The sequence below is a fragment of the Mesorhizobium sp. ES1-3 genome (assembly GCF_020164795.1).
Taxonomy (GTDB): Bacteria; Pseudomonadota; Alphaproteobacteria; order Rhizobiales; family Rhizobiaceae; genus Mesorhizobium.
In genome coordinates this window covers 114,829-171,347 of record NZ_JAIUGW010000004.1, presented here as the reverse complement: position 1 = coordinate 171,347, position 56,519 = coordinate 114,829, and the positions used below count along the sequence as shown (strand labels likewise).

Annotated in this window: 53 protein-coding genes, 2 pseudogenes and 1 riboswitch (1 of these 56 running past the window's edge); of the genes and pseudogenes, 22 read left to right on the top strand and 33 right to left on the bottom strand. The window is 63.4% G+C overall.

What is annotated here, in order from left to right; translation table 11 throughout:
- Positions 1-452 precede the first annotated feature (452 nt).
- Together LB536_RS08060 and LB536_RS08055 are read right to left on the bottom strand one after the other, a co-directional pair.
- Complete coding sequence (locus LB536_RS08060; protein ID WP_224590864.1) at positions 453-1,553, bottom strand: hybrid-cluster NAD(P)-dependent oxidoreductase; 1,101 nt, start codon at positions 1,551-1,553, stop codon at positions 453-455.
- A gap of 20 nt (positions 1,554-1,573) precedes the next feature.
- Positions 1,574-2,821, bottom strand: coding sequence for an aromatic ring-hydroxylating oxygenase subunit alpha (locus LB536_RS08055; protein ID WP_224590861.1), 1,248 nt, complete (start codon positions 2,819-2,821; stop codon positions 1,574-1,576).
- 114 nt (positions 2,822-2,935) lie between these two features.
- Positions 2,936-3,138: riboswitch (cobalamin riboswitch) on the bottom strand.
- A gap of 493 nt (positions 3,139-3,631) precedes the next feature.
- On the opposite strand from LB536_RS08055, the gene LB536_RS08050 reads away from it, so the two are divergent.
- The 3 genes from LB536_RS08050 to LB536_RS08040 all read left to right on the top strand — a co-directional run bounded on the left by LB536_RS08050 (position 3,632) and on the right by LB536_RS08040 (position 4,429).
- Positions 3,632-3,835, top strand: coding sequence for a DUF680 domain-containing protein (locus LB536_RS08050; protein WP_224590859.1), 204 nt, complete (start codon positions 3,632-3,634; stop codon positions 3,833-3,835).
- 72 nt (positions 3,836-3,907) lie between these two features.
- Positions 3,908-4,114, top strand: coding sequence for a DUF680 domain-containing protein (locus LB536_RS08045; RefSeq protein ID WP_224590857.1), 207 nt, complete (start codon positions 3,908-3,910; stop codon positions 4,112-4,114).
- Positions 4,115-4,180: 66 nt separating this feature from the next.
- Entirely contained in the window at positions 4,181-4,429 is a 249-nt protein-coding gene (locus LB536_RS08040) for a DUF680 domain-containing protein (RefSeq protein ID WP_224590855.1), read from the top strand.
- A gap of 82 nt (positions 4,430-4,511) precedes the next feature.
- On the opposite strand, the gene LB536_RS08035 is transcribed toward LB536_RS08040, so the two are convergent.
- The 5 genes from LB536_RS08035 to LB536_RS08015 form a co-directional block, all read right to left on the bottom strand.
- A complete protein-coding gene (locus LB536_RS08035) occupies positions 4,512-5,624 on the bottom strand; it encodes an ABC transporter ATP-binding protein (protein ID WP_224590853.1) in 1,113 nt (370 codons plus the stop codon).
- A gap of 30 nt (positions 5,625-5,654) precedes the next feature.
- Positions 5,655-7,319 (bottom strand): alpha-glucosidase family protein, encoded by a 1,665-nt coding sequence (locus tag LB536_RS08030; protein WP_224590851.1) that lies wholly within the window; start codon positions 7,317-7,319, stop codon positions 5,655-5,657.
- A gap of 4 nt (positions 7,320-7,323) precedes the next feature.
- Positions 7,324-8,478 (bottom strand): carbohydrate ABC transporter permease, encoded by a 1,155-nt coding sequence (locus LB536_RS08025; RefSeq protein WP_140757191.1) that lies wholly within the window; start codon positions 8,476-8,478, stop codon positions 7,324-7,326.
- A gap of 1 nt (position 8,479) precedes the next feature.
- Positions 8,480-9,493 carry a carbohydrate ABC transporter permease gene (locus LB536_RS08020; RefSeq protein ID WP_224590849.1) on the bottom strand — a complete coding sequence of 338 codons (1,014 nt, stop codon included), beginning with the start codon at positions 9,491-9,493 and terminating at the stop codon, positions 8,480-8,482.
- Between the two features lie 175 nt (positions 9,494-9,668).
- Complete coding sequence (locus tag LB536_RS08015) at positions 9,669-11,024, bottom strand: ABC transporter substrate-binding protein (RefSeq protein ID WP_224590847.1); 1,356 nt, start codon at positions 11,022-11,024, stop codon at positions 9,669-9,671.
- A 363-nt stretch (positions 11,025-11,387) separates the two neighbouring features.
- Here LB536_RS08015 and LB536_RS08010 point away from each other — a divergent pair, with 363 nt between their 5' ends.
- Complete coding sequence (locus LB536_RS08010) at positions 11,388-12,410, top strand: substrate-binding domain-containing protein (protein WP_224590845.1); 1,023 nt, start codon at positions 11,388-11,390, stop codon at positions 12,408-12,410.
- Between the two features lie 294 nt (positions 12,411-12,704).
- Here the strand turns inward: LB536_RS08010 and LB536_RS08005 are convergent, their stop codons facing one another.
- The 13 genes from LB536_RS08005 to puuE all read right to left on the bottom strand — a co-directional run bounded on the left by LB536_RS08005 (position 12,705) and on the right by puuE (position 27,175).
- Entirely contained in the window at positions 12,705-14,144 is a 1,440-nt protein-coding gene (locus LB536_RS08005) for a S8 family serine peptidase (protein ID WP_224590843.1), read from the bottom strand.
- Entirely contained in the window at positions 14,134-14,802 is a 669-nt protein-coding gene (locus LB536_RS08000; protein WP_224590841.1) for an anti-sigma factor, read from the bottom strand. The genes LB536_RS08005 and LB536_RS08000 overlap by 11 nt, the downstream gene beginning before the upstream one ends.
- Positions 14,799-15,365: a sigma-70 family RNA polymerase sigma factor gene (locus LB536_RS07995; protein ID WP_140810981.1), complete on the bottom strand. Its 567-nt coding sequence runs from the start codon at positions 15,363-15,365 to the stop codon at positions 14,799-14,801. The genes LB536_RS08000 and LB536_RS07995 overlap by 4 nt, the downstream gene beginning before the upstream one ends.
- A gap of 181 nt (positions 15,366-15,546) precedes the next feature.
- A complete protein-coding gene (locus LB536_RS07990) occupies positions 15,547-16,386 on the bottom strand; it encodes an alkaline phosphatase family protein (protein WP_224590840.1) in 840 nt (279 codons plus the stop codon).
- Between the two features lie 110 nt (positions 16,387-16,496).
- Complete coding sequence (locus LB536_RS07985; RefSeq protein ID WP_140810979.1) at positions 16,497-18,152, bottom strand: ABC transporter ATP-binding protein; 1,656 nt, start codon at positions 18,150-18,152, stop codon at positions 16,497-16,499.
- Entirely contained in the window at positions 18,152-18,979 is an 828-nt protein-coding gene (locus LB536_RS07980) for an ABC transporter permease (RefSeq protein ID WP_140757171.1), read from the bottom strand. The genes LB536_RS07985 and LB536_RS07980 overlap by 1 nt, the downstream gene beginning before the upstream one ends.
- 12 nt (positions 18,980-18,991) lie before the next feature.
- On the bottom strand, positions 18,992-19,951 hold the full coding sequence (locus LB536_RS07975) for an ABC transporter permease (RefSeq protein ID WP_140757169.1): 960 nt from the start codon (positions 19,949-19,951) through the stop codon (positions 18,992-18,994).
- 16 nt (positions 19,952-19,967) lie between these two features.
- The gene (locus LB536_RS07970) at positions 19,968-21,554 is read right to left on the bottom strand and encodes an ABC transporter substrate-binding protein (RefSeq protein ID WP_140810978.1); all 1,587 of its coding nucleotides are present in this window, start codon (positions 21,552-21,554) and stop codon (positions 19,968-19,970) included.
- A 154-nt stretch (positions 21,555-21,708) separates the two neighbouring features.
- Positions 21,709-23,694 carry a CocE/NonD family hydrolase gene (locus LB536_RS07965; RefSeq protein ID WP_224590838.1) on the bottom strand — a complete coding sequence of 662 codons (1,986 nt, stop codon included), beginning with the start codon at positions 23,692-23,694 and terminating at the stop codon, positions 21,709-21,711.
- Positions 23,695-23,790: 96 nt separating this feature from the next.
- Entirely contained in the window at positions 23,791-24,384 is a 594-nt protein-coding gene (locus LB536_RS07960) for a nucleoside deaminase (RefSeq protein WP_224590836.1), read from the bottom strand.
- The gene (locus tag LB536_RS07955; RefSeq protein ID WP_140810972.1) at positions 24,384-24,887 is read right to left on the bottom strand and encodes an ureidoglycolate lyase; all 504 of its coding nucleotides are present in this window, start codon (positions 24,885-24,887) and stop codon (positions 24,384-24,386) included. The genes LB536_RS07960 and LB536_RS07955 overlap by 1 nt, the downstream gene beginning before the upstream one ends.
- Complete coding sequence (locus LB536_RS07950; RefSeq protein ID WP_140810971.1) at positions 24,884-25,747, bottom strand: bifunctional allantoicase/(S)-ureidoglycine aminohydrolase; 864 nt, start codon at positions 25,745-25,747, stop codon at positions 24,884-24,886. The genes LB536_RS07955 and LB536_RS07950 overlap by 4 nt, the downstream gene beginning before the upstream one ends.
- A gap of 9 nt (positions 25,748-25,756) precedes the next feature.
- The gene (gene puuE / locus LB536_RS07945) at positions 25,757-27,175 is read right to left on the bottom strand and encodes an allantoinase PuuE (protein WP_224590834.1); all 1,419 of its coding nucleotides are present in this window, start codon (positions 27,173-27,175) and stop codon (positions 25,757-25,759) included.
- 204 nt (positions 27,176-27,379) lie between these two features.
- On the opposite strand from puuE, the gene uraH reads away from it, so the two are divergent.
- The 5 genes from uraH to LB536_RS07920 all read left to right on the top strand — a co-directional run bounded on the left by uraH (position 27,380) and on the right by LB536_RS07920 (position 33,869).
- On the top strand, positions 27,380-27,754 hold the full coding sequence (gene uraH, locus LB536_RS07940; RefSeq protein ID WP_140757153.1) for a hydroxyisourate hydrolase: 375 nt from the start codon (positions 27,380-27,382) through the stop codon (positions 27,752-27,754).
- Between the two features lie 3 nt (positions 27,755-27,757).
- Positions 27,758-29,239, top strand: a complete 1,482-nt coding sequence (gene xdhA / locus LB536_RS07935) for a xanthine dehydrogenase small subunit (protein WP_224590832.1) — start codon at positions 27,758-27,760, stop codon at positions 29,237-29,239.
- 205 nt (positions 29,240-29,444) lie between these two features.
- Complete coding sequence (xdhB, locus tag LB536_RS07930; RefSeq protein WP_224590830.1) at positions 29,445-31,808, top strand: xanthine dehydrogenase molybdopterin binding subunit; 2,364 nt, start codon at positions 29,445-29,447, stop codon at positions 31,806-31,808.
- 60 nt (positions 31,809-31,868) lie between these two features.
- Positions 31,869-32,939, top strand: a complete 1,071-nt coding sequence (xdhC, locus tag LB536_RS07925; protein WP_224590828.1) for a xanthine dehydrogenase accessory protein XdhC — start codon at positions 31,869-31,871, stop codon at positions 32,937-32,939.
- Between the two features lie 93 nt (positions 32,940-33,032).
- On the top strand, positions 33,033-33,869 hold the full coding sequence (locus tag LB536_RS07920) for a PhzF family phenazine biosynthesis protein (protein WP_224590826.1): 837 nt from the start codon (positions 33,033-33,035) through the stop codon (positions 33,867-33,869).
- Between the two features lie 11 nt (positions 33,870-33,880).
- On the opposite strand, the pseudogene LB536_RS07915 reads toward LB536_RS07920, so the two are convergent.
- Positions 33,881-34,027, bottom strand: a pseudogene (locus LB536_RS07915) (nitrilotriacetate monooxygenase); the annotation flags it as partial.
- Positions 34,028-34,149: 122 nt separating this feature from the next.
- Positions 34,150-35,070, bottom strand: coding sequence for a LysR family transcriptional regulator (locus LB536_RS07910; RefSeq protein ID WP_224590825.1), 921 nt, complete (start codon positions 35,068-35,070; stop codon positions 34,150-34,152).
- Positions 35,071-35,202: 132 nt separating this feature from the next.
- On the opposite strand from LB536_RS07910, the gene LB536_RS07905 reads away from it, so the two are divergent.
- The 4 genes from LB536_RS07905 (at position 35,203) to LB536_RS07890 (ending at position 39,580) form a co-directional block, all read left to right on the top strand.
- Positions 35,203-36,420, top strand: a complete 1,218-nt coding sequence (locus tag LB536_RS07905; RefSeq protein WP_224590823.1) for a urate hydroxylase PuuD — start codon at positions 35,203-35,205, stop codon at positions 36,418-36,420.
- A 2-nt stretch (positions 36,421-36,422) separates the two neighbouring features.
- On the top strand, positions 36,423-37,736 hold the full coding sequence (gene guaD / locus LB536_RS07900) for a guanine deaminase (protein ID WP_224590821.1): 1,314 nt from the start codon (positions 36,423-36,425) through the stop codon (positions 37,734-37,736).
- A 78-nt stretch (positions 37,737-37,814) separates the two neighbouring features.
- Entirely contained in the window at positions 37,815-38,318 is a 504-nt protein-coding gene (locus LB536_RS07895) for a heme-degrading domain-containing protein (protein WP_224590819.1), read from the top strand.
- Complete coding sequence (locus LB536_RS07890; protein ID WP_224590817.1) at positions 38,315-39,580, top strand: glycerate kinase; 1,266 nt, start codon at positions 38,315-38,317, stop codon at positions 39,578-39,580. Before LB536_RS07895 ends, LB536_RS07890 begins: the two co-directional genes overlap by 4 nt.
- Positions 39,581-39,639: 59 nt before the next feature.
- On the opposite strand, the gene LB536_RS07885 is transcribed toward LB536_RS07890, so the two are convergent.
- The 3 genes from LB536_RS07885 to LB536_RS07875 form a co-directional block, all read right to left on the bottom strand.
- Complete coding sequence (locus tag LB536_RS07885) at positions 39,640-40,365, bottom strand: UdgX family uracil-DNA binding protein (RefSeq protein ID WP_224590816.1); 726 nt, start codon at positions 40,363-40,365, stop codon at positions 39,640-39,642.
- A 116-nt stretch (positions 40,366-40,481) separates the two neighbouring features.
- Positions 40,482-41,867 carry a glutamine synthetase family protein gene (locus LB536_RS07880; RefSeq protein ID WP_224590814.1) on the bottom strand — a complete coding sequence of 462 codons (1,386 nt, stop codon included), beginning with the start codon at positions 41,865-41,867 and terminating at the stop codon, positions 40,482-40,484.
- Between the two features lie 32 nt (positions 41,868-41,899).
- Complete coding sequence (locus tag LB536_RS07875; protein WP_224590812.1) at positions 41,900-43,276, bottom strand: aspartate aminotransferase family protein; 1,377 nt, start codon at positions 43,274-43,276, stop codon at positions 41,900-41,902.
- A 151-nt stretch (positions 43,277-43,427) separates the two neighbouring features.
- Here LB536_RS07875 and LB536_RS07870 point away from each other — a divergent pair, with 151 nt between their 5' ends.
- A complete protein-coding gene (locus tag LB536_RS07870; protein WP_224590810.1) occupies positions 43,428-43,880 on the top strand; it encodes a hypothetical protein in 453 nt (150 codons plus the stop codon).
- Positions 43,881-43,893: 13 nt separating this feature from the next.
- Here LB536_RS07870 and LB536_RS07865 read toward each other — a convergent pair whose 3' ends face one another.
- From LB536_RS07865 to LB536_RS07850, 4 genes are all read right to left on the bottom strand, one after another.
- Complete coding sequence (locus tag LB536_RS07865) at positions 43,894-44,868, bottom strand: WD40 repeat domain-containing protein (protein WP_224590808.1); 975 nt, start codon at positions 44,866-44,868, stop codon at positions 43,894-43,896.
- A gap of 93 nt (positions 44,869-44,961) precedes the next feature.
- Positions 44,962-45,489 (bottom strand): GNAT family N-acetyltransferase, encoded by a 528-nt coding sequence (locus LB536_RS07860; RefSeq protein WP_224590806.1) that lies wholly within the window; start codon positions 45,487-45,489, stop codon positions 44,962-44,964.
- Complete coding sequence (locus tag LB536_RS07855; protein ID WP_140757121.1) at positions 45,486-45,764, bottom strand: DUF1778 domain-containing protein; 279 nt, start codon at positions 45,762-45,764, stop codon at positions 45,486-45,488. Before LB536_RS07855 ends, LB536_RS07860 begins: the two co-directional genes overlap by 4 nt.
- A gap of 79 nt (positions 45,765-45,843) precedes the next feature.
- Positions 45,844-46,899, bottom strand: a complete 1,056-nt coding sequence (locus LB536_RS07850) for a CobW family GTP-binding protein (protein ID WP_224590804.1) — start codon at positions 46,897-46,899, stop codon at positions 45,844-45,846.
- Positions 46,900-47,298: 399 nt separating this feature from the next.
- Here LB536_RS07850 and LB536_RS07845 point away from each other — a divergent pair, with 399 nt between their 5' ends.
- Positions 47,299-47,769 (top strand): MarR family winged helix-turn-helix transcriptional regulator, encoded by a 471-nt coding sequence (locus tag LB536_RS07845; protein ID WP_224590802.1) that lies wholly within the window; start codon positions 47,299-47,301, stop codon positions 47,767-47,769.
- A gap of 12 nt (positions 47,770-47,781) precedes the next feature.
- Here LB536_RS07845 and LB536_RS07840 read toward each other — a convergent pair whose 3' ends face one another.
- On the bottom strand, positions 47,782-48,651 hold the full coding sequence (locus LB536_RS07840; RefSeq protein ID WP_224590800.1) for an AraC family transcriptional regulator: 870 nt from the start codon (positions 48,649-48,651) through the stop codon (positions 47,782-47,784).
- A gap of 53 nt (positions 48,652-48,704) precedes the next feature.
- Between LB536_RS07840 and LB536_RS07835 the strand changes: the two genes are divergently transcribed.
- Complete coding sequence (locus LB536_RS07835; protein ID WP_140811085.1) at positions 48,705-49,112, top strand: DUF2000 family protein; 408 nt, start codon at positions 48,705-48,707, stop codon at positions 49,110-49,112.
- 167 nt (positions 49,113-49,279) lie between these two features.
- On the opposite strand, the pseudogene LB536_RS07830 reads toward LB536_RS07835, so the two are convergent.
- Positions 49,280-49,753, bottom strand: a pseudogene (locus LB536_RS07830) (IS5 family transposase); the annotation flags it as partial.
- 151 nt (positions 49,754-49,904) lie between these two features.
- Here LB536_RS07830 and LB536_RS07825 point away from each other — a divergent pair.
- From LB536_RS07825 to LB536_RS07805, 5 genes are all read left to right on the top strand, one after another.
- Positions 49,905-50,306 (top strand): hypothetical protein, encoded by a 402-nt coding sequence (locus LB536_RS07825; RefSeq protein ID WP_224590798.1) that lies wholly within the window; start codon positions 49,905-49,907, stop codon positions 50,304-50,306.
- Between the two features lie 171 nt (positions 50,307-50,477).
- Positions 50,478-51,362: a DMT family transporter gene (locus tag LB536_RS07820; protein ID WP_263488950.1), complete on the top strand. Its 885-nt coding sequence runs from the start codon at positions 50,478-50,480 to the stop codon at positions 51,360-51,362.
- Positions 51,363-51,440: 78 nt separating this feature from the next.
- Positions 51,441-52,463: a LacI family DNA-binding transcriptional regulator gene (locus tag LB536_RS07815; RefSeq protein WP_224591261.1), complete on the top strand. Its 1,023-nt coding sequence runs from the start codon at positions 51,441-51,443 to the stop codon at positions 52,461-52,463.
- The gene (locus tag LB536_RS07810) at positions 52,460-53,443 is read left to right on the top strand and encodes a 2-hydroxyacid dehydrogenase (protein WP_224590795.1); all 984 of its coding nucleotides are present in this window, start codon (positions 52,460-52,462) and stop codon (positions 53,441-53,443) included. The genes LB536_RS07815 and LB536_RS07810 overlap by 4 nt, the downstream gene beginning before the upstream one ends.
- 84 nt (positions 53,444-53,527) lie before the next feature.
- Positions 53,528-53,932, top strand: coding sequence for a hypothetical protein (locus LB536_RS07805; protein ID WP_224590793.1), 405 nt, complete (start codon positions 53,528-53,530; stop codon positions 53,930-53,932).
- Here the strand turns inward: LB536_RS07805 and LB536_RS07800 are convergent, their stop codons facing one another.
- On the bottom strand, positions 53,933-54,706 hold the full coding sequence (locus LB536_RS07800; protein ID WP_224590791.1) for a gamma-glutamyl-gamma-aminobutyrate hydrolase family protein: 774 nt from the start codon (positions 54,704-54,706) through the stop codon (positions 53,933-53,935).
- A 263-nt stretch (positions 54,707-54,969) separates the two neighbouring features.
- Here LB536_RS07800 and LB536_RS07795 point away from each other — a divergent pair, with 263 nt between their 5' ends.
- Positions 54,970-56,079, top strand: a complete 1,110-nt coding sequence (locus LB536_RS07795; RefSeq protein WP_224590789.1) for a TRAP transporter substrate-binding protein — start codon at positions 54,970-54,972, stop codon at positions 56,077-56,079.
- A gap of 259 nt (positions 56,080-56,338) precedes the next feature.
- Here LB536_RS07795 and LB536_RS07790 read toward each other — a convergent pair whose 3' ends face one another.
- On the bottom strand, positions 56,339-56,519 hold the final stretch of the coding sequence (locus tag LB536_RS07790) for a zinc-dependent alcohol dehydrogenase family protein (protein WP_224590787.1). Its footprint extends 842 nt past the window's final position; only the last 181 of its 1,023 coding nucleotides appear in the window; the start codon falls outside the window, past its right edge; it ends in the stop codon at positions 56,339-56,341.

Here is a 56,519-nt window from a genome sequence, read left to right as displayed (position 1 = left end):
AATTGAGGAACCCGAGCCGATGTGGTCGAAAGCAGAAGCCGATCGTGCGGTCGCGCCCAGCGTATCAAGCAGCATCGAGATAGGTGCCACCGGTGCCGGGTCACTCGCCCCACGGCAGTGCTCACATCGATCACCCGCTGCCCCCGAAATCGCTGGAACTGACCCTGAAAGCTAGCGGGGATTACCTAAAGGGCTGTTAATCGCGCATCGTGGCGCCTTCCCGTTATCAGCCAATGAGCAAGAATTCCGCCGAGACAAGCTGGAAAGGCAATGCGCCATAGGCGGCGACCGTCGCCTGATCGTCCCATTGGCGGAACTGCCGCGACGGCCGAAATATTTGCCATTGGCAAGGTTGAGCACCACGGCCTCGCCATCGAAGGATTCGAAAACGATATCCCGGCAAGGCAAGCTGTGCCGGCAAGGTGCCGACCATTTCTGCGATCAGTTCGGTATCAAGCCTCGATTTCCAGCGCCGACAATGGCCTGGAACAACAGGCCAGGATGAAGCCATCGTCGACCTCATGATCGAGGATGCCGCCATTGTGGCTCATCTCGACGCTGCCGGAGACTTTCTTCACCTTGCAGGTTCCGCACAGGCCGAATTCGCAGGCCGCCGGTATCCGCACGCCCGAGGCACGCGCCGTCTGCAGCACGGTCTGGCCGGCGACGCATTCGGCGTCGACATCCGAAAGCGCGAATCGGATCGGCGTCGCGGCTTCGACGGGGATAGCCACACCGTCCTGCGCCGGCGCCGCGAACGGCGCCGGGATTTCCTCCACGGTCGGTGCGGCAAAGCTCTCCTGATGGTACTTTGTCATGTCGAAGCCGGCGGCTTCCAGCATGCCGCGCACGGCGCGCATGAAGGGATCTGGGCCGCAGCAGAAGATTTCGCGTTCGCGGAAATCGGGTGCCAGGAGCGGCAGCCGGATGGCGTCGATGCGGCCCATATGGCCGTACCAGCCCTCGCGGCTCGACCGCTCCTCGATCATGAAGCCGAGCGACAGGCCCGGCATATGGCCACCGAGCAGCTCGAGCTCCTTGCGAAAGATGATCTCTTCCGGGCGCCGCGCGCAGTTGACGAAGCCGACATCGGTCCATGGCGCGCAGTCGTTCAGCCAGCGCAGCATCGACATCATCGGCGTCACGCCGGAACCGGCCGAGACGAACAGATACTTTGCCGCCGGATGGCTGTGCAGTGAAAAGTCGCCGCCTGGTCCATAGGCCTTGACGTGCGAGCCCGGCGCCAGGTGATCGAACATCCAGCGTGTGCCGACGCTGCCCGCCTGCGCCTTCACCGTCACCGCGATCGAGAACGGCCGCGACGGCGAGGACGACAGCGTATAGGTACGCATCAGCGGTCCGTCCGGCGTCGGCAGTTCCAGCGTCACGAACTGGCCTGGCTTGTAGCGGAACCAGGTCTGGTTGTCGGACCGGAAGGTGAAGGTCTTCACGTCCGGCGCCTCGTCGCTGACGCCGATCACTTCCAGCACCTGCAGCCTGTCGTTCCAGGGCGCCATCTGGTCGAGATGACGATAAAGGCCAAGGTCGGTCATCGCATTCATCCCTCAGCCTCTCATGCGACGCTGCGCAGCGCGGGCCGGCCACCTTCGGCAAGGCGCGGTCCGATGAAGCGGGCATACCAGTCGACGAACTGGATCACACCGCCCTCATGCAGCTCGGAATAGGGGCCGGGCTCGTAAGCGGGCGATAGGATACCGAAGGCGTTCTCTTCGACGATGCGGCGATCCTGGTCGTTGGTTTCGGTCCAGACATGGGTGAGTTCGGCGAGATCGTAGTCGACGCCCTCGACCGCATCCTTGTGTACCAGCCATTTGGTCGTCACCGCCGTCTCCGTGGCGCTGACCGGCAGCACGCGGAAGGTGACGGCATGGTCGATGAGGATATGATTCCAGGTTGTCGGGTAGTGATAGTGCATCAGCGTGCCGATCCGGTCGGCCGAAACGCTGTCGGACAGGTTCTTCTTCACCGCCCGATTGCCGGTCATCGTGTAGCTCTGGGCATCGCGCAGCAGCGGCGCGCGGGTGGCGCGGTATTGCCCGGCCGGGTCGATGCGGAATTTGCTGGGTAGGCCAGCAGCCTCGCATTTCGCCCAGTGCGCCAGCATCTCCGGATCGCTGTCGGCCCCTTGCACGCCGGTCACGGTCGGTGCTTCCGGGAAGGTCTTGCACAGCTCCGGATGATTGCCCGCACAATGATAGCATTCGCGGTTGTTTTCCCAGACCAGCTTCCAGTTGCCCTTCTCGATGATCGTGCTCTCGAAGGCGATCTTGGCCTCGCTGAGCCGGTGCGGCTTCAGATAGGGCTCGATCATCGCCCGCATCGGCGCGAAGTCGGCGGGCTCCTTGGCCAGGCAGATGAAGACATAGCCGGCGACGCTTTCGCAGGCGACCGGCTTCAGCCCGAACTGGCTCTTGTCGAACCCATCGGCCATCTGGCGGGCGAACAGCAGCCGGCCGTCGAGCTCGTAGGTCCACTGGTGATAGGGACAGACCAGTTTGGCGGCCATGCCCTTGTCGGTGTTGCAGACGCGGCTGCCGCGATGGCGGCAGGAATTATGGAAGGCGTTGATCTTGCCCTGCTGATCGCGCACCAGCACGACCGGATAATCGCCGATCTGCACGGTGATGAAGCTGCCCGGCTTGGGCAATTCGCAATCATGGCCGATGAACAGCCAGTCGCGATACCAGATCAGCTCCATGTCCAGCTTGAAGTAGTCCGGGTCGGTGTAAAAGGGCTGTTCCAGCGAAAAGCCTTGTTTGCGGCTGTTCAAGAGCCTCAGCATGTCGTTGCGCGCGTCCATGTCCTGTCCTCAGTTTCAAGGACTGAACTGGTGGTGATTGAGGAAGGACTGGACGCAGATCGGCGAAAAGCCGGACAAACACCATCCGCCTCTTGACCGCCCACCGCGATCAGTCGAGTTCTAGCCATCTCGGGCTGGTTTCCGGGCTCTGGAGTTGTCCTTGCGGACCATCGCGACACCTTCCCAGGCCTTCGCCCAGTGGTCTCCCGTTGCGACTTGAACTCCACCACCGTTGCGGGGGCAGCGCCGGAATCTGACCGGCTTCCCAATTCTCCGCTCCATCGTCACGCAGCGGCACCTGAGATGTCTGATCTAATCACGGCAGGCTTTGCGACATCGGCACGAAAGCGACATCGCATCCATGCGGCGCGACACGCACGCTGGATCGTCGGGACAGGGTCGTAGCCGTTGGAATCGACCTCCGTCGCCAGACGCGCCGGCACCGTTTTCGACCCCTTTGCCGCGGGCGAGAAGGTTAACGGTTTCAAAAAGTGACTATTAGCAGAGTCTAAAATCGAACCGAACGGTTCGTTTCTGTTGACGGTGCGTGCAAGACGGTGTGAACGCCGAGCCTCCGACACAGTTGATGATCGAGGCGTTGGAGTTAGATAACCAATTGATATCACGAAGAAAAAGAGCGGATGTGGAAAGCCCTGGTACAATTTCAAGTGGTGGAGTCATGGTCCACGCTGAACAACTTCGTGATTGGAAACGGCCGGGGGGCTCTCCCACATCGGGGCTGTCCGAACGACGCGATTTTAATCCCAAGACACGCCGCTAGACGGACGGAAAAATACTGGAGTACCCAAAATGAAAAAGATTGTTCTCACTGCCGCCGCCCTTCTGGCGATTTCCGGCAGCGCCTTCGCTGGTAGCGACAATTACGGTTCGAACGGCGCCAATCAGCCCGCAGCAGCCGTGGACAGCTCGTACACCGCTTCGACCGGCAAGTCGGAGCCGGCTGCTCATGCGCCTGTGACGGGCGCCGACCACAAACGCTTCGGCAACAACTAACTGCCGATCCCCGGCACGCGGCGGGGCGACCCTGCCGCGCCGGTGGATGCCACAAATTCAGGAGTACTTAAAATGAACAAGATCCTCATTGCTGCCGCCGCCGTCCTGGCCCTCTCCGGCAGCGCCTTCGCCGGCAGTGACAATTACGGTTCGAGCGGCGCCGACCAGGCCGCTGTCACTTCGACCGACAACTCGAACACAGCGTCGATCGGCAAGTCGGCTTCGGCCACGCAGGCGCCTGCCCAGCAGGGCAGCGATCGCAACCTCTTCGGCCGTTAACGGCCCGTCCACGAGCGGCGGGCTAGCCCGCCGCTCGTGGAATTCAAGAAATCAGGAGTACTTAAAATGAACAAGATCCTCATTGCTGCCGCCGCCGTTCTGGCCCTCTCCGGCAACGCCTTCGCCGGCAGCGACAACTATGGCTCCAATGGCGCCAATCAGCCCACTGCGTCGTCGACCGTCAATGTCGACACGTCGCATACGGGTTCGATCCGCAACAGCGACTCGCCCGTCTACAAGCTGCTCAATTCGTCCGGCGACGTGCAGAAGCCGGCGCATCAGGGTGCCGATCGCAATCTGTTCGGCAACAACTAACAGATCCGGACCTTAGACATAGACAAAGAAGAGCGGCGGGCCATGCCCGCCGCTCTTTTTGCGTCGTCGAGAACAGTTGGTCTCAGGCCGCCTTTGCTTCGACTTCGTGCAAGGCAAAGGAGCGACCGTCGGCATCGAAGATATGAAGGTCGCCGGCATTGGCGGTCAGCCGCAACGTCGAGCCGCGCTTGACCTCGACATTGCCCGGCAACTTGGTCACCAGCGGCAGGTCGGCCCGGCCGATGTCGATATAGACCAGCTGGACCTCGCCGAGCTGCTCGAGATAATCGACCGTCCCCTCGAACAGATAGTCGCTACCACTGGCGATCGCGAGATCTTCCGGCCGCACGCCGAAGCTGACCGCCGCTCCCTTTGCCGAGGCAGGCGTCGCGATCGGTACCGTCGCCTTGCGTCCGCCGACATGGCTGATGATGGTTGGGTTGCCCGTCTTGTCGACCGTCGCCGGCAGGATGTTCATGGCCGGCGAGCCGATGAACTGGGCGACGAAGAGGTTGCCGGGGTTCTTGTAGAGCTCCATCGGCGTGCCGACCTGCTCGATGTGGCCGTCCTTGAGCACGACGATGCGGTCGGCCAGCGTCATCGCCTCGACCTGGTCGTGCGTGACGTAGATCATGGTCGTGTTGGGCATGGATTCCTTGAGCTTGGCGATCTCGATGCGCGTGGCGACGCGCAGTGCCGCGTCAAGGTTCGACAGCGGCTCGTCGAACAGGAACACTTTCGGATTGCGCACGATGGCGCGGCCGATGGCGACACGCTGGCGCTGGCCGCCCGACATCGCCTTGGGCAGGCGGTCGAGATATTTGGTCAGCTGCAGGATCTCGGCTGCCTGCCGCACCCGCTTGTCGATCTCGGCCTTGCTTTCCTTGCCGATCTTCATCGAGAAGGCCATGTTGTCGTAGACGGTCATGTGCGGATAGAGCGCGTAGGACTGGAACACCATGGCGATGCCGCGCTTCGACGGCGGCACGTCGTTGACCACCTGGCCGTCGATCCTGAGTTCACCCGCCGTGATCTCCTCGAGCCCGGCGATCGAGCGCAGCAAGGTCGACTTGCCGCAGCCCGACGGACCGACGAAGACGATGAACTCGCCCGATTTGATGTCGAGGTCGATGCCGTGGAGAATGTTGAGATTGCCGTAGGACTTCTTCACTTGCCTCAAATTGACATCGGCCATTGGTTTCCTCCCAGTGATTCCTCGGATGTTTCAGCCTATGCGCCCGAACCAGGCGCCGTAACCGCCGAGCTCGACCGAACCGGTGCTTGCCTGCCCGGAAAACCCGTGTCCCGCCAAAGGTTGCAGGGTTCGGTTGCCGAGGTCAACCTTCGCCGGCGCGGCAGCCAGATTGAAGACGCAGACGACCTCCTCATTGCCCGCCCGGCGGGTGAAAGCGATGGTGTCGCCCTGGCTTTCGATGAAGGTGATGTCGCCCTTGGCCAGTGCCGGATGGGCGCGGCGGAAGGCGAGAAAGCGCCGGTAATGCTCGAGGAGCGAGGTTTGGTCACCGTGCTGCACGTTGACCGCCTTTGACAGATGCTTGGCTGGCACCGGCAGCCAGGGCTTTGCCTGGGAGAAGCCGCCATTCCTGGCGCTGCCATCCCATACCATGGGCGTGCGGCAGCCGTCGCGGCCCTTGAATTCCGGCCAGAAGCGGATGCCATAGGGGTCCTGCAGGTCCTCGAAGCGCAGGTCGGCCTCGCCGAGCCCGAGTTCTTCGCCCTGGTAGATGCAGACCGAGCCGCGCAGCGACATCAGCAATGCCGAGATGACCTTGAGATAAGCGATCGGGTCGGCTTCGTCGGCGGCCCAGCGCGAGGCCGGTCGCATCACGTCATGGTTGGAAAACGCCCAGCACGACCAGCCGTCGCTGGCCACCCTGCCAAAAGCTTCCAGCACCGAGCGGACCTTGGCGGCGCTGATCTTTTCCGGCGCCAGGAAGTCGAAGGAATAGCACATATGCACGCGCTTGCCGCCGGCGGTATAGGCGGCGACCACGTCCAGCCCGCGCTGCGAATCGCCGACTTCGCCGACCGCGGCGGTCGCCGGATACTCGTCGAGCAGCGCCCGGAAACGCTCGAGGAAGGCGAGGTTCTCCGGCCGGCTCTTGTCGTAGATATGATCCTGGTAGTTGTAGGGGTTGACCGCCGGCGCCGTCTGGTCGTTGCGCTCTTCCGGCGGCAGCGGCGGGTTGTTTTCCAGCCCCTGGCTGTGGAAGTAGAAATTGATCGTGTCGAGGCGGAAGCCGTCGACGCCGCGCTCCAGCCAGAAGCGGGTGACGTCGAGCAGCGCGTCCTGGACCTGGCGGCTATGAAAGTTGAGGTCGGGCTGCTCGGCCAGGAAATTGTGCAGGTAGTATTGCTGGCGGCTGGTGTCCCATTGCCAGGCCGAGCCGCCGAAGATCGACAGCCAATTGTTGGGCGGCGTGCCGTCGGGCCTTGCGTCCGCCCAGACATACCAGTCGGCCTTCGGATTGGCGCGGCTGGAGCGGCTTTCCCCAAACCAGGGATGGATGTCGGCGGTATGCGACAGCACCTCGTCGATCATCACCTTGAGACCCAGCCGGTGTGCCTCCGCCGTCAGGGCGTCGAAATCCGCCAGCGTGCCGAACATCGGGTCGACGTCACAATAATCCGAGACGTCGTAGCCGAAATCCTTCATTGGCGATTTGAAGAAAGGCGAGATCCAGATGGCATCCGCGCCAAGGGCGGCAATGTAGGGCAGCCTGCCGATGATGCCCTTGAGGTCGCCGATGCCGTCGCCATTGGAGTCCTGATAGCTGCGCGGATAGATCTGGTAGATCACCGCGCCCCGCCACCAGTCCTGGTCGACGGCGGGGTCTGGTTTCGAAGTCGCCTTCAAAGCCGATTGCATGGTCTCAACCTCCTTTCACCGAGCCGGCCAGCAGCCCGCGGACGAAATAGCGCTGCAGCGAGAAGAAGACGATCAGCGGCACGATGATGGTGATGAAGGCCGATGTCGTCAGGATCTCCCAGTTGCCGCCACGCGAGCCGAGCAGCGCATTGAGCTTGGCCGTCAGCACGATCTGGTCGGGCGCGGTTCCGAGGAAAACCATTGCCACCAGGAGATCGTTCCATACCCACAGGAATTGGAAGATGGCGAAGGAGGCAAGCACCGGGAAGGACAGCGGCAGCACGATCTTGACGAAGATCTCGAAATCGCTGGCGCCGTCGATGCGCGCCGATTCCATGATCTCGCGCGGCAGGCCGGCAATATAGCTCCGAAGCAGATAGATGGCGAAGGGCAGGCCGAAGCCGGTATGCGCCAGCCAGATGCCGAGATAGGTCTTGGACGGCACGCCGAAGAAAGTGCCGACGCCGTTGTAGAGCCTGAGCAGCGGGATCAGCGACATCTGCAGCGGCACCACCAGGAGGCCGATGATGACCGCTATCAGCAAGGCGCGTCCAGGAAACCGCATCCAGGCCAGCGCGTAGGCGGCAAAGGCCGCTATCAGGATCGGGATCACCGTCGCCGGGATGGTGACCGTCAGCGAATTCATGAAGGAGCGGCCGATGCCTTCGGAGAACAGCACGGTCTGGTAGTTGTCGGGGGTGAATTTCGGCGGCGCCGACGAGGCGTAGTAGACGCGCTGGCCGCGATCGCCTTCGAAGGCCTTGGGCGATGCCATGACGAAGCTGCCGTCGGCATTGACCTGCAGGGTCACGCCGTCACCGAGGTCGGCCGATGTGCCGGCCGGATATTGTGTAGGTGCTGCCGCCTTGACGCCGAAGGCGCTGATGTTGCGCTTGGCGCCGTCGCCGAAGATGTTGCCCTCGAGGACGAACTTGCCGTCCTTCTGGGTCTGCGCGGAGGCGGGCGGCAGGCGCCCAGCCTCGGTCTGGCTGGAACTGGCGAAGGAATTCCACCAGCCCGAGGCGATGATCTGGTCCTTGTCGCGCAGCGACGAGACGAGGATGCCGAGCGTGGGGATGGTCCAGATCACCACGAAGACGAGCACCGCGATATGGACGCCGAAACGGCTGGCGAAGGAATTTCCGGTCGCGACGGCCATCTCAGTGCCCTCCCGTCTCTTTGTTGGCCTGGCGGATGTTCCAGATCATGATTGGAATGACCGCGATCATGATGATGATGGCAATGGTCGCGCCGCGGCCGAAGTCGCCGCCGCCGCGGAACATCCAGTCGAACATCAGATTGGCCAGCACCTGGCTGTTCCATTGACCGTTGGTCATGGTCAAGACGATGTCGAACACTTTCAGCACCAGGATGGTGATGGTGGTCCACACCACCGCGATGGTGCCCCAGATCTGCGGCACCATGATCTTCCAGAAGATCTGGAACGGGTTGGCGCCGTCTATGACCGCGGCTTCCAGCGTTTCTTCGGGGATGCCGCGCAGCGCCGAGGACAGGATGACCATGGCGAAACCGGTCTGGATCCAGATCAGGATGATCATCAGGAAGAAGTTGTTCCAGAACGGCAGTGATATCCAGACCTGCGGCTGGCCGCCGAAATGCTGGATGATGGCGTTGAGCAGGCCGATCTGGATCTGGCCGTCGCCACGATATTCGTAGATGAACTTCCAGATCACGCTGGCGCCGACGAAGGAGATGGCCAGTGGCAGGAAGATCAGGCTCTTGGCGATCGTGCCCCACCATATCTTGTCGGTGAGCACGGCGATGATCAGGCCGAGGAAGGTGCAGGCCGCCGGCACCACCGCCAGCCACAGGATGTTGTTCAGGATCGCGTTTCGCAGATCCGGATCGCGCAGCGCCCATTCGTAGTTGGCGACCCCCACGAAATTCGTGCCGCCGCGGTCGAAGAAAGACAGCCACAGCGTCGCGATCACCGGATAGATCAGGTAGATGGTCAGGATGATCAGCGCCGGACCCACGAACAGCCAGGGCCGCACCAGTCCCTGCCGGCGCAGATTGTTGACGGCGGCCGTCCCGGACACCCCACGCGCTGGGAAGATCAGGTCGAGCAGTTTGTTGGCGCCCCAGAAATAGGCGACACAGCCACCGACGCCGATGATGATGACGAATATTGCCGAGAAAATCTGAGCCGCCATGGGTCCCTCTCCCTGCGCATGATCGGCCAGGCGATGCTGGCGACCGGATGCGCCGACTTTCAGTCATTCGGAACAATCGAAACGCGAAGGCTACGGCGGGCATCGCCGGTCTGGATCCGGGCGTAGCCCGGATCCAGTAGCAAGATCAGGAATGATCAGGTCGCGCCGCGGCCGCCTACTTGATGGCGTCCCAGCTCTTCTGGATGTCGGTGGCGACGTCCTGGGCGGACTTGCCGCCGACCAGGTCGATCATGCCGGTCCAGAAGGACCCGGCGCCGACCTTGCCGGGCATCAGGTCGGAGCCGTCGAAGCGGACCGTCGTGGCGCCGACCAGGATCTCGCCCTGCTTCTTCAGCGCATCGCTGCCATAGGCGTCCTTGTTGGCCCCCTTGAAGGGGGTGACGAAGCTCTTCTGCGCCATCCACAATTCATGCGCGAGCGGCATCTGCAGGAACTTGATGAATTCGCGCGACGCCTTGGAATCCTTGGTGATCATCACCAGCGTTCCGGCCACTTCCAGCGGCGTTCCCAGTTCCGGCTTGGAGGCGTAGGGCGGGTAGGGGAAGAAGTCCGCATCCTGGCCGAGCTTTGTGCCCTCGGGGAAGAAGGAGGGGATGAACGATGCCTGGTGGTGCATGTAGCATTTCGGCGGCACGGTGAAGAGGCCCTTCGGGCTGTCGCGGAAGTCGGTCGCCGCGACCGCCTTGGCGCCGCCGTCGACCATCTTGTCGTCGGTGGCGATCTTGCCGAAGATGTCGATGGCGTTGACCACTGCCGGATCGGTGAACGGGATCTCGTTCTTCACCCACTTGTCGTAGACTTCGGGCGGCTGCGTGCGCAGCATGATGTCCTCGACCCAGTCGGTCGCCGGCCAGCCGGTCGCGCCGCCCGAACCAAGCCCGATGCACCACGGCGTGCCGCCATCGGCGATGATCTTCTTCTCGAGTTCGGCGAGCTCTTCCTGCGTCTTCGGAACCTTGTAGCCGGCTTCCTGGAAATTGTCGGGCGAGTACCAGACCAGCCCCTTGACGTCGATCTTGTAGGGAAAGGCATAGAAGCCCGGCTTGCCGTCCTTGCCCGTATAGGTGCCGAGCTTGGCCCAGGAGTCACCGGCGGCGTAATTCTCCTTGACCCAGGCCGCGACGTCGTCGCCAAGCGGGGTCAGCACGCCCTTGGAAGCAAGGTCCTGGATGAGGCCCGGCTGCGGCAGGACGGCGATGTTGGGCGGGCTGCCGGCCTGGGTGTCGATGACGATCTGCTGCTCGTAATTCTCGGAGGAGGAATATTTGACCTCTGCGCCGGTGGCTTCGGAGAAATAATCGAGTACCGACCGGACAAGCGTCTCGTCCTCGCCGCGCCACGGTCCGAAGATCGACAGGGTCTCGCCCTTGAGGTCGATTTTCTTGAGGTCTTCATAATTCGCCCAGTGAAAGCGCTGGTCCTCGCCGGGCTTGAACTTCAAGTCGGCGTGCGCGGGCGCGCTCAGGGCGAATGCGGCAGACACAACGCCCAGCAAAAGCATTTTCTTCATCGGTATTCCTCCCAGTGGGTCACACACACCGGACGGAACCTCCATTCCGCCCGCCGACGCCGCAGGACTGTGACTCAGTCGCAAGGGAACCGCAACCTTTCGAAGAGTCTTCCAAAGCGCTTTGGCTTTGTCGATCTCGCCATTGAATCGATCAGGAGTCAATAGGGTTCGCAAGTTAATCGATTTAATTGCTAGCAGCCACGGCTCGAAAAGTGCGCCGCAACATGCTTTTTTGGCGGTGCAACAGCAATTTCTGTTTCAAACCCGGGTCCGGCACGCTTATGGTCTCTGCGATCTAGCCGCATCCCGGATCATGTTTGGGTCGATTCAATTTAAAAGCGCTTTGAGGCAGGGAGGCCTCTCGTGAACCTCAAGCAACTCGCGCATATGCTGGCGCTTTCGCAGACCACGGTAAGCCGGGCGCTGAACGGCTATCCCGAAGTCAATGAGGAAACCCGCAGGCGCGTGATGGACGCCGCCAAGCGCCACGGCTATCGTCCCAATCCGAGCGCGCGCCGGCTGGCCACAGGCAAGTCCGGAATGATCGGCTACGTCCTGCCGACGGGTGCCGCCGTCGACATCGACCCGCACTTCGTCGAATTCCTGTCCGGCCTTGGCGACTATGCCCGCTCGCACGAGCTCGACCTTGTCCTGTCCCCGACCGATGCCGACGACCAGGAAACGACCTACCGGCGCATCGTCGCCAACCGGCAGGTTGACGCCGTCTACATCTCTTCGCCGAGGCCGCAGGATCGGCGCGTGGCGCTGGTCGACACGCTCGGCATTCCCTTCATCGTCCATGGCCGCAGCGAGGGCCTGGACTTCGACTATCCCTTTCTCGACATCGACAATGAAGGCGCTTTCCACGAGGCGGCGCGGCTGCTCGTGCAGCTCGGCCACCGGCGGCTGGCGCTGATCAACGGCGATGACAGGGAAACCTTCGCCATTCATCGCGAGCGCGGCATGCGCCGGGCGCTGGCCGCAAGCGACCTGCCATTGGGCGAGCGACACGTCTGCTCCGTCGTCATGACCGAGGAGAACGGCTATCGCGCCGCCCGGCGCCTGCTAGAACAGGATGGCGCGCCGACGGCAATCGCCTGCTCCAGCCTGATCATGGCGCTCGGCGTCGTGCGCGCGGTGCGCGACCTTGGCCTCGGCATTCCCGCCGATGTCTCGCTAATCGCCCATGACGACGTCTTTCCCTGGCTGAAGCCGGAGAATTTTTCCGTGCCGCTGTCCACGACGCGCTCCTCGATCCGGCTGGCCGGCGCACGCATCGCCGAGCGGCTGGCGGCCCGGATATCGGGGCTCGAGGACGGCGCCCGCGGCGAGGTCTGGCCGGTCGACCTGGTGGTCAGGGGATCGGTGGCGGGGGCGCCGAGGTAGAGATCAGTCGTTTAATTCTCGTTGAGCCAATTTCACTTGGTAGGCGCTTCTCGGATGCCTTCTCCGTCGCCATGCGTTGAGAAGTATAATCAGTATAATATATCCGAGTAGTACAACGAAACCAAATAAGCTACCAAGCGTCTCGACATAGAAAAAAATAATTAGAGATGCGGCTACAGTCGCGATGTAATATAGGACGGAAGACCAGACGTATTTCTCCATTTGAGAGCTAGTCATCCATCGGCCTTGTTGTAGGGGACTTCTCGTTTCACAATTCTCTCATGAGCGGTCGGACTACTCCTTCGCCGCTCCGGCTGCCCTGATGTCCAGCAGGCCGTAGCCGAAATCATTGTCCCGCCCTTTCGGGCCGAGGTCCCTCGCGGTGTCGGCAAGTGCCTTCTCGATGTCGTCGGCCGAGCGCTCGGGCACGGTATGGATGAGATTGGCGATGGCGCCGCTCACGATCGCCGCCGCAAACGAGGTGCCGGTGACGACGTCGGAGCCGGCGCCGCTCGGCGCCACCATCTCGACGCCCGGCGCCGAGATGAAGACATAGGCGCCGCGATTGGCCTGCGGCATCAGCCCGTCATTGGCGTCGGTGGCCGTCACCGCGATGACGCCGTCAAAGGCGGCTGGGTAGCCATAGGGCGCCTTCGGGCCGTTGTTGCCGGCCGCCGCGACCAGAACCATGCCGAGCGCCCGTGCATTGCGGCAGGCGGTGCCGAGGAGGTCGTTTTTCGGGCCGACGAAGCTCATGTTGACGATGCTGACATTCTGGTCGGCCGCCCAGTCGAGCGCCGTCAAGATGACGTCCATGGTCGACTTGCCACCCTCGAAGGCGCGCGCATGATAGATTTTCGCGCCCGGCGCCATGCCTTCCAGGGGGCCGACGCCGGCGATCAGACCGTCGACGGAGGTGCCATGATCGCGCTTTTCGATCGGCACGCCGGGCATCGCGTCGAACTGCGCGGCAATGACGCCGGCAAGTGCCGGATTGGTGTCGTCGATGCCGGTATCGATGACGGCGACGCGGACGCTTTCGCCGCTGGCCTGTTTGGCGTCGAGCGCGATGCGGTCGAAGGCATAGTTGACGATGCCGGCCGCCTGCTGCAGCGAATAGATGTGGTTGGGCTCGCGGCGCTCGGTGCGGCCGTCGGCGGCGAGCTGCGCCAGAACGACGCCGACCGGGCGGCCATCGGGAATGCCGAAGCGCACCAAGGTGGTGCCGAGCAGCCGGGACTGGCGCTGCGAGCGCACTTCAAGGCCGAAGGAGGCGGCGATCTGCTGCACGGCGCCGGCATCGCCATCGACGGTCACCAGCACCTCGTCGGGCACGAAGTCGCCGGCTACGGCGCGCCGCGGCTGAACGGCGATGAGATCGGTCGGCGAGACGATCGGGCCACTCGGTGGCAGGCCGGCCTGGTTGCCTCCAGGGGGTGTCGCGGGCCCCGGCCGTGGCGTCGGCACCGGTGCGGGAGGGGCGACCGGGTTGGGGAAGAGGTCGACGATCAAGGCGGGCAGAAAAACGGCGCCGGCCTGGGCCGCACCCGACCCGCCCTTGGTGCCGCCGCCGTTCTTGACGCAATCGGCTGCCGTCACATTGGCCCGGTCGTTGCAATCGATTTTCGTCCGCTCGGGAGTGGCATCGTTGCTCTGCGCCGACGCAGGCACGGCGGCGATTGTCATCGCCGCCGCAAGGATAGCCGCAAATCGAATGACCGCCTCAGCCGCCATCAACAGGTTTCCTTCCCTCGATCACAGTCTCCGCGAAAGGCTGGGCGGCAATAAGGCCGCGCGCCTTCTCGTAGTCGGCGGCTGTCGTCGCCGGAATGGCGAGCCTGAAGACGCCGTCGGCGGTCGGTCCGCCGATGATCCTGAGCTTGTTGGCGTCGAGGAAGGCGGCAATATCGGCCATCCTGGCATCCGGCTTGAATTTGACCAGAGCGAACGGCAATTTGGCCAGATCGTCTTGCGCGCCGGCGACCTCGAAATTGCCGCCCTCGCCGCCGGGCTGCATCAGCGACTGCACCGCGATCAAGGCGAGCAGCACCGCAGCCGCCGCCCAGGCGACGCCGACCGGCACCGCCATGAAGCGGCCCCAGGCCTGCGCCAGCCAGGATGCGCTAGCAGGCGCCCGAGCCGGCCCTGCCTCCGCGTCGAGCGCCTTGGCGAAGCGGCTGAGCGCATCGGCCGGCGGACGGATCGTCTCATTGGCGGCCGCCGTGCCGGAGAACTCGGCTTCCGCCTCGCCGAGCGCGGCAAGTGCCGCGGGATCGTTGGCCAGCCATTCTTCGATGGCTTCCAGATCCGAACCTTCGAGCGAACCGTTCAGGTAGAACGGCAGCAGCGTTTCCATTTCGTCGCGGCGCGACATCTTTTCAGCGGCGCTCATGGCCACCCCCTGTCGTAACCGGCGGCCTTCAGGGCTTCGCCGAGTTTCTTGCGGGCGTAGAACATACGGGTCTTGACGGTCGCTACCGGGATGTCGAGCACCTGTGCGATCTCGGTCACCGATTGCCCCTGATAATAGGCGAGGTCGATCACCGTGCGGTGCTCCTCGGGCAAGGCGTCGATGAGGCGGCGCAAGGCAGCGGCCTTGTCCTCCTTCATGGTGACGACTTCGGGCGTGTCGGCGCTGTCAGGGACCGCGGCGGCGGCCTCGTCGTCGATCCAGTCTTCCTTCTTCTTGCGCAGCAGCGAGAGCGCCTTGAAGCGGGCGATGCCGAGCAGCCATGTCGAGACTTCGGAGCGCCCTTCGAAGCCCGGAGCCTGGCGCCACAGTTCGAGGAACACCTCGTTCGCGATATCGTCAGCCATCATTTCCGATCCCGTCTGGCGCGCCACGAAGCGGTAGATCCGCGCGTGGTGACGCATGAACAGGAGCCGCACGGCGGCCCGGTCGCCCTTCGCGACCCGGTCGACAAGCGCGCGATCGGTCTCCGTCGCCGCCGTCATGGCCGGTCGAGCCGCCTGGCTCCTGTCTGCTCTGTCGCCGATCGGTCCAAAAAGGTTCATCCTCCGCCAAGGAATTCTGGGAGGCTAACCGAAGAGCGGGGCGGTTGCCAGAGCATCCCTTCTCCCCGTTTGCGGGGAGAAGGTGCCGGCAGGCGGATGAGGGGCGGCACCAGCCACTCGATCAGGCGAGAAAAGCCTTCGCCTTCATCGTCGCCGGAACCGGCACGCCCAGCCGGCTCAAAACCGTTGGCGCCAGTTGCAACTGGTCGAGCAGCGTATCGGCTTCCGGCCCTTCGCCCTGTCCGAAATAGTAGAGCGCGAAATCCTGCATCTCGTCGTCATGGCCGCCATGATGGCCGCGGTCGGTCTGGCCGTGGTCGGCAGTGACCATGACCTCGTAGCCGGCCTCGATCCAGCCGGGCAGGAAGGCCGCCAGCATGCCGTCCATGGCGTAGCAGGCATGGTCCATCTCGTGGCAGTCATGGCCGAAACGATGGCCCATCGAGTCCAGCGTGCACGTGTGCAGGATGCCGTAGTCGATACCATGGCGCCGGGTGAGCATGGTCAGTGTCGCGAACAGGTCGACATCGCTCGGCGTCATCTGGTTCTTGAGATTGTAGCCGGTCATGGAGTGGAAGCGGCCGTGCGTGATCGGCCCGCCGGGCTCGTCATACTCCATGTCCTCGATCAGGTCGAACGGGTAGGAGCGGAAGAATTCGGACCAGTAGGTATGGGTGACCGCGCCGGTCTTGCCGCCGGCCTTGCTGACTTCCGAGAAGATGTCGGGCTGCCCGACGCGAAAGCGGTTCTCGTTGGACAGGATCCCATGCACCTGCGGCGACACGCCCGTGTGGATCGAGGCATAGCAGCAGGCCGAGGTCGACGGCAGCACGGAGCGCATCTTCCACACCCGTGCCTCGCCCGACTGCACCCAGCCTTCGAGATTGCCCATCAGCCGGCGCCAGTTGCGGTAGGGAACGCCGTCGAGGATGATCAGCAGAAGCTTGGTCTTGAGCGCCACGGGCTGCTCCATGCCATTGTCTGTCGGTGGCGGCGGCGTCGATGAATTGGCTGAAGAAGCGCACGATCAACCCGCCTTCGCGCGCATCGGCATGGCCATGTTGCGCTTGGCTAGTTCCCCGCGCTGGCCATGCGCCGCCCCTTGATCGCTTTTTCCAGCCAGCCGATCTCCATTTCCGGAACGGACGACAGCAAAAGGTCGGTATAGGCATCGAAGGGAGGTGTGAGCACCTTGCTCTTGGAGCCATAGCGCACCACTTCGCCGCGATACATCACCGCGATCGAATCGGCGATCGACTTCACCGTCGCCAGGTCGTGGGTGATGAAGAGGTAGGCGACCTTCTCATGCTGCTGCAGGTTGAGCAGCAGCTTGAGGATGCCGTTGGCCACCAAGGGGTCGAGAGCCGATGTCACTTCGTCGCAGATGATCAGCTTCGGCTTGGCCGCGAGCGAACGGGCGATACAGACGCGCTGCTTCTGGCCGCCCGAAAGCTCGGCCGGATAGCGGTCGACGAAGCCCTTGCCCATCTCGATCTCGTCGAGCAGCTCGGCGACACGGCGGTCGCGTTCCCTGCCGCGGATACCGAAATAGAATTCGAGCGGCCGGCCGATGATGGTGCCGACGGTCTGGCGCGGATTCATCGCCACGTCGGCCATCTGGTAGATCATCTGCAACTGGCGCAGATCCTCCTTCGGCCGGTCGGCGAGCCGGTTGGCCAGTGGGCGCCCATCGAAGGTCACCGTGCCCTGCTCGGGCGGCAACAGGCCGGTGATGGCGCGCGCCAGCGTCGACTTGCCTGAACCGGACTCGCCAACCACGGCCAGTGTCTGGCCCGGATAAATGTCGACCGAAACGTTCTTGAGCACCTTGACGTGGCCGCCGCCATAGGCGGCGGTGACGTTCTTGACCGACAGGAACGGCGTCGCGCCCGGGTTCTGTTCGGCATGTTCGATCTCGTGCACCGAGACCAGCGCGTTGGTGTATTCCTGGCGCGGCTCCTTGATGATCTGGCGGGTGCCCCCCCATTCGACCAGCCGGCCGTGGCGCAGCACCATGATCTCGTCCGAGACCTGGGCAACGACGGCAAGGTCGTGGGTGATGTAGAGCGCCGCCACATGGGTGTCGCGGATGGCGTCCTTGATCGCCGACAGCACGTCGATCTGCGTCGTCACGTCGAGCGCCGTGGTCGGTTCGTCGAAGACGATCAGGTCAGGCTCCGAGCAAAGCGCCATCGCCGTCATCACACGCTGCAACTGGCCGCCCGACACCTGATGCGGAAAGCGTTCGCCGATGGTTTCCGGGTTCGGCAGGCTGAGCTTCTTGAACAGCGCGATCGCGCGTTTCTCTGCCTCGGCCCGTGTCGCCGTTCCGTGCAGAAGCGTGGCTTCCACCACCTGGTCCATCAGCCTGTGCGCCGGATTGAAGGCGGCCGCCGCCGACTGCGCGACATAGCAGACCTCGCGGCCGCGCAGCTTGCGGAATCCGTCCTTGCCGCCCTTCAGGATATCGCGGCCGTTGAGGATGACTTCGCCGCCGGTGATGCGCACGCCGCCGCGGCCATAGCCCATGGACGACAGGCCGATGGTCGACTTGCCGGCGCCGGATTCGCCGATCAGGCCGAGCACCTTGCCCTTCTCCAGTGTCAGCGACACGTCGTGGACCAGCGTGATGGTCTTTGGTGTCTCGCCAGGGGGATAGACCGTCGCCTCGATGCGCAAATTGCGGATGTCGAGCAGAGGGGTGGACTTTGCCTTGCCGTCAGCCATCAGCCGCGTCCTCCCTTCAGGCTTGTCGTGCGGTTCAGCACCCAGTCGGCAACAAGATTGACCGAGATCGCCAGCGCTGCAATCGCGGCCGCCGGAATGAGCGCGGCGCCTATACCGAACACGATGCCGTCCTTGTTCTCCTTCACCATGCCGCCCCAGTCGGCATCCGGCGGCTGCACGCCAAGGCCGAGGAAGGACAGCGTCGACAGGAACAGCACTGCGTAGATGAAGCGCAGGCCGAGTTCAGAAACCAGTGGCGACAGCGCGTTGGGCAGGATCTCACGGAAGATGATCCAGACGCTGCCTTCGCCGCGCAGCTTCGCTGCCTCGACATAGTCCATGACGTTGATGTCGACAGCGACCGCGCGCGACAGACGATAGACGCGGGTTGAATCGAGGACGCCCATCACCAGTATCAACGTCACCAGGTTGGATGGCAGCACCGAAAGCACGACGAGAGCCATGATCAGCGTCGGGATCGACATCAGCAGATCGACGAGGCGCGACAGTCCCGTGTCGAACCAGCCGCCGAAAACCGCCGCCGAAAAGCCGAGAATGGCGCCGAGCGAAAAGGAGAGCGCGGTGGCGAGCACGGCGATGAACAAGGTGATGCGGGCACCGTAGATCATGCGCGACAACAAATCGCGCCCAAGATTGTCGGTGCCCAGCCAATGCAGCGCCGACATGGGTTCCCAGGGAGTGTCGCTGACGATCTCGGCATTGCCGTGCGGCGCGATCCATGGCGCGAAGACTGCCGCCAGCACGAACAGAGCGGTGAGCGCCAGGCCGATCAGCGCCGGGATGGGAATGCGTCTGACATCGAGCATATCGGTCGCTCCCTACTTCGGATGTCTGAGACGCGGATTGGCGACGATCGCCGCTATGTCCGCGATGATGTTCAAGCTGATGTAGACGGCGGCGAAAATCAGGCCGACCGCTTGCACCACCGGCACGTCGCGCTTGGTGACGTGGTCGACGAGATATTGGCCCATGCCGGGATAGACGAAGATCACTTCGACGACGACGACACCCACGATCAGGTAGGCCAGATTGAGCATCACGACGTTGATGATTGGCGCAATGGCATTCGGAAATGCATGCTTCCGGATCACGCTGAAGGCCGACAGGCCCTTCAGTTCCGCTGTCTCGACATAGGCCGACTGCATGACGTTTAGGATGGCCGCCCGCGTCATGCGCATCATGTGGGCGAGCACCACCAGCGTCAGCGCGGCCGCCGGCAGCGCGATCGCCTGCATGCGCTCGCCGAACGGCATGCCGTCATAGACCGTCGAGATGGCAGGGAACCATTGATACTGCACGGCAAAGAAATAGACGAGCACATAGCCGATAAAGAATTCCGGGAACGACGTCGAGGCGAGCGCCAAGCCGGAAATCAGCTTGTCGACCCAGCCATTGCGGTAGCGCACCGCGATCAGGCCGAGCGTGATCGCCAGTGGAATGGCCACGATTGCCGCCCAGAAAGCCAGGAACAGAGTGTTCCACAGCCGTTCCTTGATCGATGTCGCGATGTCCTGCCCGCTCGACATGGCGGTGCCGAGATCGCCGGTCAGCACGCCGCCCAGCCAGTGGAAGTAGCGGATATAGGCGGGCTGGTTGAGCCCGAGCTGCTCGCGCAGGTTGGCCAGCGACTCCGGCGTCGCCGACTGTCCGAGGATGGCTTGCGCGACGTCGCCGGGCAGGATCTGGGTGCCGGCGAAGATCAGGACCGAAACGGCCAGCAGAAGGAGGATGCCCAGCGCGATGCGCTGGGCCACCAGTTTCACGAGGGGCGAGGACATCTCCGCAGGGCCGTGCTCAGGCTTCGAGCCAGCACTTCGCCAAAGCGTAGCCGTTGCACAGCTCCTGGTGCGGATCCTCCACCCAACCGGCGACTTTCGGTCCCGTTGCGTCGATGAACTGGTTGAACATCGGCAGGATCAGGCCGCCTTCGTCGCGCACCATGACAGCCATGTCGTGGTACATCTGCTTGCGCTTGGCCTCGTCGAGTTCGGCGCGCGCCGCCAGCACCATCTTGTCGAAGTCCGGGCGCTTGAAGCGCGTGTCGTTCCAGTCGGCCGTCGACAGATAGGCTGTCGAGTACATCTGGTCCTGGGTCGAGCGGCCGCCCCAGTAGGAAGCGCAGAAGGGCTGCTTGTTCCACACCTCGTTCCAGTAGCCGTCGCCGGGCTCGCGCTTGAGCTCGATCTTGATGCCGGCCTTGGCCGCGCTCTGCTGGAACAGCTGGGACGCATCGACAGCGCCAGGGAAGGCGACGTCCGAGGTCCTGAGCAGCACGGTACCGTCATGGCCGGACTTCTTGTAGTGGAATTTGGCCTTGTCGGGATCGTACTTGCGCTGCTCGATTTCGGTGAACAGCGGATAGGAGGCGTTGATCGGGAAATCGTTGCCGAGCGAGCCGTAGCCGCGCAGCACCTTGTTCAGCATTTCCTCGCGGTCGATCGCCAGCTTCAGCGCCATCCTGAGGTCGTTGTTGTCGAACGGCGCCGTGTCGCAATGCATGATGAACACGTAGTGGCCGGGGCCGGAATGATTGCGGATGGTCACGCCCGGCACGCGCTTGATCAGGTCGACGATCTTCGGCTCGACGCGGTTGATCATGTTGACCTGGCCGCCCTGCAGGGCCGCCGTGCGCGCCGTCGCGTCGTTGATGACGACGACTTCGACCTGGTCGGCATGGCCCATCTTGTCGCCCTGCCAGTAATTGGCGAAGCGCTCGCCGACATGGCGCACGCCAGGCTCGTTGGTCTTGACCTTGTAGGGGCCGGCGCTGATGCCGGCGTCGGGCTTGTCCTTGCCGCCATTCGGCTGGACGATCAGGTGATAGTCGCTGAGCAGGTACGGAAGGTCGGCGTTGGCCTCCTTCAGGGTAAGCACCACTTCCTTGCCGTTGACCTTGATGGTGTCGATGCCCTTCATGTAGCCAAGCGCGCCGGATTTCGACTTCTCGTCCGAATGGCGTTCGAGCGTGGCGGCGACGTCCTCGGCGGTCACCGTCTTGCCGTTATGGAATTCGATGCCGTCGCGGATCTTCAGCGTCCAGACCTTGGCGTCCTTGGATGAGCCGATGTCTTCGGCGATGCGGTTCTCGAGCTTGCCCTCGGGCGACAGCTCGACGATCATTTCGCCCCAGCATTTGCCGAAGGCGAACGGCACCTGCGTCATCATCAGCGCCGGGTCCAGGCTGTTGGTGGATTCGCCGCCGACCAGGCCGGCCTTTAGCGTGCCGCCCTTGACCGGCCCCGCCGCCCGCGCCGCGCTCGAAAGCAATGCGTTGGCGAAGGGTGCGGCGATGCCGAGCGCTGCCGCACGGCCAAGGAAATCACGACGGCTCAGTTTGCCCGACGCGACGCGCCGGCTAAGGAATTCCAGTTCGTTTGACATTTGAGTTCCTCACTCTGTTGGTTCGACTCTACGGTCGATTTTCTTGCTTGTTGTTAAAGGGAATAATGACCGCAACGGAAAGCGGTAAGCAAGACCGAATGCGACATGCCGTGGCGTAAATCGCACGTCGCATTTGGACCAACGATTTCAGCACTCAAACCAGCGCTCGCGGGACCTTTTCGTCGAAATCGCGCTCGAAGACGAGGTTTTCGCCCTCGTAAGCCTCGATTCTGGCGCTGACGATGAAGTTTTGCGCATCCGACCGCATTTGCGCCCATGTCTCGGTGCGGACCGACCATCCGTTTCGCGACAGGGTCTGCGTCCAATGTGTTTTTCCCGAGGCTGACAGAGGATCGTCAGGATGGATGGTCCAGGTTTCGCGGGCGATGCTGCCGTTGACAAGGCCATGGTCGAGATCGCGCACCTCGCCGAAGTCGTCCGTTATGGAAAGCGTGACGATTCCCGTCTTTTCGTCGCGGTCGACATGGCGTTCTGAATTGGCGGCACGGATCGTCTCGGTTGCCCAGGGCGCAGCACCTTCCGGCTCGCCGAAAACAGCTTCGTCGCCTGTTGCCAGCAGGCGCAACGGCACCGATAGCGTGGCGTCCGACAGGGTCAGTCGTGCCGGTTCCGGCGAAGGCCAGATCATTGGCCAGTAGGCGGTCGAAATGGCAACGCGCAGACGGTGGCCGGCCGGCACGCGGTAGGCGCATTGATCGAGCACGACACGCACCGAAACTGTCTCCCCGGGGACCAGCGCTTCGGGGAATTCATGCGAGTTGCGGTGCGTCAGATTGAGCACGCCATAGGATATAAGTTCCGAGGCACCGTCGGGATGCACGTCGCAAAGCCGGACCGCGATGTTGGCCTGGGGCCGATCGGAGGCAAGCTGGATCTTAAGCTCCGGCGCCCCGACAATCTCGATCGGCTTGGTGAGCTCAGGCTGGTCGAAACACGCCGACAGCGCATCGTCAGGGCGCTGATCACCCGGCAATTCCGGCCCGAAGGTGAACGGAAAATATTCGCCGCCGGCGAGCCCGCAGGTCTGCGGTGAAGCGACCGTGGAAGGCCCTGCATCAGGGGGAATTAGTTCGATCGCTTCGACCGCTATGTTGGACGACGGCCACTCCTGCTCGGCTATCCAGCGGCCGGGCCGCTCGGGATGCCAGCGGGCGGGACGCACGCTGTCCATCACATAGGCGCGGTAGTCGGGATCGGCCTCGACGCCGGTCTCGACTCCCTTCAGCCAGTGGTCCCACCAGCGCAGCGCTTCCTGCAGGAAGCCGATGGCGGGCTTGGGTCCGGCATAGTGCGGGTATTTGTGGATCCACGGCCCGACGATGCCCTTGACCGGTGCCTCGATATTGGTGACGAGGTGCGAGATCGTGTTGCGGTAGCCGTCATGCCAGCCGCCGATCGACAGCACCGCGGCATGAACAGCGGAAAAATCCTCGCAGATCGAGCCGCGCTTCCAATAGGCGTCGCGATGCTGGTGGCTCAGCCACAGCGGCAAAAGGAACGATTGGTTCTCCAGCCGTCTCAGCCACAGGTCGCGCCATCTGTTGTCGCCGGCAAGCAGCGGATCCGGTGGCCGCGACGAGTAGGACAGCATGGTCGAGGCCCAGCCGAAATTCTCGTTCAAAAGGCAGCCGCCCTTGTAGTGGATGTCGTCGGCATAGCGGTCGACGGTGGAGCACAGGCTGATCACCGCCTTGAGCGCCGGCGGCTGTTTGGCCGCCACCTGCAGGCAATTGAAGCCGCCCCAGGAAATACCCATCATGCCGACATTGCCGTTGCACCAGGGCTGCGCCGCCGCCCAGGCGATGACATCGCAGGCGTCCTGCAGTTCCTGCTCGGAATATTCGTCGTCCATCAGCCCTTCGGAATCGCCGTTGCCGCGCATGTCGACGCGGATCGAGGCGTAGCCGTGGCCGGCGAAATAGGGATGGGTAAGCTGATCGCGAAAGATCGTGCCGTCGCGCTTGCGGTAGGGCAGGTGCTCGAGGATGACAGGTACCGGGTCATCGCCCGCATCCTCCGGCATCCACACCCGCGCCGACAGCCGGCAGCCATCGGGCATGACGATGCCCATGTCGGGAAATTCGACGACCTTGCGGGGAAATTCGGTGATGGTTTTCATGGCAGGCATAACGCCCCGCGGCACGAGAACTTTCAATCGTCATTCGCGACTGGAGCAGCGAAATATGCGACCTGTGCCGCTACCTCTTTCATACCATCAGTTCAGCGGAATGTCGTTTTCGGCCTTGTTCGCCTGATAGGCGTCGGACAGCTCGTCATAGCGTGCGGAAATCCTGGCGATGCGCGCCTCCAGCCGCTGGCGTTCGACCTCGGGCAGTGCGCGCACCAGCCGACGGATGGAAAAGCTTTTCCAATAGGCATTCTCGGCATTGTAGCCGCCGGGGTCGAGGGTGAAGACCTCTTTCAGGATTTTGAGATCATGCGGAATGGCGAAACTGTCGCGCGAATCCTCGTGGCTGAAGAGGTAGTAAAAATTGTCGAAGCCGGTCCAGGTGATCGCCGACAGGCAGAGCGAGCAGGGCTCATGCGTGGCGATGAAGATGGCGTCTTTCGTGTCGACACGTTCGGCCTTGGGCATTTCGTAAAAGCGCTTCAGGCAATGCACCTCGCCATGCCAGAGCGGGTTTTCCATCTCGTTGTTGGTCTCGGCTAGTACCAGCGACCGGTCGTCCTTGCGTAGGATCGCCGCGCCGAACAGCTTGTTGCCGAGCGCGACGCCTTCTTCCGTCTTCGGCACGATATCTTGCTCGATGACGTCGAGCAGGCGGTCGATCAGCGAAATGTCGGTCATCACAAGCTCTCGTCAGGAAGATGGATCTCGTAGGCGTGCGAGAAATGGAATTCTTCGAGGTTGGACCCGTCGCCGCCGCGGTCGACGATCAAAAAATCCTGCGCCTCGCCGAGCGGCGTCAGCACGCCGTGCCACAGATTGCGGGAATAGTTGATGCCTTGCCCCGGCGCGGTGATGAAGGCATGCGGCTCGTCCGGCCCCTCCTTGCCGTCATGGCAGACGACGACCAGGAACCGACGCGGCGACAGCGGGATGAAGGCCTGGCTGCCCAAGGGGTGGCGCTCGACCATGGTCAGCTTCAGCGGCATCTCATAAGGCGTGCCGCGCACCATCGAGATCAGCACGCGCGCATTTGGTCCTGTCGCCTGCGCGGTAGCGAGGTCGTGGTAGCGCTCGGCCTTGCCGCCATTGATCGGGTAGTGGTTGTCGCCGCCCATGTCGATGACGTCGCCGAATTCGGCAAAGGCCTCGCGGGTCAGCGGCCGCGCGACGATGGGGGTCATGACGTGCGCTTCGCGATATCTGCCCCGCCGAGTTTGGCGTGCCGGTTGACATCCTTGTAAAGCAGATAGCGGAATTTGCCGGGGCCGCCGGCATAGCAGGCCTGCGGGCAGAAGGCGCGCAGCCACATATAGTCGCCGGCCTCGACCTCGACCCAGTCCTGGTTGAGCCGGTAGACAGCCTTACCTTCGAGCACATAGAGCCCGTGTTCCATGACATGCGTCTCGGCGAAGGGAATGACCGCACCGGGCTCCAGCGTGACGATGGTCATATGCATGTCGTGGCGCAGGTCGGCGGGGTCGACGAACCGCGTCGTTGCCCAGCGGCCCTCGGTGCCCGGCATCGGGGTCGGCGCGATCTCCTGTTCGTTGGTGAAGAAAGCCTCGGGAATCTCGAGGCCGTCGACTGCCTCATAAGCCTTGCGTATCCAGTGGAAGCGGACAGCCGCCTTGCTTTCGTTGCGGACTGTCCAGCCGCTGGCCGGCGGCAGGAAGGCAAAGCCGCCGGGCCTCAAGCTATGCTTCTTGCCGTCGAGCAGAACCGTCAGTTCGCCCTCGACCACGAACAGGGCGCCTTCGGCACCGGCATCGGGCTCCGGCCGGTCGCTGCCGCCGCCGGGCGCGACCTCGACGATGTATTGCGAAAACGTCTCGGCGAAGCCGGACAGCGGCCGCGACAGGATCCAGACGCGGGTCTTGTCCCAGAACGGAAGGGCGCTGGTGACGATGTCCTGCATCACGCCCTTGGGAATGACCGCATAGGCCTCGGTGAAGACGGCGCGGCCGGTCAGAAGCTCGGTCTGGCCGGAATGGCCGCCCTGCGGGGCATAATAGGTGCGCTCGGGCATCCTGATCGTATCCATGGTTCAAACCTATTGTGGAAGCATGTCCTTGAGGCGGAGCAGCGCGATGCGCTCGACCTGTTTACAGGCGGTCTCGAACTCGACGCCGCGGCTGTTGCCTATACGGGCTTCGAATTCGGCGAGGATTTCCTCCTTTGTCTTGCCCCTCACCGCGATGATGAAGGGGAAGCCGAAGGTGGTGACGTAGGCGGCGTTGAGCTTGGAGAACAGTTCGCGTTCCTTGTCGGTCAGCGCGTCGAGGCCGGCGGAAGCCTGTTCCCTGGTCGATTCCGCCGTCAGCCGCCTGGCCTTGGCGAGCTTGCCGGCGAGGTCGGGATGGGCGTTGAGCACGCCGAGCCGCTCGGTCTCGCTGGCGGAACGGAAGATGCGGCAGAGCGCATTGTGCAGGCCGCCCGCCGTGTCGTGCGCCGGGCCAAGCTCCAGCTCGTAGGCCCGTTCCGCGATCCACGGCGAATGCTCGAACACGCCGCCGAAGGTGTGAACGAACGTCTCGAATTCCATCTTCGACGGGCGCAAAGCGGCCGGCTTGTAGGGATGGTTCTCCTGCCAGTGCTTGGCGATGTCGATGCGCCGTGCCAGCCAGACCTTGTCGTGCGACTTGACGTAATCGACGAAGCGCTTCAGCGCCGCTACCCGGCCCGGCCGTCCGACGAGACGGCAATGCAGGCCGATATTCATCATGCGCGGCCTGCCTGCCTTGCCCTCGGCATAGAGCGTGTCGAAACTGTCCCTGAGATAGGCGAAGAACTGGTCGCCCGAGTTGAAACCCTGCGGCGTGGCAAAGCGCATGTCGTTGGCGTCGAGCGTGTAGGGGATGATGAGCTGCGTGCTGCCGCTATGCTCGAACCAGTAAGGCAGTTCGTCGTCATAGGTGTCCGAGACGTAGTCGAAGCCGCCTTCTTCGGCCACCAGCCGCACCGTGTTGACCGATGTGCGGCCCGTATACCAGCCGGTCGGGCGCTGGCCGGTCACCTCATAGTGCAGCTTGATCGCCGCTTCGAGATCGCGGCGCTCGTCCTCGGCGTCGTGGTCGCGGTAGTCGATCCATCTCAGTCCGTGCGAGGCGATTTCCCAGCCGGCTTCCTGCATGGCCGTGACCTGGTCGGGTGAGCGCGCGAGCGCCGTGGCGACGCCGTAGCAGGTCACAGGCACCTGCTCTTCGCTGAACAGGCGCAGCAGCCGCCAGAAGCCGGCTCGCGCCCCATATTCGTAGATCGATTCCATGTTCCAGTGGCGCTGGCCCACCCAGGGCGCCGCGCCGACGATTTCCGACAGGAAAGCTTCCGAAGCCTTGTCGCCGTGGAGCACGCAGTTCTCGCCGCCCTCTTCGTAGTTGACGACGAACTGCACCGCGACATGCGCGCCGCCAGGCCATTTCGGATCCGGCGGATTGGCTCCGTAGCCACGCATGTCCCTGGTGTAACGCATCGTCCCTCCGCACCCGGCATCACCGGAAGTATGATCAGAATATCGAAAGGGTGCTTCTCGCATTCCCCTCAAAATTTTTGAAAGTGTTTTTGTCGCACTCCGCTCGACCGGGACTTATGCATCGCCTTTAATTGGCGCACAATTCATCGTTAGTGCTCGATTGTACCGGCCAATTTATTCGTATTGGAAAATGGGAGGCGGCCAATGGCAGAAACGTCGAAAGCCGATGGCGGGCGTCTGACGACCCATGTCCTGGATACCGCGACCGGTAAGCCGGCGGCTGGATTGTCGATCGCGCTCTACCATCTTGACGGTTCCGCCCGCACGCTTCTGAAGACGGTCGTCACCAATGCAGACGGCCGCTGCGACGCGCCGCTGCTGGCAGGCGCCGACTTCCGCCCCGGCGAATACGAACTGGTGTTCGCGGCTGGCGATTATCTGCGTGTCCAGGGCACGAAGCTGCCGGAGCCTGCCTTCCTCGACAGCGTGCCGATCCGCTTCGGCATGGCGGAGGCGGTGCACTATCATGTACCATTGCTGATCTCGCCATACGGCTATTCCACTTACAGGGGGAGCTGAGGCATGGCCAAGGTCAACATTCGCGACGAAATCCGCTTCATTCTGAATGGCAGGGATGTCGCGCTGTCATCCGTGGCGCCAGACGCGACCTTGCTCGACTGGCTGCGGCTCGACCGTTCGCTGCGCGGCACCAAGGAAGGCTGCGCCGAGGGCGATTGCGGCGCCTGCACCGTGCTCGTCGGCAAGCTATCGGCCACCGGACTGGTCTATGAAAGCGTCAATGCCTGCATCCGCTTCCTCGGCTCGCTCGACGGCACCCATGTCGTGACGGTCGAGCATCTGCGCGGCGAAGCTGGTCAGTTGCATCCTGTGCAGCAGGCGATGGTCGATTTCCATGGCTCGCAATGCGGATTCTGCACGCCGGGTTTCGTCATGTCGCTCTATGGCTTGTGGATGAAGTCGCCGGACCCGTCGGATGCGGCGATAGAAAAGGCCTTGCAAGGCAATCTCTGCCGCTGCACCGGCTATGAGGCGATCATGCGCGCCGCGCATGCCATCTCGAGCTATGGCAAGGCGGCGAAGGATCCGCTGGCGGCGGAGCGCCGGGACATCACGACACGGCTGCGGGCGTTGCGCGATGGCGCCAGGATCGAGATTGGCTCCGGCAAGACTCGGCTGGTCGTGCCGGCCGATGCCGACGATTTCGCTTCTGTCTTCGAAAAAGAACCCACCGCCACCGTCGTCGCCGGTTCGACCGACGTTGGCCTGTGGGTGACCAAGCATATGCGCGACATCTCGCCGGCGATCTTCATCGGCGATCTGCCGGGGCTTTGCACCATCACGGAAGAAGATGGCGTCATATCGATTGGCGCCGGCGTCACCTACACCGAAGCCTTTTCGACACTGTCGAAACGCATCCCGGCGCTGGGGCCGTTGTTCGACCGCATCGGCGGCGAACAGGTTCGCAACATGGGCACGATCGGCGGCAACGTCGCCAACGGCTCGCCGATCGGCGACACGCCGCCACCGTTGATCGCGCTCGGCGCACGGATGACATTGCGCAAGGGCAAGAAGCGGCGCACGATCCCGTTGCAGGATTTCTTCATCGCCTATGGCAAGCAGGACCGCCAGCCAGGCGAGTTTGTCGAGGCTGTGCATGTGCCCGTGCCGGCAAAGGATGTGAAATTCGCCGTCTACAAGGTCACCAAGCGCCGTGACGAGGACATCACCGCGACCTTGGGCGCCTTTTGTCTGGCTCTGGCCAAGGACGGCACGGTAGCCGATATCCGCATCGCCTATGGCGGCATGGCGGCAACGCCGAAGCGGGCGTCGGCTGTCGAGAAGGCGCTGATCGGCAAGGCCTGGAACGAAGCCACGGTAGAGGCGGCGATGGCCGAATACGCCAAGGACTTCACGCCGCTCACCGACATGCGCGCGAGCGCCGAATATCGAGCGCTGGCGGCAAAGAACCTCTTGCTGCGCTTTTACGTCGAGACGACAGGAACGAAAGCGCCGTTCCAGGTGTCGCGCGACGAGGCGGCCTGATGCGAATCAAGGCGAGTGAGCAGACAGGAAAACGGTCGCGGGTAGCGTCCTTCTCCCCGTTCACGGGGAGAAGATGCCGGCAGGCAGATGAGGGGCGGCGCCAGCGTCGATCGCTTCTGGTAAACTCGTCAATGTCGGCGCTGCCCCTCATCCGGCCCTTCGGGCCACCTTCTCCCCGTGAACGGGGTGAAGGGAAGGAGGCTGAATGAACGACCACGCTACATCAAAGCTCAAGGCGGAAAAGATCGTCGGCGGCGTCGCTACCGACCGGCAGCATGATTCCGCCCACAAGCACGTCAGCGGCGGCGCCGTCTATATCGACGACATGCCGGAACCGGCAGGCACGCTGCATGCCGGCCTTGGCCTGTCCAAGGTGGCGCATGGCCTTCTGAAAAGCGTCGATCTCTCGGCGGTGCGCGCGGCCCCTGGTGTCGTCGACGTGCTGACTTATGCCGACGTGCCGGGCGAAAACGATGTCTCGCCCAGCAACATGCATGACGATCCGGTGCTCGCGGAAGGCAAGGTGCAGTTCTTCGGCCAGCCGATCTTCGCGGTGATTGCCGAGACGCGCGAGGCAGCCCGGCGCGCCGCGCGCCTGGCCAGGATCGAGTATGATGAGCTTCCCGCCGTGATCGACATCTGGGACCTTGATCCGACGAAGGACAAGCAGGTGACTACGCCGCTGATCCTGAAGCGCGGCGATGCGGCCGCGGCAATCCAGGCAGCGCCCCGCCGCATCAAGAACCGCATGTGGCTTGGCGGCCAGGACCATTTCTATCTCGAAGGCCAGGTGTCGCTCGCCATCCCCGGCGAGGACGACGAGGTGACCGTCTACTGTTCGACCCAGGGGCCGAGCGAGACGCAGCATCTGGTCGCCCACACGCTTGGCGTGCCGAGTAACGCGGTGACGGTGGAAGTGCGCCGCATGGGCGGCGGCTTCGGCGGCAAGGAAACCCAGGCCAACCAGTGCGCCGCGATCGCCGCGATTGCCGCCAAGAGGCTGAAGCGGGCCGTCAAGATCCGGCTCGACCGCGACGAGGACATGACCGCCACCGGCAAGCGGCACGATTTCGCCATCGACTACGAGGTCGGCTTCGACGACGAGGGCAACATCCTCGGTGTCGATTTCACCTACGCCTTGCGCTGCGGCTTTTCCGCAGACCTGTCCGGACCGGTCGGCGATCGTGCGCTGTTTCACTGCGACAACGCCTATTTCTATCCTGCGGTGCACGCCAAGTCGGCGCCGCTCTTTACCAACACCGTGTCCAACACCGCCTTCCGTGGCTTCGGCGGCCCGCAAGGCATGGTCGGCGCCGAGCGCGTCATCGACGAGGTCGCCTTCGCGGTCGGCAAGGATTCGCTCGAAATCCGCAAGCTGAATTTCTACGATCCGATGGAAGCGATCGGCGGCCGCAACGTCACGCCCTATCACCAGAAGGTCGAGGACTGCATCATCCAGCGCATCGTGGCGGAACTGGAGGAGAGCGCCAGCTATGCGCGCCGCCGCCGCGAGATTTCCGCGTTCAACGCCAACAGCCGCTTCGTCAAGCGCGGCCTGGCGCTGACGCCGGTCAAGTTCGGCATCTCCTTCACCAAGACCGAGGCCAACCAGGCCGGCGCGCTGGTGCATGTCTATGCCGACGGTTCGGTGCACATGAACCATGGCGGTACCGAAATGGGGCAGGGCCTGCACCTCAAGGTAGCCCAGGTCGTGGCCGAGGAGTTCCAGATCGACCTCGACCGCGTGAAGATCACCGCCACCACCACCGCCAAGGTGCCCAACACCGCGCCGACGGCGGCATCCTCTGGCGCCGACCTCAACGGCATGGCGGCGCAGAATGCGGCGCGCCAGATCCGCCAGCGGCTGACCGACTTCGCCGCCGAGAAATACCAGATCCCCGTCGACCAGGTGGTGTTCCTGCCCAACCGGGTGCGCGTCGGCAACCAGGAGGTCAGCTTCAACGATCTGGTCAAGCAGGCCTATGTCGCGCGTGTGCAGCTCTCGGCCGCCGGCTTCTACAAGACGCCGAAGATCCATTGGGACCGCAGCAAGGGCCGGGGCCACGCCTTCTACTACTACGCCTATGGCGCGGCCTGCGCCGAAGTGTCGGTCGACACGCTGACCGGCGAATATGTCGTCGAGCGCGCCGATATCCTGCACGATTGCGGCCGTTCGCTGAACCGGGCCATCGACCTCGGCCAGGTCGAGGGCGGCTTCATCCAGGGCATGGGCTGGCTGACCAGCGAGGAACTGTGGTGGGACGACAAGGGCCGGCTGCGCACGCATGCGCCGTCGACCTACAAGATTCCGCTGGCGTCGGACCGCCCAAAAATCTTCAACGTGGCGCTGACCGACTGGTCGCAGGCCTATGAGCCGACCATCCATCGCTCCAAGGCGGTCGGCGAACCGCCGCTGCCGCACGGCATGGCGGTGCTGCACGCCCTGTCGGATGCCGTGGCCAGCGTCGCCGACCACAAGATCTGCCCGCGCCTCGACGCGCCGGCAACGCCCGAACGCGTGCTGATGGCGATCGAGCGGCTGAAGCGGGAGGCTTCAGAGCGTTCCTGAGGCGCCAGAACGTGCAAATCGCGCCGAAAACACTATATTTCCTGGATGGAAGTGCAGACGATGAACTCGAAGGTTCAAGAGCTGAAGGTGTTTCTCGACCATGCCGGTCGGGTCGCGCTTGTCGAAGTCGCGGCGACAAAGGGTTCGACGCCGCGCGAGGCCGGTGCCTTCATGCTTGTCTCGGCATCGGCGATTTTCGGCACCATTGGCGGCGGTCAGCTCGAATATATGGCGATCGACAAGGCGCGGCAGATACTGGGCTCTTTGCGCTCCGCACATTCCAGCGAATTTGCCGATGTCGGCGCCGCCCCTCATCCGCCTGCCCGTCCTCCGCAGCAGCTGCGCAGCAGCTGCGGAGGGTGGATCGGCACCTTCTCCCCGTATCGTGACGGGGAGAAGGGAAACGGCCCTAATGCCGGCGACCCCCCGTCCTTACGGGAAGAGGGTAAGGGTGAGGGGCAGCGCGACGCTGACGAAGCTGTCGTCACGCTCGACGTTCTGCTCGGGCCGGAAATCGGCCAGTGCTGCGGGGGCCGGGTCGAGGTGTTGATTCGCTTGGTCGACGGCACAATCGAGGAACAGCTGATAGCGAACGCTGAATCGGAAGAGGCGCACCTGCCGCATGTCTATATCTTCGGTGGCGGCCACGTCGGCCAGGCGTTGGCCGCGTCGCTGGCGCTGCTGCCGATCCACGTTGTCGTCGTCGAGACCCGATCCGAGGCGCTGGAAGGCATGCCGGAAACCGTCGAGACGCGGCTGACGCCGCTGCCGGAGGCCGAGGTACGCAACGCTCCGGCCGGCGCCGCCTTCGCCATCCTCACCCATGACCATGCGCTCGATTTCCTGATCGTCGCCGAAGCGCTGAAGCGCGGCGACGCGGCCTATGTCGGCATGATCGGCTCGAAGACCAAGAAGGCGACATTCAGGAGCTGGTTCCTGAAATCGGCGGATGGCGGGGAGGCGGAGTTTGCCCGCCTCGTCTCGCCGATCGGCGGCGACGCCGTCAAGGACAAGCGCCCGTCCGTCATCGCCGCGCTGGCGGCCGCCGAGATCATGACGGCGCTGGTCATTCAGCGGGCCGTGTCGAACGCCGACCATCAGGACCATCAGGCCGGGATCATGGCCGGTTAGCCAAGGCTGCTCGCTGGCGGCCTTTCCGTTTTCAATCGCCCGAAGCACGCATTTGCTATATGCAACCGGCGTTGCAGCATGAGGCGAAGGCATATGGGCGTACTCAAAATCGCGGCTTTTTCGGACGGCAGCTCCGGCGGCAATCCGGCCGGAGTCCTGATAAATGACGCCTTGCCCGATGCCGCCGAAATGCAGCATATCGCGGCGGAGGTCGGATTCTCGGAGACCGCCTTCGCCGCGCCCGATGGCGACAGCTGGCGCGTCCGCTATTTCTCGCCGGAATCCGAGGTCTCCTTCTGCGGCCACGCCACCATTGCACTGGGCGCCGCGTTGGTTCGGCGGTTTGGCGATGGGCTCTTCCCACTCAAGCTCGCCCAAGCCAGCATTACCGTTGAAGGCTTTCGAGATGGCGCGAACGTTGCCGCCGCGCTACAGTCGCCGCCCACACGCAGCAAGCCCGCCGCTTCGGAGCTGATTGGCGAATCGCTGGCGCTATTCGGCTACGCTGTGGCCGATCTCGATCCGGCCATTCCACCGGCGCTGATCCATGGCGGCGCCGACCATCTTGTGCTGGCTTTCAACTCGCGCGAGGCGCTGGCGGCCATGCGCTACGACCTTAAGGCCGGACAGCTCTTCATGCGGAGGGAAGGGCTGGTGACGATCCTGCTCGCCTACGCCGAAACGCCGCGCTTGTTTCACACGCGCAATCCCTTTGCATCCGGTGGGGTCTATGAGGATCCCGCGACGGGCGCGTCGACAGCCGCCTTTGCCGGTTATCTCAGAGACATTGGCTGGCCGCATGGCGGCGCGATAGATGTCGTGCAAGGCGAGGACATGGGCATGCGCTCACGCCTGCATGCCGATATTCCTGTGGAGATAGGCAGTTCGATCAGGGTTTCCGGCACCGCACGGATGATGGACGAGGCATAACCGCACCTGCCTCAGTCAGGCCATTTCAGGCCGAGATGCGAGCGCAGCGTGGTGCCTTCATAGTCCTTGCGGAACAGGCCTCGCCGCTGCAGTTCCGGCACGATCAGGGTGGCAAAGGCATTGAGTTCACAGGGCAAAAAGGACGGCATGACGTTAAAGCGGCCATTTGGTCGGCCGCGACGGCAGCCATCCGGCTACCAACCCCGGCTGGCTTTCACGCAAGGCACCCGGATCAGATGGATCAGGAGGCCATCACTTGCCGCCCAGTTCGGCTCGTCCGCTATTTGCCGGCCAGAAGATCCTTGATCAACCGCTGGCAGCGCTCGGCCATGAAATCGAGCAATAGCCGCACCTTGGGGTCCTGCAGCTTCTTGTGCGGATAGACGGCAGCGAACTGCACCGGAGTCGGCGGCGTGCTGGTCAGGATCACTTTCAGCCGGCGGTCGCGGATGAACGGCTCGACCTCGAAGCGCGGCTTGTTGATGATGCCGCGTCCCGACAGCGCCCAGCCCGTCAGCACGTCGCCGTCGTCGGTATCGTAGGGTCCATGCACCTCGAATTTCTGTGGGCCGGCCGGCGTTTGCAAGGTCCAGACATATTCGAGCGCTCCGGAATAGCGCAGCATCAGGCAGTCATGTTTCCTGCCGATCAGTTCCTGCGGCTCGATCGGCTCACCGCGCGCCTCCAGATATTTGGGTGCGGCGACCAGCACACGCTCGCATTCCATGATGCCGCGCATCCGAAGACTGGAATCCTCGATGATGCCGAGCCGGAAGGCGACGTCAATGCCTTCCTTCATGATGTCGACATTGTGGTCCGAAAGCCTGAGCCGCACCTCGATGTCAGGGTATTTGTCGTGGAAATCGGGAATGCCCGAGGCCACCAGCCGGCGCCCGAGACCGAGCGGCGCGGTGACGCGGATGGTGCCGCGCGGCTGGCCCGACAGCGCCGAGACGGCCGCCTCCGCTTCGGTGATCGCCTCCAGCACCTGCTTGGCGCCGGAATAAAAAACAGTGCCGTGTTCCGTCGGCATCAATTGCCGGGTGGTGCGGTTGAACAGCCGCACGCCGAGATGCTTCTCCAGTTCCTTGATGCGGTTGGAGGCGACCGCCGGCGAAATGCGCATGTCGCGCCCGGCCGCCGACAGATTGCCGAGCTCGACGACGCGGACGAAGACGGCGATGTTGTCGAGATAGGCCATGCGGAGCACCTTCGCCGGTTTGCGGCCATCAACCTAGTATTTTCCAATTTTTTTTGAAAGTCATCGTACACCTCGCCTCTTTTCGTTTGCGCGCCACACCGTAAAGTCACCCGATCGGCAGGGACGACTTCAATGATGGATTTCGCGATTTTCTGGGACTGGCTGAGCTTCGCCGTGCGCTGGCTGCACGTCGTCACCGGCATCGCCTGGATCGGCTCGTCCTTCTACTTCGTCGCGCTCGATCTTGGGCTGCGCCAGCGCCCTGGCATGCCGGTCGGCGCCTTCGGCGAGGAATGGCAGGTGCATGGCGGCGGCTTCTATCACATCCAGAAATATCTGGTGGCGCCGTCCGAGATGCCGGAACACCTGACCTGGTTCAAATGGGAATCCTACGCCACCTGGCTGTCCGGCTTCGCCATGCTTTGCGTGGTCTACTACGCCGGGGCCGATCTGTTCCTGATCGATCCCAATGTGCTGCCGATGTCGGTGCCGGTTGGCATCCTGCTGTCGATGGCCACGATCGGCGTCGGCTGGGTCGTCTATGATCTCTTATGCCGCTCGCCGCTCGGCAAAAGCGACACCGGCCTGATGCTGGTGCTCTATGGCGTGCTGGTGTTCATCGCCTGGGGGCTGACGCATCTGTTCACCGGCCGCGCCGCCTTCCTGCATCTGGGCGCCATCACCGCCACGATCATGTCGGCCAATGTCTTCATGGTCATCATTCCCAACCAGAAGATCGTCGTCGCCGACCTCATCGCCGGCCGCAAGCCGGATCCGAAATACGGCAAGATCGCCAAGCAGCGCTCGCTCCACAACAATTATTTGACGCTGCCCGTGCTGTTCCTGATGCTGTCGAACCATTATCCGCTGGCGTTCGGCACCCAGTTCAACTGGGTCATCGCCTCGCTGGTGTTCATCATCGGCGTCTTGATCCGCCACTATTTCAACACCGTGCACAAGCGTGCCGGCAATCCGCACTGGACGTGGCTCGGCGCCCTTGTCCTGTTCCTCATCATCATCTGGCTGTCGACCGTGCCGAAGGTGCTCACCGGCGAACCGAAGGCCTCCGCCTCGGCGGACATCTATATCGCCTCGGCGCATTTCCCGGCCGTGCGCGACACCGTGCTCGGCCGCTGCTCGATGTGCCATGCGCAGGAGCCGGTCTATGAGGGCATCTATCACGCGCCCAAGGGGGTGATGCTGGATACGGACGCCGGCATCGCCGAGCATGCCCGCGAAATCTACCTGCAGGCCGGGCGCAGCCACGCCATGCCGCCCGCCAATGTCAGCCAGATCACCGACAAGGAACGGGCGCTGCTGGTGGCCTGGTTCGAAGGCGCGGGGAAATAAGCATGACCTCGACACTTCTGCGCGGCCGCACGCTGTCCTTCGTGCGCTGGCCGCAAACCATCGACGACCACTCCGCCTGGCGCTACGAGGAGGATGGCGGCCTGCTGATAAGCGACGGCAGGATCGTTGCAGCAGGCGCCTATGCCGAGGTCGAGAAACAGGCCGGCGAGACGACGAAAAGGATCGATCACCGACCGTATCTGTTGCTGCCGGGCTTCATCGATGCCCATGTGCATTTCCCGCAGATGCAGATCATCGCGTCCTATGGCGCCGAACTGCTCGACTGGCTGAACACCTACACCTTTCCCGAAGAAACCAAGTTCTCAAATGCTCAGCATGGCCGCCGCATCGCGCGCCTGTTCCTGGACGAGACGGTGCGCCACGGCACAACGACGGTTGCCGCCTATTGCTCGGTGCACAAGGCCTCGGCGGAAGCCTTCTTCGCCGAGTCGCATGCGCGCGACATGCTCAACATCGCCGGCAAGGTGATGATGGACCGCAACGCGCCCGATGGCGTGCTCGACACGCCCCAGTCCGGCTATGACGATACCAAGGCGCTGATCGCGGAGTGGCACGGCAAGGGAAGGCAGCACTATGCCATCACGCCACGCTTCGCCATCACCTCGTCACCGGAGCAGATGGAGATGGCCGGCGGGCTGTGCCGCGAACATCCCGGCCTGCACATGCAGACGCATCTGTCGGAAAACCACGCCGAGATCGCCTTCACGCAGCAGCTCTACCCTTGGTCGCGCGACTACACCGACGTCTACGAGCATTACGGGCTGCTGGGCAAGAAGAGCCTGTTCGGCCACTGCATCCATCTGTCGGAGCGCGAGGCGGACGCGCTTTCGGATAGTGGTTCGGTGGCCGTCTTCTGCCCGACCTCGAACCTGTTCCTCGGCTCAGGCCTGTTCGACTATCAGCGCTTTCGCCGCCGCGACAAGCGGTTGCGCATAGCGTCCGCCACCGATGTCGGCGGCGGAACCAACTATTCCATGCTGCGCACCATGGATGAGGGCTACAAGGTGATCGCGCTGAACGGCGAGAAGTTGAACCCGTTCCAGTCCTTCTGGCAGATCACGCGCGGCAATGCCGAGGCGCTGTCGGTGGCGGACAAGATCGGCACGCTGGATGAAGGCACCGATGCCGACATCGTCGTGCTCGACGCCAGGGCAACGCCCGCCATGCGGCTCAGGATGGAAACGGTCGAGACGCTGGCGCAGGAATTGTTCCTGCTGCAAACGCTGGGCGACGACCGCGCCGTGCGCGAGGTCTATGTCGCGGGGCGGCCTGCCAAGAGCGACATGGCGAATTAGGCGCTGCTCGTGCGTTCCTTGCTTGACCCGGCGGCAGCCTTCGGTCAAAGCGTGCGGCGAAGTTGACAGGGGAACGACATGGCCGTTGCTGACGACATCGCTCTGATCAAGAGACAGGAAGAGATCCTTGTCTTCAACGCCTTCGATGAGGCCATCGCCTTCAAGCTCGGTTCGGCGATTCGTGACCGCGCGCTGGCTGAGAATCTGCCCGTCATTGTCGATATCAGGACTTTCGACCGGCCCCTGTTCTATGCCGCCATGCCGGGGTCGAACGCTTCCAACCCCGACTGGGCGCGGCGCAAGATCAATGTTGTCAAGCGCTACCTCAAAAGCACCTACCGTCTGGTTCTGGAGCAGCAGCGCTCCGACCGCACCTTCAAGATCGGCGAGGGGCTGGATATTGCTGACTATGTGCTCGCCGGCGGCGGGTTCCCGGTCGCGGTCAAGGGTGCCGGTGTCATCGGCGTGATCGCGGTGTCCGGCCTGCCGGAGCGCCAGGATCATGGCGTGGTGGTCGATGCGCTGTGCGATCACCTGGGCATGGACAGGCGCGGACTGGCGCTGTCCGCGGACCCCGAATGACCGTGCCCGATCCCAAGGCTTTTCTTACCTCGATCTTCAATGCGGCGGTCGCAGCCGCCGACCCGGAGCGCACTATCCGCGACCATTTGCCGGCCAGGCCCAGGGGCCGCACCATCGTCATCGGTGCCGGCAAGGGCTCGGCGCAGATGGCGGCGGCGTTCGAGAAGGTTTGGGATGGCCCGATCGAAGGGCTGGTCGTCACCCGCTACGGCTATGGCGCCCAATGCGAGCGCATCGAGATCATCGAGGCGGCGCATCCGGTGCCGGACGCCGCCGGGCTCGAGGCCTCGCGGCGGCTGCTGGAGAAGGTGCAAGGGCTGACGGCGGACGATCTGGTCGTAGCGCTGATTTCCGGCGGCGGCTCGGCGCTGCTGCCGTCTCCCGCTGCCGGCCTGACGCTGGCCGACGAGATCGCCGTCAACGAGGCGCTGCTTGCCTCGGGCGCGCCGATCGCGGCGATGAACACCATCCGAAAGCATCTCTCCACCATCAAGGGCGGCCGGCTGGCTGCCGCGGCATGGCCGGCCAAGGTGGTCTCGCTGGTGGTCTCCGACATTCCCGGCGACAATCCGGCCCTGGTCGCATCAGGCCCGACCGTTCCCGATACCGGCAGCCGTGAAGACGCGCTGGCCTCGATATCCGCCTATGGCATGAACCTGCCGGCCTCGGTGATGGCGCACATCCAATCGCCGGCGGCCGATGCACCAGATCCCGACGATCAGCGCTTTTCGCGCAACGAGGTGCATCTGATCGCCTCTGCCGGCGTGTCGCTGGAAGCGGCAGCAATGGAAGCGAGGCGGCAAGGCATAGAAGCCGTCATCCTTTCCGATGCAATCGAAGGCGAAGCACGCGAGGTCGGCGGCGTCCATGCGGCAATCGCCCGCGAAGTGGCGACGCGCAGCCGGCCCTTCCAAAAGCCGGTTCTGATCCTTTCGGGCGGTGAGACCACCGTGACGTTGCGGGCAAAGGGCAAGGGTGGCCGCAACTCGGAATTCCTGCTCGCCTTCGCCATCGGCATCAGCGGCGTGGAAGGCATTCACGCCTTGGCGGCCGATACCGACGGCATCGACGGTTCTGAAGACAATGCCGGTGCCTTCGCCGATGGTTCGACGGTTTCGCGCATGCGCGCGGCGGGCGTCGATGCCAAGGCGATGCTGGCCGGCAACAATGCCTGGACAGCCTTCAACGCCGTCGGTGATCTTTTCGTACCCGGCCCGACCGGCACGAACGTCAACGATTTGAGGGCAATTCTCGTTCGTTAGCTTCACAGCCTCAAACGTTCGTCATCCTCGGGTCTGCGCTGCGTCGCTGTCCTTAATGCTCAAGCGGCCATCAGCCGCTTCACCTGCTTCATATCGCGCAAAAACCGCTCGCGTTCAGCTTCTTTGTCGGCGTGATCCCGAATGCGCAGGATGAAGGAGGGATGGATGGTGATGAAGACACGCAAGCCATCCTCGCGTTCGATCACCTGGCCGCGCATCTTGGTCACCGGTGTCGCCTTGCCAAGCAGGGATAGCGCCGCCGTGGCGCCGAGCGCCACGGCGAGGTTCGGCTTGATCAGGTCAAACTCCTGGTCGAGCCACCAGCGGCAGGCCTGAACCTCGCCGACATTCGGTTTGGAATGGATGCGGCGTTTTCCGCGCGGCTCGAATTTGAAGTGCTTGACCGCGTTGGTGACGTAGACCTTCAGCCGGTCGACCCCGGCATCGTCCAATATGGCATCGAACACTCTGCCGGCCGGCCCCACGAACGGCTGGCCGACGAGGTCTTCCTGGTCGCCCGGCTGTTCGCCGACAAAAATCACCTTGGCATTGTCAGGCCCTGCACCGAATACGGTCTGCGTCGCATCGCGCCAAAGCGGACAGCGGCGGCATCCCTTCGCGGCCTCGCGCAATTCGGGAACCGTGTCCGCGGCATCGTCATCAGGCATCTCGGCTGGCTCACGCTTCGGCCAGCGCCTCGCCTGCACCTTGGCATGGTGCGGCGCAGGCGTTGTAGGCATCTTCGCAATCATATCCCTGGCGGCCTTGTCCGCTCCCGCGACCAAATCAGGAATGAGCGAGGCCTCGGGAAGTTCCGCCGATATTTCTGTCTGGAAGGCCGGAACGCCACCTCATTCGATGGTGGCGGCGAAAAAGTGATCGCAGTCGGGTCGTCCAGCCATCAGACTTCATGCAGGTAGAGATGATAGTCCAGCTCGCTGACCGTACGCGCCACCCGCAGGTATTCGGACTGCTTGATCGCCACGAAGGTGCGGTGCAGATCCTCGCCGAGCGCGCCCTTCAGGAAGCTGGACACCCTGGCCGCTTCGATGGCGGCGCGCCAGTCGGCCGGCATCGTCGTACGGGTGACGGCTGCCTCATAGCCATTGCCAGTCGTTTCGGGACCTGGATCGAGCCCTTCGTCGAGGCCTTTGACGATGCCGGCGAGCACCGTCGCCGCGATCAGATAGGGATTGGCGTCGACGCCGGACGGCCGATGCTCGATGCGCCGGTTTTTCGCGTCGCCCGCCGGCACGCGCAGCGCCACAGAGCGGTTGTTGACGCCCCAGGTCGGTGCCACCGGCGCATAGGATTGTGAGACGAAGCGGCGCCAGGAATTGGCGTGTGGCGCAAACACCAGCATCGATTCCGCCATGGTCTGGATCAGCCCGCCGAGACCGCGCAGCAGCGGCAGCGACCAGTTCTCGCCGGCGGTTTCCGAAAAGACGTTTCGGCCGTCCTTGTCCTGCAGCGAGACGTGGAAATGCATGCCGGAGCCGGCATATTTCTCGATCGGCTTGGCCATGAAGCAGGCGGTGACGCCGTGACGGCGCGCCTGCGCCCGCACCAGCCGCTTCAGCATGACCAGATCGTCTGCCGCCCGCATCACGTCCTTGCGGTAGTTCAGCGTCAGCTCGTACTGGCCAGGCGCATATTCGGAAATGACCGTCTCGGCCGGAATGCCTTGCGCCTTGGCGGCGGCGTAGATGTCGGAGAACAGCGGCTCCATGCCGTGCAGATGATCGACGGAATAGACTTCCGTCTTGCCCGAGACGCGGCCGTCGAGCACCGCGCGCGCCGGCTGCACCTTGCCGTCGGCATCACGCTCATTGGCCAGCAGAAAAAACTCGAGTTCAAAGGCGCCAGCCGGATAGAGGCCCTTGGCAGCCAGTATGTCGACCTGCCGGGCAAGCGCCAGCCGCGGGTCCGATGACATTGGCTGGCCTTCGAGATGGTACATCGCCATCAGCACCTGGCCGCGCGGCGGGTTCGTGCCGTAAAGCGGCACCAGCGTGCCGGGAATCGGCCAGGCCCTGAGATCGCCGTCGCCGCTGTCCCAGATCAGCCCGGTTTCATGCACATCCTCACCGGTGATGTCGAGGCCGAGGATCGAGATCGGCATGTGCCGGCCGCCCTCGAAAATGCTTTTCAGCTCATGCCGGCGCACGATCTTGCCGCGCCCGACGCCATTGGCGTCGGTCAGCACGATATCGAAGGCCTCGATCTCGGGATGGGCGTCGAGGAAGGCTTGCGCCTCGGTGGGCGTCGAGCCCGAAGGTGAACTCATGATGGAACTCGGGTTTGGCTTGGTGGCTTGTCTCATGCCGCGAGCTTTGCCGCAACCGCGCCAAACGCGCTGATTAGCCGGTTGACCTGGGCGCCTGACGTCGCCGGCGAGATCAGCATCATGTTGTGGAAGGGTGCGATCAGCACGCCGCGATTGACCAGCGCGACATGGATTGCGGCTTCCAGTTCCGGCGCATGCGCACCCTCGGCCTCGGCGCCATTGCGCAGCGGGCCGGGAGCGCAGATGAACTCGACGCGGGCCCCCACACGGGAAACATGCCAGGGCAGGTTGTAACGATCGATCACGCCGGTCAGTCCGGCATCGAGCCGCTGCGCCAGATGATCCATGCGGTCGTAATTCTCCTGCGTCATCACCTCCTCGAGCGTGGCGCGCATGGCGGCGAATTGCAGCGGGTTGGCCGACAACGTCGTGCCCATGCCGGAATAACCCGGTTCTTTCGTCCTGTTGTAGTCGGCATAGCGCGAGGCGACTTCATCGCTCATGCCCCACACGCTCGCCGGCACGCCGCCGGCAATCGGCTTGCCCAGCACGAACAAGTCCGGCTCCAGCCCATATTTCCTGGTGTAGCCGCCCGGGCCGGTCGAGATCGTGTGCGTCTCGTCGATCAAAAGCAGCGTGCCCGCTTCGCGCGTCAACTTTCGCAGTGTCTCGTGGTAGCCAGGATCGGCCAGCACCATGCAGGAATTGGTCAGCACCGGCTCGGCAATGACGCAAGCGACATCCCTGTCCTTCAGCGCGGCTGCCAGTGCGGCGACATCGTTGAATTCGATGACCTTGGCCGTGCGGGTCAGGTCGCGGAACTCGCCCGCCAGTCCCGGCCGGTTGACGGGCTTGCCGTCGATCAGCCGCACCATCGTCTCGTCCACCGAGCCGTGATAGCAGCCATTGAAGACCAGGATTTTTTCTCTCCCAGTGACAGCGCGGGCGACGCGCAGCGCGAACCGGTTGGCGTCGGTCGCCGTCGTCGCGATCTGCCAGAACGGCAGGCCGAAGCGCTGCTGCAGCAGCAGCCCGATGGCGAGCGCGTCTTCCGAAGGCAGCATGTAGGTCAGGCCGCGCCCGGCCTGGCGGCGAATGGCACGCGCCACTGGTGGCGGCGAATGGCCGAACATCGAACCGGTGTCGCCGAGGCAGAAATCGTCGAGCTTGTTGCCGTCCATGTCGGTGATCGTGGCGCCTCGGGCGCTGTCGACCAGGATCGGAAACGGCGTCGGCCAGTCGTTCATCCAGTGCATCGGCACGCCGCCGAAGAAGCCGGGCAGGCCGTTGCCGACCTTGGCTTGCGATCTAGGCCGCGCCTTGCGGAAGGCAGCGCCTTCCGCCTCGCGCAATTGCGCGATGCGGTCGCGGCTGATGCCGCCTACGGTCGTCGAACTGTCGCTGTGCATGAAAACCCCTCTGGCCCGTCCCTCTTAGCCAATCCACCTCCGCATCGGCAATCGGCCGCGCGTCCGTTCTGCATTGGCTCAGCCCTTGCGGCAGCGCCTGACGCTCCGCGCGAAGTCGGCGCCAATGGGAACGGCAAGTGGGGCAAGGGAAATGCGGACGATCATCTGCGCGACGGCACTGTTCCTGACGGCCGGTACGGCCTGTGCGACCGGCGGCATCTGGTGCTCCGTCGATGATCCCCAGGTGAAATTCCAGGTCGATGCCGGCGTCACGTCAGGCATGGCCGGCCCGACCTTCAACTTCCGCGGCGACCTCGAGATCAAGGCAAGGCCCGCCGGGGATCAGCTGCGAAAGACCACTTTTGAGAACTCCAACCTCACCCAGTACTGGCTCGACGACAAGGAACTGCGCCTGAACATCTGCCACGAGGAGGAGGTGGCCAAGACCTACAGTTCGGTCGAGCTGACGATCCTGACCAGGGCCAGCGACGAAGGGGTCTATGATGGAGATTACAAGCTCGCTGTCTATGACAGCACGGCCGACAAGGATAGCGATGGCAAGCCCGTCGATCTGATTGGCAAGGTGTCCTGCGGCGCCGAGTGATCGGCCATCCGGACTATGCGGTGATGTCGATGACGCCGCAGTCGCCGGCGGCACTGCCGAAGGCGACACGGCGTTCTTCCTTGTCCCACATCATCGCGGTGATGGCGCCTTTGCCCGGGCGCCGCAAAAGCACTTCCTTGGCATCGGCGAAGCGCACCGCCATCACCATGCCGTCGTCATAGCCGACCGCGACCACGTCCTGGCTCGGGTGGCAAGCGACCGCCGTCACCATGGCGTTGCCGCGCGTGCCGAGTTCCAGCGGCGCCTTGCCCATCGGGCCGTCCTTGGCCGAGAACGGCCAGACGATCGCCGCCGGCGCGCCGGAACTGGCCAGCCATTTGCCTTTCACGCTCCAGGAAAGGCTTTTGACCTTGCCGGGATAGCCGCTCATGCGCATGTGCTTGCCGTCGGCGAGCTTCCAGCCATGGAGGGCGTTTTCCTGCATGGTGGTGACCAGAAAGGCGCCGTCCGGCGAGAAGGTTATGCCTGTGTGCGCGCCCGCCCATTCCAGTTCCACAGGCTTGCCCTCTGCGGCGGGGAAATGCAGCGTCGCGCCATTGTAGCGGGCGACGCCGAAGCGCATCCCCTTTGGCGAGAAGGCCAGCCCCTCGACCGAGCGCGGATGGGCAAATTCCCGGGTCTTGCCGTCGGCGAAGCGCACGAAGGCGGTCTTGCCCGTGGCATAGGCGATGGCGCCTTGCGGCCCGGCGGCAACGCTGGTCATCCATTTCTTGCCGGCGCTCGCCACCTCCTGGGTCTCACCGCCGGCTTTGACGGCAAACACCTTGCCGTCCTCGCCGCCGGTGATCAGTCGGTCGTTGGCCGCGTCATGGAAGGCGGCAAGCAGCCCATCGTTGGCCTGCACCGTCTTGTGGCCATTGTCCAGCCGATGGACAGCACCATCGGCCAGCGCGAAATGCGGCACGTCGCCGAGGAAGACGGCGGCGACGCAATGGCCTTCGAGATCAAGCGGGGCGACTGTGGGCATGATTGTCTTCGTTCAACTGGATGAGATTACAGAGGCGGCTTACTCGACGTTTGCGGTTCCGGCAACCGGCAGATCAGATGGCGAGAGCTGTCATCAAAGCAGCCCCTTCGCCCGCAGATCGGTTGCGAACGTCGCCAATGGCATCACCAAGGTCAGGTTCGATCCCTGGAGGCGCTCGGCCCCGTAGCTGGCATACCATCTTGCGGCCCGCTCGCTCTTGGCATCGATGATGAGCAGGATGCCGCCACCTTCGCCGGCAAGTCGCAAGCAGCGCAACGCGGCGGCGGCAAGCAGCTGACCTCCGAGGCCTTGCCTGGCGACGCTGCGGTCGGTCGCCAGCCGGGCAAGCTTGAAGCCGGAAACCTCGTGCCGCGCCAAGCCTCTCGTCATCGTCTCCGGCACGGTTTCGTGAGCAATGGCTGACGGCGCGATGGTATAGAAGCCAAGGATCCGGTCCAAAGCCGCATCGTCGATCGCACAGAAAGTCTTGGCGGCATTCTGTTCGTGGCTTTGCCGCGCGAACCGCCGCAGAAAATCGTTCATCTGCGCATCGCCGCAATCGAACGAGGCCCGATCATGGCGTTTCGCAATCGGCTCCTCGTGCCAGGCGGGAAGCGTCACAGAGTATCCGGCAAGGCCGCGATCGCTGCTCGGAGCTTGGCATTGGGTTTCGGCGGGTTCTCCAGCAGATCGAGTATACGTGTGAAATCGCGGTCGGACACTTTCGCAACCTCGGCTGCTTCGATTACGGCCTGTGCTTCGGGAACCACCTTGTTGAGAATAAAGTCGGTAACGTCCTGATGAGACAGCGCAGCGGCGCGCGCGATCATCGCCTTCTGTGCAGGCGCGATGCGGATTTGATAGCGCTCGGTTTTGGTGTCGGCCGACCTGGGCATCGGAAATCTCCTCGGTCCATGTACACATGATATGTGTACATGGACCCATAGTCAATCTCGAAGGTCCATCAACACGGCCTTACGAGGCCTGGCAGGCGTCAAAGCTCTTCTTCAGCCGCTCGGCATCCAGTTCGCGGCCGATGAACACCAGGCGGCTCTCATGCTTCTCGCCGTCTTTCCAGGCGCGCTGGTGGTCGCCTTCGATGATCATGTGCACGCCCTGGATGACATAGCGCTCGTCATCGCCCTTGAGCGCGATGATGCCTTTCAGCCGCAAAATGTTGGGGCCTTCCATCTGGGTGATCTTCTCGATCCACGGGAAGAATTTCTTCGGGTCCATCTCGCCGCCGCGCAGCGATACCGACTGCACCGTCACGTCATGGATGTCGGAAGGATGCGCATGATGGTGGTGGTCGTGCCCATCATGGTCGTGGTGGTCATGGTCGTGATGGTCATGATCGTGGTCATGTTGGTCATCATGCGCCTCGAGGAAATGCGGATCGTTTTCCAATGCCCGGGACAGGTCGAAGGCGCCGCGGTCGAGCACTTCCGACAGCGCCACGCCCGCGCGGGTGGTGCGGTGGATCCTGGCCGCCGGATTGATGGCGCGGATCGTCGCTTCGACCTTGGCGAGTTCTTCCGGGGTGACGAGGTCGGTCTTGTTCAGCACGACGACGTCGGCGAAGGCGATCTGGTCCTCGGCTTCCTTGGAATCCTTCAGCCGCAGCGGCAAATGCTTGGCGTCGACCAGCGCCACCACCGCATCGAGCTTGGTCTTGGAGCGCACGTCGTCGTCCATGAAGAAGGTCTGCGCCACCGGCACCGGATCGGCGAGCCCGGTGGTTTCGACGACGATGGCGTCGAAGCGGCCGGGCCGGCGCATCAGGCCCTCGACGACGCGGATCAGGTCGCCGCGCACCGTGCAGCAGACGCAGCCATTGTTCATCTCGTAGATTTCCTCGTCGGATTCCACGATCAGGTCGTTGTCGATGCCGATCTCGCCGAATTCGTTGACGATAACGGCGTAGCGCCTGCCGTGGTTCTCCGACAGGATGCGGTTGAGCAGCGTCGTCTTGCCGGCGCCGAGATAGCCGGTGAGAACCGTTACGGGGATCTGCGTCTGTGCGTCGCTCATGGCTTGCCTCGAAATGACTGGGCCCTGAAATTCAGGCCGCGAAAGGGGATTGTCGGTTCCATATAGGATGTGCGCCGGGCTTTTGCACGGGCAAACCATGGGCCAAAGTGACATCGTGGTTGCGGAAAGCGGTCGCCGCCTTGGCGAGGAATGATCAAGGGGCGTCTTGCCAGGGCTGTCGGTCGTCGGATCGCATTCGCGCGGCGGTTGCTCCGAATTCCCTTCACGCGAAACTCGTTTGTCATCTAACTGAAATAAACATCTGGCATCACCACGGCGGACACCTCAAATGCTTGCCGGCAAAGCTGTTTGGTATGCCGGAATCTTTTCGATCGTCGATTGCCAACCGGCCGGCTGCGTCTATGCTGTGCGCACCGGTACGGCCGAAGAGGGATGACCATGGCCAAGGCGGACAAGACTGCAACGATGAGCCGGCTGCATTCAGCGGCAAGGCTGGCAAGGACCGCGCTGGCGGCACGGCTTCTGGCGCACGGCTTCTACGCCGGCCAGGACCAGATCATGCTGGCGCTGGACCGTGAGGACGGCCAGACACCGGGCAATCTCGCCGGGCGTCTTGGCGTGCGTCCGCCGACCATCACCAAGACCATCAACCGGCTGCAGGCGCAGGGTTTTCTGGAAAAACGCGCCTCCGAGGCCGATGCCCGCCAGGCGCACATCTTTCTCACCGATACCGGGCGTGAAACCATCCGCGCCATCGAGAAGTCGGTGAAGAAGACCGAAAAGCAGGCGCTGAAAGGTCTCGACAAGAAAGACCAGAAGGCGCTGTTCAAGCTGCTTGCCCGCATCGAAGCCAACCTCTCCAACGAGGAACTGGTGCTGATCGATGACGACGCCGAGACGGACGACTGATCTCTTCGGCAATCAGGCTGCCGCGGCAGCTTCGTGGATCAAGGACGACCAGCGTCCCGGCGTCATGCCGAACGCTTTCTTGAATTGCCTGTTGAAATGGCTCTGGTCGCTGAAGCCGGCATCGATCGCGATCTGCGCCAAGGGCTCGCCGGCGGCGATCATCTTGCGCGCGCTCTGAAGCCGGCGCATCACCAGGAAACGATGCGGACTGGTCGAGAAGGCCGCGCGGAAATGTCTCGACAGGGCATAGCGGTCGAGACCCGTGACGGCTTCCAACTCTTCCGAACGCACGGGTCGGTCGAGGTTTTCCGTGAGATATTCACGCGCCAGGGTCGCCGCCCGCCACGCCGTTCCGGCGAGTGGCTTTGCCGGTTGACCGGCATGCCGGGCCAGGCTTTGCATCAGCTGCGCCAGGAAGTCGTCGACGAACAGCTCGTCGAGTTTCTGCTCCAACGGCCCGAGCGCCGAAAGCAGCGTCGCGCAGAAGGCATCGTCCGTCACCACCCCCTCCCTGACGAACGGCAGCGCCGTGCCGCCGAGACAGTCGAGCATCAGTGACGGCTCGAGATAGAGCATCCTGTAGCGCAGGCCTTCCTCGGTGCCGGCGCCGCCATCGTGCAATTCGTCCGGATGCAGCACGATGACCTGACCGGGCAGGCTCAGCCTTGCCGCGCCGCGATAGCGGAAGGTCTGCACGCCGCGTAACGTCACTCCGATCGCATAGGTGTCGTGGCGATGCGGATCGAAGGCGCTGCCGTGAAACCGGGCCTCGATGCGCTCCATCCCCGCAGGGTCTGGAGCGGAGATGATGCAGTTTTCAGCGGCATCGGCGCACAAACGTCCAAGACCCTCGAAGGCCTGGCGGTCTAGTTCGAACGACATCGTCTCCTTCCGCCTCGCGATACGGGGCCCAACCTCGAATGGTCCATTTTCTCATGTTCGATACGAAATTTGCAATCGTACTGCGGGAAGATCTGCCCGTCTGGCAGAAACTCAACGTCACCGCCTTCCTGACCAGCGGCGTCGTCGCGCAGTTTCCCGACATCATTGGCGAGCCCTATCGCGACCGCGCCGGCAATCTCTACAACCCGCTGTCGGTCCAGCCGGTCATCGTGCTGTCCGCGGACCAGGCAACGCTCGCCGCGATCCACCGGCGCGCGCTGGAACGCGGCGTCGGCACCTCGCTCTATGTCGAGGAGATGTTTTCCACCGGCTTCGACGCCGCCAACCGCGCCGTCTTTGCCGAATTCGCGCCCGAAGACGCCAAGGTGGTCGGCATCGCGCTGCGCGACGGCAAGAAGGTCGTCGACAAGATCACCAAGGGTGCCCGCATGCATGCATAGAGGCAAACTCAATCGGCGCACGCCACGCGGTCAGCAGACAAATCGTTACCGCTCCCGAAACAAGAGGCTTGCGGTTCCCTTTGCAAAGCCCAGTTTGTTGTAGAACGGGATGAGATTGTCGGGGCAGTAGAGTTCGAAACTGCGCACTTCCGTAAGCGTTTCGGGGGCAAATCCTTGATCAAGTCGGCTGCGGAGGCGATGTCGCTCTTCTGGCCTGCCGTAAGCATCAGCTTTATGGGCCTGCCTTCGGCGTCGACGAGAGCATGGATTTTAGTTGTCAGCCCACCTCGGGAACGACCGAGACAATGATCTCGACCCCCCTTTTTGCCGTCGCGCCATGCTGATGGACGCGAACAATGGAGGTGTCGATCATCTGCACCTTGCCGTCATGGCCTGTGGTGATAGCGTCCATGAGGCGATCCCACACACCTGCGCCAGCGGACGAAGCGGTTGTAGCAGGTGGTGCGTGGGCCATATCGCTCGGGTAGGTCTCGCCACGGTGCGCCGGAACGAAGCACCCAGAAGATGCCGTTGAGCACGCGGCGGTCGTCTGCACGCGGCACTCCACGCGGTTTGTTGGGGAGAAGCGGCTTGATCACGCGCCATTCGAAGTCGCTAAGATCATATCGGCTCATGATGATTCTGGATCAGAACCTGGCGTGATATGAAAGCGTCAATTGAAAGAATGATCCATTGCCGAGGAAGGCATAGCTATAAGGCCGGTAGATGAATTCCGTTAGAGCCGACGAGTGGGACGCCGTTCACACTGTCCATGAATTTTATGATCGACCCTTGAAGGGGATCGCCGACTATAAAGGGTTCCCGCATGCTTATATGCGCGAATGGGATGTAGATCAGGACGACTGGGCGGATACGCTCCTGTTGAGCCCGATCAGTGACGAACAACTGTCTGCCGTCAAAGAGCAATGGCATCTCTGGTTGCGGTGGCGATCGGCGCACGACAATGGCACTCTGCGGCCAGAAGACCATCACCCGACTCTCGCAAAGGATAGGAAGCGCTACGAAGAGCTAGCCACAGTCGTCGAGGCCGCCCTGAAGGTCGAAGACGCGAAATCGATCAGGGTGAAGGCGGACTTCCGTGGCGACATCCTGTCTATGGGGAAAACGGCAGTTCGATGGACTGAGCCCGATGATGGCGGCACTCCACGCATCTCGGCCATTCCGCATTTATGAGTTCACGACCTAAGCCTGTCCTGGCGTCTCGTTGTGCCAGACGCTTTTGGCTTGCCGGCAAGCCGCAATTGCCGCAAAGGTGGGGCTCCAGCCCAGCTTTTCCCCGGCCTGCACGTGAATCCTTCCCAAAGATATGTCGAAAGCGCGACGCCGCCGGTGGCGATCCTGTGCATGCTGACCACCTATGTCTTCTTCACCTTCCTCGACACCTCAAGCAAATATCTGGTCCTGGCCGGCGTCTCCGTCCTGATCGTCGCCTGGGTGCGCTTCGCCGTGCATGTCGTGCTGGTCGGGGCGCTGTTGCGTGGCTGGCGCGAGCCGGTGCGGTTTCGCCCGGTCAACCTGCCGGCGCATGTGATGCGCGGCGCCTTCCTGTTCGGCTCGACCATTTTCAACGTCCTGGCGCTGCGCTCCCTGCAACTGGCCGAGACGACATCGATCTATTTCTTCGGGCCGATGGTGATCACCGCCCTTGCCGGCCCGCTGCTCGGCGAATGGGCCGGCTGGCGGCGCTGGCTGGCGATCCTGGCCGCTTTCGCGGGGGTCTTGATCATCACGAGGCCGGGTGTCGGTGTTTTCGGCGTCGGACATCTCTTCGCGCTCGGCTCGATGCTGTCGAACTGCTTCTATGTGATCATGACGCGCCGCATGTCGGCGACCGAGACGCCGGAAAGCCTGATCCTGTTCTCGGCGCTGGCGCCGGCCGTGCTGCTGTTGCCCTTGCTGCCGTTTTCCTTCTCCTTGCCGCATGATGGCTGGCACTGGTTCGTCCTGCTCATGCTTGGCGTGTTCGGCGGCGTCGGCCACTGGCTGCTGGTGCAGGCCTATCGGCTGGCGACGACGACGGCGCTCGCCCCCTATCCCTATTCGCAGATGGTGTGGATGATCCTTTCCGGCTGGATCGTCTTCAAGCAGTTCCCGGACCGCTGGACGCTGGTCGGCGCCGCCATCATCGTCGCCAGCGGCCTCTACATCGTCCATCGCGAACATCGGCTTCGGCTGCGCAGCCGCGCGGCCTCCGATGTGGAAGCGGAAGCGCTGGCAAAAAAACTTTGATTTGCCTCCGATCGGTGGCATAACGCCGCCTTTAAACAGTTTAGGTCTGGAATTCAGGCCTTCGGGGAGCGCGGGTCACTGGCACAGAAGATCAAGCTTTCGACGATCGCGGATGCGCTCGGCGTGTCCACGGCCACGGTTTCGCTGGCGCTGCGCGACAGTCCGCTTGTCGCCGGCTCGACACGCGACCGCATCAAGGAACACGCCCGCACCATCGGCTATATCTACAACCGCCGCGCCGCCAGCCTGCGCACCTCGCGCTCGGGCATTGTCGGTGTCGTCGTGCACGACATCATGAACCCGTTCTTCGCCGAGATCCTGCGCTCGATCGAAGGCGAACTCGACCGCAGCCGGCAGACTTTCATCCTGTCCAATCACTATGATCAGCTCGAAAAGCAGCGCACCTTCATCGATACGCTGCTGCAACTCGGCGCCGATGGCGTCATCATGTCGCCGGCCATTGGCACGCCCGCGTCCGACATCGTCATGGCCGAGGAGAACGGTCTGCCGGCGGTACTGATCGCCCGCACCGTCGAGGGCGCCGACGTGCCGGTGTTTCGCGGCGACGATGCCTATGGCACGGGCCTCGCCACCAACCACCTGATCTCACTCGGCCACAAGCGCATCGCCATGATCGGCGGCACCGACCAGACCTCGACCGGGCGTGACCGCTACCAGGGCTATGTCAACGCCATGGAGGCTGCGGGGCTCGAGGTCAGCCCGTCCTGGCGCATCGCCGGCCCGCGCACCAAGCAGGCAGGTTTCGAGGCCGCCGGCCAATTCCTGGCGCTGAAGGACAGACCGACCGCCGCCTGCTGCTGGAACGACCTCGTCGCCATCGGCCTGATGAACGGCATTGCGCGCGCCGGCCTTGTGCCGGGCGTCGACATCTCCGTCACCGGCTATGACGATCTCGAAGAGGCGGCGATCGCCACGCCGGCGCTGACCACCGTCTGGAACGGCCAGCGCGAGGTTGGCCGCCGCGCCGCCAGCGCGCTGCTCGACAAGCTCAACGGGCAGACGGTGCGGCCCTCGCAGGAATTGATCAAGCCGGAACTGCATGTGCGCCAGTCGACCGGCAAACCGGTGGAGCGTGCATGACCAGGGCCGAAAATCTGCAAGCCGTTGCCATTCTGGTGCCGGCGGACTTCAGCGACCACGCCATTGGGCGCATCGAGCGGACATTCAGGCGCGTCGGCATCGAGCGCGCCGATCCGGCGTTGGTCACCGAGGAGATGCGCCGCACCGTGCGCGGCATTGCATCCTTTGCCGGCATCAGTGCGGCGATGATGGATGCGTTGCCCAACCTCGAACTCATCGCCTCTTTCGGCGTCGGCTACGATTCGGTCGATGTCGGCCATGCCGCGGCGAAGAACATCATGGTCACCAACACGCCCGACGTGCTGACCGAGGAGGTCGCCGACACCGCGATCGGGCTGCTGATCAACACGGTCCGTGATCTGCCGCGCGCCGAGACCTGGCTGCGGGACGGCAGTTGGGTGCGCAGGGGCAACTATCCGCTGAGCCGGCTGACCTTGCGCGCGCGCCGTGTCGGTATTTTCGGCATGGGACGCATCGGGCAGGCCATTGCACGGCGGCTGGAGGCGTTCGGACTGCCCGTCGCCTATCACAACCGGCGTCGTGTCGAAGGTCTTGCTTACCAGTACCATCCAACGCTGAAGAGCCTGGCCGAGGCAGTCGACACGCTGATTTCCGTGGCGCCCGGCGGTGCTTCGACACAGAAAGCGGTCAATGCCGAAATCCTGTCGGCGCTCGGCGCCAATGGCGTCTTCGTCAACATCGGCCGCGGCAGCACGGTCGACGAGGCGGCGCTTGCGGCCGCTCTCGCCGACGGCACCATCGCCGCCGCCGGGCTCGATGTCTTCGCCGACGAGCCGAATGTCCCCAAGGCGTTACTCGACCTGCCAACCACCTCTCTGTTGCCGCATGTCGGCTCGGCCTCGGAGCACACGCGCCGCGCCATGGCCGATCTTTGCGTCGACAATCTGGTGTCATGGTTCAGCGAGCGCCGCCCGCTGACACCGGTGCCCGAGACAGTTGACGTGAAGGCGCGCGCTTGAGCGCCGGGCTTTGCCCTATTTATTAACGCCCGCTTAACCCTTTGAAATCATTCTTCATCCTGTGTATGCGTGGGTGAGATCAGGATGAAGACGCTTTCCACATTGATCGGGGCCGCCGCCTTGTTCGGCGGCGTTCAGCTGTTTCATGGCGGCGGTGTTGAAGGCATCGGCGAAGAGGCCACGCCGTCCAATACCTACAGGCTGGTCGCCAATGGCGACGAGGGGGCATGCGCGGTCACGCGCGGCGCCTCGGTCTCGGATGGCTTGTCGCTGTTGTCCGTGGCGCCGAATTGCCACCGGCTCCTGCCGGGCCTCGAACAGGCGAAATTCTGGCACGAGCAAAGCGACGGAACGGTCGCCTTCAGCGCCAACGGCATCGATCCGATCGTCACCTTCGCCGTGGCTGACGGCGACGGTTACGAATCCTACGCCCCGGCGCTACCATTGCTGTCGCTCGCGGCCGATGGTGACTTGAAGCCGCGAGACTGACTACTCAGCCGCGGCCCGTGCGCCGGCTTTCGCGGCGGCATGCAGGCGCACCGCATCGCCGAAAGCGCGAAAAATCTTGGCCGAGTTGCTGTCCGACTTGACCCAGTATTCGGGATGCCATTGCACGCCGACGGCGAAGGCGCGCGCGCCCTTGACCGAAACCGCTTCGACGGTGCCGTCCGTGGCGACAGCCTCGATCTCGAGCTTCGACCCCAGCCGGTCGATCGCCTGGCGATGCAAGGAATTGACCTTGATGTCGCCCGCGCCGAACACGCCGGCCAGACAACTGCCTGGCTTGATCGAAATGGTCTGGTGAATGGCGAAGCGCTCGTCCTGTTTGTCGCTTACCGCCGCACGGTGGTCCAGCGACCCCTCGCGCTCCTGGATCTCGGTGCCCAGCGTACCGCCAAGCGCCACGTTCAGTTCCTGAATGCCGCGGCAGATGGCAAGCAGCGGCACGCCGCGCTCGATTGCCTTGCGGATCAGCGGCAGCGTCGTGGAGTCGCGCGCGGTGTCATAGGGGCCATTCGCTTCGCTGGCATCGCCGCCATAGAGCGAGGGGTCGACGTTGGATTTCGAGCCGGTCAGCATGACGCCGTCGACCGACGACAGGAGTTCGTCGAAATCCAGCCGGTCGCCGAACGAGGGCACGAGCAGGGGGAAAACGCCGGCACCTATGATTGCGGCTTCCAGATATTGTTGGGGGGCGGCATGCCAGGTGTAGTTGTCGAATTGACGGACGTCGGTCGATATGGCGACGAGCGGCTGCTGCATTTTGGGTCTGTTTTCCATCTGGCAAGGGATGTCCTGCCTTTAAAATAAGCGATCCCCGGGCATTTTTCCAGCCAAGTTTCAGCGTGTCGCATGGGCCACCAAAGCGGCTGTTAGACTATAGTTGCAGGGTCGCATGGCTTCGCCACCAAATCCGGCCGCCGTGCTGGACTCGACTTCTTGCCCGTGTATTGTCTCGTGCGAACCGATGCGGGAGCCGAGGATTTCCCGAACGTCGGTCTGTTGATCCAAAAGGGAGGAACTGCATGGATCGTCGTTCATTCATCCGCAAGGCCGGCGTCACCGGCGTCGGCGCAGCCGCGGCAGCGGCCACGCTCGCCGCACCGGCAATAGCCCAGACCAATCCCAAGGTGACATGGCGGCTTGCGTCGTCCTTCCCGAAGTCGCTCGACACCATCTATGGCGGGGCCGAAGTGTTCTCCAAGATGCTGTCTGAAGCCACCGACGGCAATTTCCAGATCCAGGTCTTCGCCGCCGGCGAACTCGTCCCCGGCTTGCAGGCCGCCGACGCCACCACGGCCGGCACGGTCGAGGCCTGCCACACGGTGGCATATTATTACTGGGGCAAGGATCCGACATGGGCGCTGGGTGCGGCGGTGCCCTTCTCGCTCAACGCGCGCGGCATGAATGCCTGGCACTACCATGGCGGCGGCATCGACCTGTTCAACGAGTTCCTCGCCACGCAAGGTCTGTTCGGCCTGCCGGGCGGCAACACCGGCGTGCAGATGGGTGGCTGGTTCCGCAAGGAGATCAACACCGTCGCCGACCTCTCCGGCCTCAAGATGCGCATCGGCGGCTTTGCCGGCAAAGTGGTGCAGAAGCTCGGCGTCGTGCCGCAGCAGATCGCCGGCGGCGACATCTACCCGGCGCTGGAAAAGGGCACCATCGATGCCGCCGAATGGGTCGGCCCCTATGACGACGAGAAGCTCGGCTTCTACAAGGTCGCGCCCTATTACTACTATCCAGGCTGGTGGGAAGGCGGCCCGACCGTCCATCTGATGTTCAACAAGGCGAAATATGAAGAACTTTCGCCGACCTACAAGTCGCTGCTGCGCACGTGCGCCCAGGCCGCCGACGCCGACATGCTGCAGAAATACGACTATGTGAACCCTCCGGCGGTGAAGCGGCTGGTGGCCGGCGGCGCCAAACTGCGCCCGTTCAGCCAGGAGATCATGGCCGCCTGCTTCGAGAAGGCGAACGAGGTCTATGCCGAAATGGAAGCCTCGAACGCGCCGTTCAAGAAGATCTGGGAATCGATCAAGGGCTTCCGCAAGGAGCACTATCTCTGGGCGCAGGTGGCCGAATACAATTACGACACCTTCATGATGGTCCAGCAGCGCAACGGCAAGCTGTAACGATTTGCCCTAAGTCGGGGTGGCCAACTACTACAGAAGTTTGCGCCGCCCCTCATCGCCCTGTCGGGCACTTCTCCCCGTATAGCGACGGGGAGAAGGGGCTGGCCGCAACGCCGGCGCACTTTTAGAAACGTTGGTGATCGGCGAAACCGCCGATGACAGCGCCCCTCTCCCCGTCACTATACGGGGAGAGGATGCCGGCAGGCAGGTGAGGGGCGGCGCCAACATACGGACGGTTTCGAAGACCAACCGCCTACCTTCACTCCGGCACCACCACCACCTTGACCTCGCCCGGCGCCGGCGGATTGGCGATCACGCTAGGCGCCTCTTCCAGCGACACTTGCCTGGAGATCAGCCGATCGATCTCGATCGCGCCGGACGCGATGAGCGCGGCGGCGCGGCGGTGTGTGTAGGGGTTGAGGAACGAGCCCAGCACTTTC

Bases quoted from the DNA above. Each gene is read 5' to 3' on its own strand.
- LB536_RS08005 (WP_224590843.1), bottom strand. From the start codon at position 14,144: ATGGCGGCTGAGGCGGTCATTCGATTTGCGGCTATCCTTGCGGCGGCG.
- LB536_RS07950 (WP_140810971.1), bottom strand. From the start codon at position 25,747: ATGGATACGATCAGGATGCCCGAGCGCACCTATTATGCCCCGCAGGGC.
- LB536_RS07980 (WP_140757171.1), bottom strand. From the start codon at position 18,979: ATGCTCGATGTCAGACGCATTCCCATCCCGGCGCTGATCGGCCTGGCG.
- LB536_RS07895 (WP_224590819.1), top strand. From the start codon at position 37,815: ATGGCCGTTGCTGACGACATCGCTCTGATCAAGAGACAGGAAGAGATC.
- LB536_RS08060 (WP_224590864.1), bottom strand. From the start codon at position 1,553: ATGACCGACCTTGGCCTTTATCGTCATCTCGACCAGATGGCGCCCTGG.
- LB536_RS08000 (WP_224590841.1), bottom strand. From the start codon at position 14,802: ATGAGCGCCGCTGAAAAGATGTCGCGCCGCGACGAAATGGAAACGCTG.
- puuE (WP_224590834.1), bottom strand. From the start codon at position 27,175: ATGCGTTACACCAGGGACATGCGTGGCTACGGAGCCAATCCGCCGGAT.
- LB536_RS07855 (WP_140757121.1), bottom strand. From the start codon at position 45,764: ATGCCCAGGTCGGCCGACACCAAAACCGAGCGCTATCAAATCCGCATC.
- LB536_RS07800 (WP_224590791.1), bottom strand. From the start codon at position 54,706: ATGCAGCAGCCGCTCGTCGCCATATCGACCGACGTCCGTCAATTCGAC.
- uraH (WP_140757153.1), top strand. From the start codon at position 27,380: ATGGCAGAAACGTCGAAAGCCGATGGCGGGCGTCTGACGACCCATGTC.
- xdhC (WP_224590828.1), top strand. From the start codon at position 31,869: ATGAACTCGAAGGTTCAAGAGCTGAAGGTGTTTCTCGACCATGCCGGT.
- LB536_RS07910 (WP_224590825.1), bottom strand. From the start codon at position 35,070: ATGGCCTATCTCGACAACATCGCCGTCTTCGTCCGCGTCGTCGAGCTC.
- LB536_RS07875 (WP_224590812.1), bottom strand. From the start codon at position 43,276: ATGCACAGCGACAGTTCGACGACCGTAGGCGGCATCAGCCGCGACCGC.
- LB536_RS07850 (WP_224590804.1), bottom strand. From the start codon at position 46,899: ATGAGCGACGCACAGACGCAGATCCCCGTAACGGTTCTCACCGGCTAT.
- LB536_RS07905 (WP_224590823.1), top strand. From the start codon at position 35,203: ATGATGGATTTCGCGATTTTCTGGGACTGGCTGAGCTTCGCCGTGCGC.
- LB536_RS07820 (WP_263488950.1), top strand. From the start codon at position 50,478: ATGCTGACCACCTATGTCTTCTTCACCTTCCTCGACACCTCAAGCAAA.
- xdhA (WP_224590832.1), top strand. From the start codon at position 27,758: ATGGCCAAGGTCAACATTCGCGACGAAATCCGCTTCATTCTGAATGGC.
- LB536_RS08045 (WP_224590857.1), top strand. From the start codon at position 3,908: ATGAACAAGATCCTCATTGCTGCCGCCGCCGTCCTGGCCCTCTCCGGC.
- LB536_RS08030 (WP_224590851.1), bottom strand. From the start codon at position 7,319: ATGCAATCGGCTTTGAAGGCGACTTCGAAACCAGACCCCGCCGTCGAC.
- LB536_RS07880 (WP_224590814.1), bottom strand. From the start codon at position 41,867: ATGAGTTCACCTTCGGGCTCGACGCCCACCGAGGCGCAAGCCTTCCTC.
- LB536_RS08035 (WP_224590853.1), bottom strand. From the start codon at position 5,624: ATGGCCGATGTCAATTTGAGGCAAGTGAAGAAGTCCTACGGCAATCTC.
- LB536_RS08055 (WP_224590861.1), bottom strand. From the start codon at position 2,821: ATGGACGCGCGCAACGACATGCTGAGGCTCTTGAACAGCCGCAAACAA.
- LB536_RS07970 (WP_140810978.1), bottom strand. From the start codon at position 21,554: ATGTCAAACGAACTGGAATTCCTTAGCCGGCGCGTCGCGTCGGGCAAA.
- LB536_RS08020 (WP_224590849.1), bottom strand. From the start codon at position 9,493: ATGGCGGCTCAGATTTTCTCGGCAATATTCGTCATCATCATCGGCGTC.
- LB536_RS07835 (WP_140811085.1), top strand. From the start codon at position 48,705: ATGTTCGATACGAAATTTGCAATCGTACTGCGGGAAGATCTGCCCGTC.
- LB536_RS07810 (WP_224590795.1), top strand. From the start codon at position 52,460: ATGACCAGGGCCGAAAATCTGCAAGCCGTTGCCATTCTGGTGCCGGCG.
- LB536_RS07965 (WP_224590838.1), bottom strand. From the start codon at position 23,694: ATGAAAACCATCACCGAATTTCCCCGCAAGGTCGTCGAATTTCCCGAC.
- LB536_RS07995 (WP_140810981.1), bottom strand. From the start codon at position 15,365: ATGACGGCGGCGACGGAGACCGATCGCGCGCTTGTCGACCGGGTCGCG.
- LB536_RS07845 (WP_224590802.1), top strand. From the start codon at position 47,299: ATGGCCAAGGCGGACAAGACTGCAACGATGAGCCGGCTGCATTCAGCG.
- xdhB (WP_224590830.1), top strand. From the start codon at position 29,445: ATGAACGACCACGCTACATCAAAGCTCAAGGCGGAAAAGATCGTCGGC.
- LB536_RS07865 (WP_224590808.1), bottom strand. From the start codon at position 44,868: ATGCCCACAGTCGCCCCGCTTGATCTCGAAGGCCATTGCGTCGCCGCC.
- LB536_RS08025 (WP_140757191.1), bottom strand. From the start codon at position 8,478: ATGGCCGTCGCGACCGGAAATTCCTTCGCCAGCCGTTTCGGCGTCCAT.
- LB536_RS07840 (WP_224590800.1), bottom strand. From the start codon at position 48,651: ATGTCGTTCGAACTAGACCGCCAGGCCTTCGAGGGTCTTGGACGTTTG.
- LB536_RS08050 (WP_224590859.1), top strand. From the start codon at position 3,632: ATGAAAAAGATTGTTCTCACTGCCGCCGCCCTTCTGGCGATTTCCGGC.
- LB536_RS07920 (WP_224590826.1), top strand. From the start codon at position 33,033: ATGGGCGTACTCAAAATCGCGGCTTTTTCGGACGGCAGCTCCGGCGGC.
- LB536_RS07975 (WP_140757169.1), bottom strand. From the start codon at position 19,951: ATGTCCTCGCCCCTCGTGAAACTGGTGGCCCAGCGCATCGCGCTGGGC.
- LB536_RS07985 (WP_140810979.1), bottom strand. From the start codon at position 18,152: ATGGCTGACGGCAAGGCAAAGTCCACCCCTCTGCTCGACATCCGCAAT.
- LB536_RS07890 (WP_224590817.1), top strand. From the start codon at position 38,315: ATGACCGTGCCCGATCCCAAGGCTTTTCTTACCTCGATCTTCAATGCG.
- LB536_RS07955 (WP_140810972.1), bottom strand. From the start codon at position 24,887: ATGACCCCCATCGTCGCGCGGCCGCTGACCCGCGAGGCCTTTGCCGAA.
- LB536_RS07960 (WP_224590836.1), bottom strand. From the start codon at position 24,384: ATGACCGACATTTCGCTGATCGACCGCCTGCTCGACGTCATCGAGCAA.
- guaD (WP_224590821.1), top strand. From the start codon at position 36,423: ATGACCTCGACACTTCTGCGCGGCCGCACGCTGTCCTTCGTGCGCTGG.
- LB536_RS07805 (WP_224590793.1), top strand. From the start codon at position 53,528: ATGAAGACGCTTTCCACATTGATCGGGGCCGCCGCCTTGTTCGGCGGC.
- LB536_RS07870 (WP_224590810.1), top strand. From the start codon at position 43,428: ATGCGGACGATCATCTGCGCGACGGCACTGTTCCTGACGGCCGGTACG.
- LB536_RS08015 (WP_224590847.1), bottom strand. From the start codon at position 11,024: ATGAAGAAAATGCTTTTGCTGGGCGTTGTGTCTGCCGCATTCGCCCTG.
- LB536_RS07795 (WP_224590789.1), top strand. From the start codon at position 54,970: ATGGATCGTCGTTCATTCATCCGCAAGGCCGGCGTCACCGGCGTCGGC.
- LB536_RS08040 (WP_224590855.1), top strand. From the start codon at position 4,181: ATGAACAAGATCCTCATTGCTGCCGCCGCCGTTCTGGCCCTCTCCGGC.